Genomic DNA, 52,422 nt, shown 5'->3' with positions numbered 1-52,422 from the left:
CCATCATGCCGTCTTTTGACAGACCAGAGGACCACCCATGACCACCGGCCTGCGCTCCGGCCTCACCCAATATGGCGATGCCGAATTCTCCCTCTTCCTGCGCAAGGCCTTCATCAAGGCGATGGGCTACACGGATGAGGCGCTGACCCGGCCGATCATTGGCATCACCAATACGGCGAGCGATTATAATCCCTGCCATGGCAATGTCCCCGACCTCATCGAGGCGGCAAAGCGCGGGGTGATGCTGGCGGGCGGCCTGCCGATGGTCTTCCCCACCCTCTCCATCCATGAGAGCTTTGCTTTTCCCACCTCGATGTATCTGCGCAACCTCATGGCGATGGAAACCGAGGAGATGCTGCGGGCGCAACCGATGGATGCGGTGGTGCTGATTGCCGGCTGCGACAAGACGATCCCCGCGCAGGTGATGGCAGCCGCAAGCGTCGATCTGCCGTCAATCGTCGTGCCGACCGGGCCGATGAGCGTCGGCCATCACAGAGGCGAGATGCTGGGCGCGTGCACCGATTGCCGGCGCTTCTGGGCAGCGCACCGCGCGGGCACGCTGGCCGAAGGCGAGATCGAGGCTGTGAATGAGCGCCTCGCGCCCTCTGTTGGCACCTGCATGGTGATGGGCACGGCGTCCACCATGGCCTGCCTGGTGGAGGCGCTGGGGCTGGCGCTGCCGGGCGCGGCATCCGCCACCGCCACAAGTGCTGACAGGAAGCGCATCGCTGAGGCAAGCGGGGCGCGCGCGGTTGCTATCGCCAAGGCGCGCCACCCGAAGGTGGGCGCGCTTCTCACCGACAAATCGCTCCATAACGCGCTCGTGGTGCTGCAGGCGATCGGCGGCTCGACCAATGGGGTGATCCACCTCACCGCCATGGCGGGCCGCGCCGGCGTCACGCTTGATCTTGCCACGCTTGACCGGTTGGGCCGCGAGGTGCCGGTATTGCTGAACCTCAAACCCTCCGGCGCCTATTACATGGAGCATTTCCACCATGCCGGCGGCTTGCCACGCCTGATGCGCGAACTTGCCGACAATCTCCACCTCGATTGCCCGAATGTCGCCGGCACCACGCTTGGCGAGGTGATCGGCAAGGCCGAGGACGTGCCCGGCCAGGGCGTCATTTTCGCGCGCGACAAGCCGCTCAAATCAACCGGCGCGCTCGCCGTGCTCCTCGGCAATCTGGCGCCGCGCGGGGCTGTCATCAAGCAGTCGGCGGCGTCAAAAGACCTCATGTCCTGTAGCGGCCGCGCGGTGGTGTTTGACAGTGTGGAGGATATGGCTCAGCGCATCGATGATCCCGCGCTCGATGTGATGGAAGGCGATATTCTCGTGCTGCGTCATGCCGGGCCAAAGGGCGCGCCCGGCATGCCGGAGGCGGGCTATATGCCGATCCCGCTGAAACTCGCAAAGGCCGGCGTCAAGGACATGGTCCGCATTTCGGATGCGCGCATGAGCGGCACGGCGTTTGGCACCATCGTTTTGCACATCACGCCGGAAGCCGCCGAGGGCGGGCCGCTGGCGCTGGTTGAGAGCGGTGATGTGATCAGGCTCGACGTGCCGGGGCGGCGCATCGATGTGCAGGTTGATGAAAATGAGATGGCGCGCCGCCTCGCGACGTGGAAAAAGAAGCCGCCGCATCGCCCCCTCCCGGCGCGCGGCTATGCAAGGCTCTTTGCCCGGCATATCACCCAGGCAGATGAAGGCTGCGATTTCGATTTTCTGATGCACAAGGACTAGACCATGCTGCTTGATGCCAGCGCCTGCGGGCTCTACCCCATTGCCGTCACACCGTTTTTGCCCGATGGCGCCATTGATTTCGCTTCAATCGACCGCATGTGCGATTTTTATATCGCGTGCGGTGCGACCGGCCTCACCATTCTTGGCATCATGGGGGAAGCACCCAAGCTCGACAGCGTCGAATCGCTCGCCGTGGTGAAGCGCGTGACCGACCGCGTGAAGGTGCCGGTCATCGTCGGCGTCTCGGCGCCGGGGTTTGCGGCAATGCGCATTCTGGCGCTGGCGTCGATGGCGGCGGGCGCGGCGGGCGTCATGATCGCGCCACCGCCAAACCTGCGCACCGATGACCAGATCATCAGCTATTACGCGCAAGCGGTCGAGGCGATCGGCAACGATATTCCCTTCGTCATCCAGGATTATCCGCTTACACTCTCCGTCGTGATGACGCCAAAGGTCATCCGCCAGATCGTCATGGATCATCCCTCCTGTGTCATGCTCAAGCACGAGGACTGGCCGGGGCTTGAAAAGATTTCAACGCTGCGCGCCTTCCAGACGGAAGGGTCGCTGCGCCCGCTGTCCATCCTCACCGGCAATGGCGGGCTCTTCCTCGATTTCGAGCTGGAGCGCGGAGCCGATGGCGCCATGACCGGCTATGCCTTCCCCGACATGCTCGCCGATGTCGTGCGTCTGGCAAAGGATGGACAGCGTGAGAAAGCCCATGATCTGTTCGATGCCCATCTGCCGCTCCTGCGCTATGAGCAGCAGCAAGGCGTTGGTCTGGCGGTGCGCAAATACGTGCTGCAAAAGCGTGGCGTGATCGCCCACGACACCCAGCGCAAGCCTGCAGGTGGCATCACCGCGACCGCACGGGCGGAGATCGACTATCTCCTGACCCGGTTATCGCGCCATGACGAGCGGGCCAAACTCTGAAATAGTCATCCGGCCAGCTGTAAGCGAGAAAGAACGCCCGTGACCGCCGACCGTGCCCCTGCCGCAAGCCGGCACAAGCTTCATATCGTCGCCTCGAGCGCGCCGGAGGCGGTTGTGGCGCGCGAGCGGCTGATCGCGCGCTATGGCGACCAACCGGCCGAGAGCGCCGACATCATCGTTGCGCTTGGCGGCGATGGGCTGATGCTCGCCACACTCCATGCCTCGATGGGCAGCAACAAGCCGATCTACGGGATGAATCGCGGCTCTGTCGGCTTTCTGACCAATGATTTCGCCGAGGATGGCTTGCGTGAACGGCTTGATGCGGCGGTGCGCACCGTCATCCACCCCCTCATCATGCGCGTCATTGACGCCAGCGGGGTGGAGCATAAGGGCTGGGCCATCAACGAGGTGTCGATCTGGCGCCAATCCTATCAGGCCGCGAAACTCGCCATTTCGGTGGATGACAAGGAGAGGCTGGCTGAACTGAGTTGCGACGGGGTGCTGGTTGCCACGCCCGCCGGATCAACGGCCTATAATCTCTCGGCACAGGGTCCGATCATCCCCATCGGCTCAGCCCTTCTTGCCTTGACCCCGCTCAACCCCTTCCGCCCGCGGCGCTGGCGCGGCGCGTTGCTGGCGAACCGGGCGCGCATCATGGTGCGTGTTCTTGAAAGTGAAAAACGACCTGTCGCCGCCGTCGCCGATCATTTCGAGGTCCGTGACGCGGTTGAAATTCACATCGCCGAGGATCCGTCGATCGCACTGCCGCTGCTGTTTGATCCAGACCATAATCTTGACGAACGTATTCTTCGTGAACAATTCGGTAATTAGCCGGTAAACCTGCGTGAGATCGGCCATGCCCGACGCAGAACACTTTTTTTACTGGAAAGCCGTAATCTCGCATCTTGCTGTACGCATATGAACGGCAAAACGGCAAAAATTGTGGGTAATGTCCCGAGAAACTCGGGTCGGTGTCATGAATATTATCGATTTTTCCGTCCTGCGCACACTCATCATCGATGACAACGTTCACACGCGCCGCATGTTGCGGGCGATTTTGCATGGTCTGGGCGTGCGCGATATCAAGGAAGCGGATGACGGGGCAACCGGCCTTGAATCCTTCCAGACCTATTCACCCGACATCATATTGCTTGACTGGGTGATGCCCATTTTCGACGGCATCGAAGTGACCCGCATGGTGCGCAACGTCGATTCCAGCCCCAATCCCTTCATTCCGATCATCATGATCACCGCTCACGCCGAACGACACAGGGTGGTTACCGCGCGTGATGCCGGCATCACAGAATTCCTGTGCAAGCCATTGTCGGCGAAAGCACTCCATGACCGGATCGTCAATATCGTGCTCAATCCGCGGCCTTTCGTGCGCACCAAGACGTATTTCGGGCCAGACCACAGGCGCATCGCCACGTCCAACGGTCCTGGCGGAAAACGCAGCGAACCTGAACTGATCGATCAACGCTAACTGCAGAAAGCCACCAGCGAGACCTTGATGACCAAGCAAAACGCAGCGATTGCCGTGACATCGCAAAGCCCGTCAGGCGGACAATTGATCGATTCTCCACTCAATTTCCGCAAGCATGTGGTGCAGGTTACCGGTAGCAGCACGCTCGACATGGGGCCGATTGAGCGCGCGGAAAAAGCGTTGGCGGGGCTGGCTGACCAGTTTCCGACCTGGATGCAGGACGAGATCGCCGCCCTGGTAGGCGCCCGCGCCATGCTGCAATATGAAGGTTTGACGGAAGCAACCCGCCAACGCATCTATCTTGCTGCTCACAATCTGCGCGGCCAGGCCCAGATGATGAATTTCCCGCTCGTTGGCACCGTCAGCGACAGCCTGTGCAATCTTATTGATCGCGTGCCGATCGACCAGCTGCCACTGCCCATCATTGATCTGCATATCGAAGCCGCGCGCGCCATGATCAGCGAAAACGCCAGCGGCGAAAGCAATGGTGTTGCGCTCAAGCTGGCCGCGCAGCTGGGGATCGCCAGCGAAGGGATTATTCGCAAGTCGATCAGCACGGAAGCGGTGGATTAGGCAGATTGCGTTTACACGGATCGTGCGCTTATCTTATCGTGCGGGCATGGTGTTATCGAAACGCCGGTTTTCAGTTTTCGAGAGCATGCTCAGACGTTACATCAAGTCTCGCGTTAATCCGACGTTTCGTCACCCTCAAAACAGAAAATAGCGCTGCGCCATCGGCAGTTCGCTTGCCGGCTCGCAGACAAGCAATTCGCCATCGGCACGCACGGCGTAGGTTTCAGGATCGACTTCGATTACCGGCGTCGCGTCGTTGTGGATCAGGCTTTTCTTGGTAATGCCACCACGCGTGTTTTCGACCGGCAGGACAAGACGATCGAGGCCTAGGCGATCCTTGATACCATCCTCATAGGCTGCTTTTGACACGAAGGTGACGTTGGAGGCTGCCAGAGTGCGGCCGAACGAGCCGAACATCGGCCGGTAATGCACAGGCTGCGGCGTCGGAATCGACGCGTTAGGGTCACCCATGGGAGCTGCGGCAATCGTACCAAGCTTGATGATGAGATCGGGTTTGACGCCAAAGAATTTGGGTGACCACAGCACCAGATCAGCGAGCTTTCCGATCTCAACTGAACCGATGTGTTTTGACAATCCGTGGGCGATCGCCGGGTTGATGGTCACCTTGGCAATATAGCGCTTGACGCGGAAATTATCATTGCCTTTCCCCTTGTCCTCGGGGAGCGCGCCGCGCTGCTGTTTCATCTTATGCGCTGTTTGAAAATTGCGGATGATCACCTCGCCGACGCGGCCCATCGCCTGGCTGTCGGAGGAGAGGATCGACAGCGCGCCGAGATCGTGGAGGATATCTTCCGCAGCGATGGTCTCCCTGCGGATGCGGCTTTCGGCAAAGGCAATGTCCTCGGCGATGCGTGGCGACAGATGGTGGCACACCATGAGCATGTCGAGATGTTCCTCGAGCGTGTTGACGGTGTAGGGCATGGTCGGATTGGTGGAGGATGGCAGCACGTTCGCCAGGCCAGCCACTTTCAAAATGTCAGGCGCATGACCACCGCCCGCACCCTCGGTGTGGAAGGCGTGGATGGTGCGCCCCTTGAAGGCGGCAATCGTGTCATCGACAAAGCCCGATTCATTCAGAGTGTCGGTGTGGATCATCACCTGCACGTCGTAATCGTCGGCGACGGTGAGACAATTATCGATGGCTGCCGGTGTCGTCCCCCAATCCTCATGCAGCTTGAGCGCGCACGCACCCGCCCTGATCTGCTCGATGAGCGCGCCTGGAAGCGCTGCATTCCCCTTGCCGGCGAAAGCGAGGTTGATGGGCAGACCTTCAGCTGCCTCCAGCATGCGGGCGATATGCCAGGGGCCGGGGGTGCAGGTGGTGGCTGTCGTGCCCGAGGCTGGACCAGTGCCACCCCCCAGCATGGTGGTGAGCCCCGACATGAGCGCTTCCTCCACCTGCTGCGGGCAGATGAAATGGATGTGCGCGTCGATGCCGCCAGCGGTCAGGATTTTTCCCTCCCCGCCGATCACTTCGGTACCAGGACCAATGATAATGGAACGGCTCGGGTCCATATTGCCGAAGCCGTCCTGCACATCAGGATTTCCGGCCTTGCCGATGCTAACGATGCGCCCGTCGCGAATGCCGATATCGGCCTTGACGATACCCCAGTGATCAATGATCAGGGCATTGGTGATGACCGTATCGACGGCACCCTCGGCGCGCGTCCTCTGGCTCTGGCCCATCCCGTCGCGGATGACCTTGCCGCCACCGAATTTCACTTCCTCGCCATAGGTCGTGAAATCTTTTTCGACTTCGACGATGAGGTCGGTGTCAGCCAGGCGCACCTTGTCGCCAACCGTCGGGCCGAACATCTGGGCATAAGACGCACGTGAAATTCTGGCGGGCATAGAGCCTCCGCTGGTGTGGAACCGACCCTACAATTTGCCCATCACGGCCTGGCGAAAGCCGTAGACGGTGCGGGTGCCGCGAAACGGCACAAGCGTCACCTCGCGCGACTGGCCAGGCTCGAAGCGAACCGCAGTGCCTGCCGCGATATCCAGACGATGACCGCGCGCCTTGTCGCGATCAAAAGCCAGCGCCGGATTGGTCTCATAAAAATGGTAATGGCTGCCAACCTGAATCGGGCGGTCTCCGGTGTTGGCAACCATAAGGGTCACTGTCGTCTGGCCGGCGTTGAGTTCGATGTCGCCGGGCCCGGTGATGATTTCGCCTGGGATCATGATCGTTTCAGGCGGCCGTCGGGCATGGCTTGGCGCGGCTCACCCGCTTCTGCGAAGCGGGATATTTGGCCAGCATATTCACCGACCGAATGGGGCGGGGTACCAGATCCCCGCCGCAATTAGGGCAGCATCCTTTCAGGATGGCGGTGGCGCATTCGCTACAAAACGTGCATTCGAAACTGCAGATCCGGGCCTCGCTCGAATGAGGCGGCAGATCGTGATCGCAGCATTCACAGTTGGGGCGCAGTTGCAGCATCATCGTCGTCCTCATTGTCAGCGGATCGGCTCGTGCACGGTGACCAGTTTCGTACCATCAGGAAAAGTCGCTTCGACCTGAACGTCGTGGATCATCTCCGATATGCCATCCATGACATCGGCCCGCGTCAAGACATGGGCACCGGCCTGCATGAGGTCGGCAACGCTGCGCCCGTCGCGCGCGCCCTCGACGATGAAATCGCTGATGAGGGCTATTGCTTCAGGATAGTTGAGCTTCACGCCACGCTCGCGGCGCCGGCGCGCCACATTGGCTGCCATGGCGATCAGAAGTTTGTCCTTTTCACGCGGCGTAAGATGCATGAACCGTTCCGACTCTCCTGCGGATTCCTGAGCGCCCAGCGTACATCAAATTTCATCGCGCTGACACTGCGATCTCAATTCTAGCGATGCGAAACGCCACCCGAAAGCTGAAATCGCGGGCAGCCTCATCAAATATCAGTCGCTAGATCATCCAGGCGCGCGGCATATCGCGGCCTCGCCACGCCGTAATCACCGCTACCAGATCCCGGCGCAGATCGACCGCATTTGCAGCAACAAATCGCATTGCAAGCAGCCCATTGACGGCGCTGGCACCGGTTTCCGAGCGGCAGGCTGCAAGATTATCACGCGCTTCCCCCAGCCGGCGTTCGGCGTCGGGCGCTGCATATAGCACGGTGGCGATCGCTCCTGTTCCGCCGCCGCGAGCCGGCCGGCTGAGCGCAGAGCGCACCGGACCTGACAAGGACAAGGCATCAGCGTAGATCAACCGCCCGTCGCGGCGAATGGCGATGCGGTCATGAAGGGCCAGTGTGTTGATGGTTTCGCCTGACGCCGAGCGGCCGGGCACCAGCGCCTCGACGCCGAAAAAATGCGAATCGCCCGTCATCGCGACATTCAGCCGACGTTGGAGACCCGCTCCGTCAAAGAGGATCGTTTCCTGCGGCAACCAGTCGCATCGGCCGGCTGACCCAACGACAATAGTATTCTCAACCACCGCCTGGCCGCTTTCAGCGCGATAAATCTTCTCACACGCCTGGGTGGCGATCACCGCGTGCGCTCCCTCTGCGACATCGAGTGAAACAACGAGCCGGTCACCTCCCGTGAGGCCGCCGGCGGTATTGATGATCACAGCCTCCAGCGGCATGCCTTCGGCCATCGGGAAGCGAATTTTTGCCGCACCTTGCTGGAAGAGATCGGCCAGGCGCGTGCGCCCGGCGATCATGTGCACGGCGAGGCGCGCATTCCCGACTGCTCTTTGAAGAGGCGGCGGGGCGCATAGGCTTTGACCAGTCATTCGGCGTCGCTCATTTTTTCAGCAAATTACAGATTAAATTCGAAGCAGAAACGGGGTCGCCTGGACAAAAGCAAACGCTTATAGCCCCGTCACCGCAAAACCTACCGTGTTTTTCACGTCGGCTGGCGATGCGCTGACATCTTGGCAATGGCATGAAAATCGCACCGTGTATTCAACAAGTACGGACGCGCGACCAGTTCATGAGGCCGATGGCAGACGAGCCGACCCATCCTTTTGATGACCAGAAGGGAAACATCGACCCGGTGCAAGCGGGCGGCGTGTTAGCCTTGCGCGTTGCCGCGATGCGGGCGCTGCTGAATTCACTGGGGCCGTGTTCGGACAGGGAGGCGCTGGCGCTGCTTCGCGAGGCATTCCCCGATTTGCCTCTGGCCGAGCGTATCGAAGCCTTCGGTCATTGGCGGGGCTAAGGCCAAACGACCCGTGCCAACCATCCGCACCAACATAATTTTGCCGCCACCTTCAAGCTTAACCAACACGATGCTAGTCTGCGACGTCAAGTGGATCGTCGTCAGCGTCGCATCAGGATTCGTCGGCAGGGTTGAGGAATAAATGAATATCGCCTGCATTATCGCCCGCCGCCTGGTTCCAGCGATGGCGGTTGCAATGTTGTTTGCCTCGAGGCTGGTTGCAGCGCCTGACAGCACGCAGGCACGTCTGCCAACGATCAGCGTCAGCCAGGTGGAGCGGGCGGCAATGAAAGACCAGTTGCTGGTCACGGGCTCGTTCATCGCCCGCGAGGAAGTGCTGGTTTCACCTGAAATCGACGGGCTGGCGATTGTCGATATCCGCGCCGAGGAGGGAGACAGGGTCGAAGCGGGGCAGATATTGGCGCGGCTCAATGATGAGATGCTGCGGGTGCAGCTTGCCCAGAACGCCGCCCAGATCGCTCGCGCTGATGCTGCCATCGATAATGCCCGCGCGCAGATCGCCGAGGCCGACGCCAACCGCGAGCAGTCTGCGGCTGCGCTGGAGCGCGCCAAATCATTGCGTGGCAGCGGCACCATCACGACCGATGTCTTTGAACAACGGGTTGCAACAGCGAAGGTGAGCGAGGCCCGCGCCAATGCCGCCCGCCAATCGCTTGGCCTTGCCGAAGCCGATCGGGCGCTGGTTGAAAAGCAGCGGGCGGAAATCCAGCTCCGACTCGCACGCTGTGACATTCGCGCGCCGGTTTCCGGCATCATCTCGCGCCGCACCGCGAAAGTCGGGCAGGTGGCAAGCGGAATTGCCACGAGCGAGCCGCTTTTTCGCCTTGTTGCCCGCGGCGATATCGATCTTGAAGCCGATATCCCCGAGGCAAGCTTCGCCCGCCTCAAGATCGGCCAGCCGGTGACGATTGATGTCCTTGGCCATGACGACGCAATCACCGGGCTTGTCCGCCTGATCGCGCCTGAAATGAACCGGACCACCCGCCTTGGTCGCGTGCGCATCGCGATCCCCGCCAATTCGCCTGTGGCGCTTGGCGCCTTCGGGCGCGGCATCGTCCTGATTGCCGAGCGAAATGCCCTCGTCGTGCCACTTTCTTCCGTGTCATTTGGCGGCGAGGACGCCAGCGTGCAGGTGGTGCGCGAGGGCGTGGTTGGAACGCGGCGCGTTGAAACGGGCATGCGGTCTGGCGGACGCATCGAAATTACCAGCGGCATCGGCGATGGCGAGGCGGTGGTCAGTGTTGCCGGTACCTTTGTGCGCGATGGCGATCACGTGCGCCCCGTGCCCTACGTCGCGGCGAGATAGGCGGCTGCGATGCGCCAAACGCCTCCGACCGGCGACATGACGCCACCTGCCGTCAGCGCCACTTCGTGGAATTTTTCTGCCTGGGCGATCCGCAATCCGGTGCCGCCGACACTCCTCTTTGTCGTTCTCCTCTTTCTGGGCTGGACCAGCTTTCTCAACCTGCCGGTCACCCGCTTTCCCAACATCGACGTGCCGCTCGTCTCGGTGCGCATCACGCAATCAGGCGCAGCACCCAGTGAGCTCGAAACGCAGGTCACGAAACTCGTCGAAGACGCGGTCGCCAATATCGCCGGCGCCAAGAACGTCTTTTCCGCGGTGTCCGACGGTCAGTCGGTAACCTCCATCGAGTTTCGTCTGGAAGTCGATGTCGACCGGGCGGTGAACGACGTCAAGGATGCCGTCACCAAAATCCGCATCGATCTGCCACGCACCATCGATGAGCCGGTGGTCGAACGCATCGTGATCGAAGGGCAGTCGATCATCACCTACGCAGTGACAGCGCCGGGCAAGACGCTGGAGCAATTGTCATGGTTTGTCGATGACACTGTGAAGCGCGGACTGCAGGGTCTCAAGGGCGTCGGACGGGTGGATCGCATCGGCGGCGTTGACCGCGAAATCCGCGTTCTTGTCGATCCCGACCGGCTGATGTCCCTTGGCCTGTCGACCTCTGACGTCAACCGCCAGCTGCGGGTAACCGTCGTTGATCTTGCCGGCGGGCGCAGCGAAGTCGGGGGGCAGGAGCAATCGATCCGCACCCTTGCCGGCGCTCATTCACTGGATGATCTGGCGGAAACGAAAATTCTGCTGTCGGGCAACCGACAGACACGCCTGTCGGATATCGCCTCGGTCGAGGATGGCTATTCCGAGCCGCGCTCCTTTGCCCGCGTCGATGGCAAGACGCCGGTTGTCGCGTTCAGCATTTTCCGCACCAAAGGGTCAAGCGACGTCACGGTTGCCGACGGCGCGGCGCGCAAGATCGCCGAGCTGGCGACAGCCTATCCCGATATCGATTTTTCGATCATCGATGATTCCGTCTCGTTTACGATCGGGAATTACAAATCGGCGATGTCGACGCTTGTCGAAGGCTCGCTTCTTGCCATCATTGTCGTGCTCATCTTCCTGCGTGACTGGCGCGCCACACTGATAACGGCGATTGCCCTGCCGCTATCGGCCATTCCGACGTTCTGGGCGATGAGCCTGATGGGTTTTTCGCTTAATCTCGTCTCGCTGCTGGCGATCACACTGGCGACCGGCATTCTCGTTGATGACGCCATCGTCGAGATCGAGAATATCGTGCGCCACCAGCGCATGGGCAAATCGCCTTATCGGGCAGCGATGGAAGCAGCCGACGAAATCGGTCTGGCGGTGATCGCCATCACCTTCACCATTGTCGCGGTGTTTGCCCCGGTCAGTTTCATGAGCGGTATTGCCGGACAATATTTCAAGCAGTTCGGTCTGGTTGTCGCGACATCGGTGTTGTTTTCGCTTCTGGTGGCGCGCCTCATCACGCCGATGCTGGCTGCCTATTTCATGAGCCCCAAGCCGCATGCCGAACCGGTCGACGGCCTGATTATGCGCGCTTATGTCAAGGTGCTGGAAGCGACTTTGGCGCGCCGCTTCCTCACCCTTGCCGGCGGCGTCGTCGTTTTTGTGGTGTCGATCATCGGCATTACCTTTCTGCCGACTGGCTTCATTCCGCCGGAGGATTCAAGCCGGATCGTCATGTCGGTTGAATTACCGCCAGGCTCAACGCTTGCAGATACGCGAGCCAAGACGGATGATCTGGCGCGCCTGATTGCCAGCAATATCCCGGAAGTGAGAGCCGTATTCGCCATTGGTGGCGCTTCCCCCACGGGAACGCTTGATATCCGGCGGGCCTCGGTGCTGGTCAAACTCGTCCACAAATCGCAACGCGCGCGCTCTCAAAAGCAGATCGAAAGCGTGCTCGCAGCCCTTCTTCTTGACGTTGCCGATGTCCGCGCGTGGTATGTCAATCCGCGAGGAGAGCGCGAAGCAACCATCACGCTGGTGTCGGGCGATGCGCAGGCTCTGAAAACGTCGGTAGCGGCCATCGAGACGGCGATGCGCAAATCGCCGAACCTGAATAATGTCGCCAGCGCAGCCGGCGTCGAGCGGCCGGAAATCCGCATCGTGCCGCGCCTTGACGACGCGGCGCGCTACGGGGTGGCGACGGATGCCATCTCGGAAGCGGTCAGGGTGGCGGCCATCGGCGATATCAACGCCAATCTTGCCAAGTTCAATCTGGCGGAACGCACCGTCCCCATCCGCGTTCAGCTGCCGCCTGCCGCGCGACGTGATTTCGCGCTGCTCGAAAGCCTGCCTGTCGTTTCGGCAGCCGGCGCACAGGTGCCGCTATCGGCCGTCGCCACGCTCGCTTTTGGCCAGGGGCCAGCATCAATCGACCGTCTCAATCGCAAGCGCCGCGTCAGCATCGGCGCCGATCTAAGGCCGGGGATCGCCATCGGTCAGGGGCTAGCCGAGATTTCCGCCCTGCCGGAAGTCAGCAATCTGCCGCCGGGTGTCGAGATCGCCAAGACGGGTGATGTTGAGGCGATGGCTGAGGTTTTCCAGAACTTCGCGCTCGCCATGGGGACCGGTTTGCTGATTGTTTTTGGCGTGCTGGTCCTGCTCTTTGCCAGCGTCTTTCAGCCGATCACCATTCTTCTGTCGTTGCCGCTGTCGATTGGCGGCGTCATTCTTGGCCTCACACTCACGAGCAAGCCGATCAGCATGCCGGTCGTCATCGGCATCCTCATGCTGATGGGCATTGTCACCAAGAACGCCATCATGCTGGTCGATTTTGCAGTTGAGCGGGTCAAGCACGGCATGTCGCGCAAGGATGCCATTATCGATGCCGGACGCAAGCGCGCGCGGCCCATCGTCATGACGACGATAGCGATGGTGGCCGGGATGATTCCTGCTGCCTTCGGCCATGGCGATGGCGGCGAGTTCCGCGCGCCGATGGCGGTCGCGGTCATCGGCGGCCTGATCGTGTCAACCGTTCTGAGCCTGGTCTTCGTGCCGTCCTTCTACATCATCACCGACCGCGTCGGCGAGCTGGCCGGCCAGTTCTTCAGCCGGTTTGTGACGCGCAGCAGCGATCAGGTGACGTCCGCATCGCTCCTGGCTTTCGTTGATCCCGAGCGAACGAAAACGCCGCAGGATTACCGCCCCGCAGCGGAGTAGCGCGGCGCCGGGACCTTTACGGCGCTTTGCTGGCCGCATCGCTCGCCTTGAGGCGACGATGGGAGCGAATGCTGAGCGGGATCATCGCCAGATAAAAGATCGTCGACAGCGCCATCACCTCCCACGTGTAGGCAACCAGCAGGCCGATGAACAAGGCAACGCCCAGAAGGACCAGCATCACCCATTCACGCCCCACCGCAAGCTTTGATCCCTTGCCGGAATAGGTAGGCAATTGGCTCACCATCAGCCAGGCTATGAAAAGCACATAAAGTGCGACAAGCAGCGGCGGCAGAGACGATTTGGGCAACCCCAGCTCAACCAGATAGGCTGGCAGAAGCACGGTGATGGCGCCCGCAGGCGCCGGGATGCCGGTGAAGTAGCCCGCCGCCCAGGCAGGCTTGGTTGGATCATCAAGCTGGACGTTGAAGCGCGCAAGCCGAAGGGCCGCAGCGATGGCAAAAACGAGAGCGGCAATCCAGCCGGCATTGCGGATGTCGACGAGCAGCCATGAATAGAGGATGAGGGCGGGCGCGACGCCGAAATTGACAAAGTCGGTCAGGCTGTCGAGCTCGGCGCCGAACTTGGATGTTCCCTTGAGCAGGCGGGCAAGACGCCCGTCGATACCATCGAGAATGGCGGCAAAGATGACCGCAATCAGAGCCAGTTCGACCTTGCCTTCAATTGACAGACGAATAGCGGTGAGCCCCGAGCAGAGCGCCAGAAGCGTCACCAGATTAGGGGCCAGCACGCGCACCGGAATCTTGACGAAGCGGCGCGGAAGAGGTGGCTTTTGAGGGATGTCCTCGTTCATCGTCACCTCAGCTCACGCGCGTCGTGCGCAGTTCCTCTGCGCTTTTCAGATCCGCAAGGATGGTTTCACCCGCAATCATCGACTGACCGATGGCCACCAGCGGCAGGGTGCCTTGCGGAAAATACACGTCAACGCGCGAGCCGAAGCGGATGAGGCCGACGCGCTCGCCAGGCGCCACATGATCACCGCTGCGCTTGAAGCAGACAATGCGCCGGGCAATCAGACCCGCGATCTGCACCATGGCGAAACGCCCGGACGGCGCCTCGATGACGATGCCATTGCGTTCATTATCCTCGCTTGCCTTGTCGAGATCAGCATTGAGAAAGAGGCCGGGCTTGTAGGCGATCCTGGTGATGCGCCCGCCAACCGGCGCACGGTTCACGTGGCAATTGAAGACGCTCATGAAAATCGACACGCGCGGCAGCGCGCCTGACCCCAGTTCAAGCTCGGGCGGCGGCACAGCCGGACCGACAGCCGACACCGTCCCGTCAGCAGGCGAAATCACCAGCCCTTCGCGCAACGGCGTGACCCGCCTGGGATCACGAAAAAAGGTGATCGTCCAGCCGGTGACGATGAGGAATATCCAGCCGGGAATGCTGCCGAGCCAGTGAAACGAGAGCAGCATCGCCACGCCAGCGATGGCAATAAACGGGTATCCCTCGCGATGAACGGGCGGGATGGCGCGGCGGATCGATGACACGATGGTCTCAAGCATGAAGCACTAATCCCTGGTCGGCAGGCGGTGCGCCTGTCAATTCGCCGTGAACCTAGGGTCCAGACCTGCTAATTACAACCGCTACGTTGCGCGTTAGGCTAAGTCACCTTCGCATCATCATGGGAGTATCATATGGACCAGTCGGAATTGCGCAGCCTCCAGGCACCGATCAAGGAGCGCTATCGTGAGGCCCCCGACAGCGCCGTCGTGACGCTCAAAGCGCGCGGCTCGCTTGGCGAGGGCATCGCCTGCAAGGTTGAAACCGGCAGGGCGCTGGCGATTGCGGGCCTCCATCCGGCAAGCGGCGGCTCGGGCCTTGAACTGTGCTCGGGCGACATGCTGCTCGAGGCGCTTGTTGCCTGTGCCGGAGTGACCCTCAAGGCGGTCGCGACCGCGCTGTCGATCAATCTGCGCAACGCCGATATTCTTGCCGAAGGCGATCTTGATTTTCGCGGCACGCTTGGTGTCGCCAAGGACGCGCCGGTTGGTCTGCGCGATATCCGCCTTACCTTCAAGCTCGACACCGATGCCGCGCCCGATGCTGTCGACAAGCTCATCTCGCTCACCGAGCGCTATTGCGTGGTGCTGCAGACATTGCAGGTGCGCCCGAATATCAGCGTTACCGCCGAGCGGGAGTGAGCGATGGTGACAATGACCCCGATCGCACAGGTCGAGGGTGGACGCCATCTGCGGGGGGAACTGCGCGAGCCGGCATGGGCAACCGAGATCATGAAGGATTACTGGTAAGTTTCACTCCGCAGCCTGAGGCGGGGCCACTTTTTCGCCCTCGGCGGCGCGCTCATCGGCGAGGCGCTGCTTCAAGGCTTCCTCGGCTTCGGCAATCTCGCGCTGGCGGTTCCACATGTCAGCATAGACGCCGGCGCGCTTCACCAATTCATCGTGGCGGCCGCGCTCGACGATGACGCCCTTGTCGAGGACAAGGATTTCATCGGCATTCACGACCGTCGACAGGCGATGGGCGATGACAAGCGTGGTACGGTTTTGCGACACGGCGTCAAGCGCTGCCTGGATGTCGCGTTCGGTGCGCGAATCAAGCGCTGATGTTGCTTCATCGAGAATAAGGATTGGCGGGCTCTTGAGGATGGTGCGGGCAATCGCCACGCGTTGCTTCTCGCCGCCTGACAGCTTCAACCCGCGCTCGCCAACCGGTGTGGCGAACGCCTCCGGCAGGCTGCGGATGAAGGCGCCGATCTGCGCCTTGTCGGCAGCTTCTTCAACTTCCGCGTCGCTTGCTCCATCGCGGCCATAGGCGATGTTGTAGCGGATCGTGTCGTTGAACAGCACCGTATCCTGCGGCACCATGCCGATGGCAGCGCGCAGCGAGACCTGCGTCACGTCACGGATATCCTGACCATCGACGGTGACCCGTCCGCCGGCAATATCATAAAAACGGAAGAGAATGCGGCTGATCGTTGACTTCCCCGCGCCTGACGGGCCAACGATTGCGACCGTCTTGCCGGCCGGCACTTCAAAACTGACCTGACGCAGAATGGTGCGATTGGCGGCATAGTGGAAGACGACGTTGTCGAAGCGGACGGCGCCGCCCGTCACCTGCAACGGCTTGGCGCCAGGCGTGTCGGCGATCTCGGGATATTCATCAAGAACCTGAAACATCTTGTCGATGTCGACGAGCGATTGCCTGATCTCGCGATACATCGTGCCCATGAAATTCAGCGGCTGATAAAGCTGGATCATCAGGGCGTTGACAAGAATGAAGGAGCCGATGCTGACATGCCCCGCCAGCACATCGCCAGCCGACATCGCCATCACCACCGTCAGGCCGAGGGTGAAAATGATCGCCTGCCCGCCGTTAAGGACCGCCAGCGACACATAGGATTTGGTCGAGGAACGCTCATAAACAGCCATGGCGCGGTCGTAGCGCCCGGCCTCGCGCTTTTCGGCACTGAAATATTTGACGGTTTCATAATTGAGCAGGCTGTCGATCGCCTTGCCGTTCGAATCCTGGTCGGAATCGTTCATGATGCGGCGGATCGCCATGCGCCAATTGGTCGCCTGCACGGTGTAATAGAGGTAGGCGACGATCATCACCGCGAGCACCACGACATAGCGCCAGTCAAATTCACCCAGCAGCACGGCGCAGACCAGCAGGAATTCGATGATGGTTGGCACCAGCTGCAGGAAAAACATCCGGCTCAGCTGTTCGATGCCAACCCGGCCACGCTCCAGGACCCGTGTCAGCCCGCCGGTCTTTTTCTCCAGATGAAAGCGCAGCGACAGACGATGCATGTGCTCAAATGTCTGCATGGCGAGCTGGCGCACGGCATGCATGGCGACCTTGGCAAAAAGCCCGTCGCGCACCTGAATGATAAGCGCCATCACCACTCGCGAAACGCCGTAGAGGATGACGCCGGCAATGGGGGCTGCAACCAGCCAGGAAATCGGAGCAGCGCTTGCCGCCTGCGCCACGCCGGTGCTTGTCGCCACCAGCGCGTCAGTGGCCCATTTGAAGGTGAACGGCACGCCCACCGTCACCAGCTTTGCCACCAGAACGAGAACGAAACTGGCGATGATACGTAGTTGCAGATCCTTGCGGCTATGCGGCCACAGATAGGGCCACAGCAGCCGGGCGGTCGCCATGAGGCCGAGTTCAGCCTTGAGCCTGGGCGATGAGGTGGGCGCCTGCACTATCGAGGTCTCCGGATGGCCTGCACTGGATAAAAACAAGGTAGGCTGCTTGTAGCGCTTCGTTCCTTCCAAGCCTAGCGTCTTGACGCGACTCGATAGCTGAGGTCTTCAGAACGCATGACAATCATCTCATCCCCTGCCCTTGCTGCGGTATGCGTCTATTGCGGTTCATCGCCCGGCCGCTCACCCGGCTTCGAGATGGCGGCGCAGGCTTTGGGGGCCGCGATCGGGCAGGCGCGCCTGAGGCTGGTTTACGGCGGTGGCGGAACCGGGCTGATGGGCAGCGTCGCGCGGGCGACACGCGCAGCCGGCGGGAAGGTCACCGGCATCATTCCTGATTTCCTCGTTCAGCGCGAAGGACAGAACATCGAACTCGATGAACGTTTCGTGGTGCCCGACATGCACACACGCAAGCGCATGATGTTCGAGCGCGCCGATGGCTTCGTGGCGCTCCCCGGCGGTATCGGCACGCTCGAGGAACTCATCGAGATGCTGACCTGGTCGCAGCTTGGACGCCATGGCAAGCCCATCGTGATTGCCAATATCGACGGCTTCTGGGATCCGCTCGCCACATTGCTGGCGCATATGCGCACGCAAGGTTTTCTCAGAAATGATCCTGATTTCTCGCCGCGCTATCAGGTGGTGGATCGCATCGACGATGTGCTGCCTGCGTTGACGGCTGCTCTGGAGCCCGGCGCGCCGACGGTTCCGATCATCAAATTCTGACCATTGCATGGCTGGCGATCATGACGGGCGCTTGTCGGCTTATGGTGCGGCGGGCTACAAAACGCGATGACTGATACGCTCTCCATTGCACTTGCCCAGTTGTCGAGCCGGGTCGGCGATATCGCTGGTAATCTTGCCCGGGCGCGTCAGGCGCGGGCCGAGGCGGCGCGTCTGGGGGCCGAGCTTGTCCTGTTTCCTGAACTCTTCCTCGTTGGTTATCCACCTGAAGATCTGGTGCTGAAACCAGCCCTGCAGGAAGCCTGCCGGGTGGCCATTCACGAGCTGGCGCAAGAGACCGGCGATGGCGGACCGGCGGTCCTGATCGGTACGCCGTGGCGCGAGGCGGGGAAACTGCATAATGCGGTGGCGCTCCTCGAAGAGGGGCGGATTGCGACACTGCGCTTCAAGGTCGATCTGCCCAATTACGGGGTCTTTGACGAAAAGCGTGTGTTCACGCCGGGGCCCATGCCGGGGCCGATCAGTTTCAAGGGTGTGCGGATCGGTGTGCCGATCTGTGAGGATATCTGGGGCGGGGATATCGTTGAATGCCTGAGCGAGACGGGGGCAGAATTGCTGCTGGTACCCAATGGCTCGCCGTTTCGCCGGACAGTGCGCGATGAGCGCACCCATACCGTGGTGGCCAGGATCGCCGAGAGCGGATTGCCGATTGCCTACCTGAACCGGGTCGGTGGACAGGACGAGCTGGTGTTTGACGGCGCCTCCTTCGGGCTTAACGCCGATTACGGTCTTGCCTTCCAGCTCCCGGCGTTTGTTGAGACAGTCGCCCTGACGCGCTGGCAGCGAACATCGGCTGGCTGGGCTTGCGTTGAGGGAGGTAAGACCAGCCTGCCTGACGGACACGCGCAGACCTATAGCGCCGCGATGGCAGGCTTGCGCGATTATGTCGAGGCCAACCGTTTTCCCGGCGTCGTTCTTGGTCTGTCGGGCGGCATTGATTCAGCGCTTGTCGCAGCCCTTGCGGCTGACGCGCTTGGCCCTTCGCGCGTGCGCTGCGTCATGCTGCCCTATCGCTATACGGCGCAGATTTCACTCGATGACGCAAAACTGTGCGCGAACCGCCTCGGCTGCCCTTACGAAATCATTCCCATCGCACCGGCGGTCGAGGGGTTCCTCGCGGCGCTCGGCCCGGCACTGGCCGGTACCTCGCCCGATATCACGGAGGAAAACCTGCAATCGCGGGCCCGCGGCACCATCCTCATGGCGCTTTCCAACAAGTTCGGCGGCATGGTGGTGACAACCGGCAATAAATCGGAAATGTCGGTTGGCTACGCCACACTCTATGGCGACATGAATGGCGGCTTCAATCCGATCAAGGATATTTACAAGACCGAAGTCTACGAGCTGGCACGCTGGCGCAACGCTCATGTGCCGGCAGGCGCGCTTGGACCCGATGGCGAGGTGATTCCGCTCAATATCATCGAGCGGGCGCCCAGCGCCGAATTACGCGAAAATCAGACGGACCAGGATTCGCTGCCGCCCTATGAGGTGCTGGATGCTATTCTCCATGGCCTTGTCGAGGAAGAACGGCCGATCGCCGACATCGTCGCACAGGGTTTTGATATCGCGACCGTCAAACGCATCGAGCATCTGCTGAATATCGCCGAATACAAGCGCCGGCAGGCAGCCCCCGGTGTCAAGATTTCAACGCGCAATTTCGGTCGTGACCGGCGCTACCCGATCTCCCACGGCTTCCGCGATCCGGGCATCCCGGTCAATCCGTCAGACGACACCAATGTCCTGTTCCAGCCGCGCATTAATGCTGTCGATGTGTGAAAGCAGCGAGTGATGAACGCCGCCCTGCTGCTCGCCTTTGTGACCGCCAGCGCGATACTTGTGGCCATACCGGGCCCCAATGTGGCGCTGATTGTCAGCAACACGCTGACCCACGGCCTGCGCTTTGGCCTGGCGACAGTGGCCGGCACCGCCAGCGCCATCGCCGTGCAGCTGCTGGTCGTCATCTTCAGCGCCGGTCTGTTGACAGGGGATGCGGGGGGCGCCCTGGAGGTGCTGCGCGCGCTTGGCGTTGCCTATCTCCTGTGGCTCGCCCTTGCGGCGTGGCGGGCAAGGCCTGAAGAATTGGGCGATAATCCCTCCCCGCCGCGCCCGCTCATGGCGATCGCCGGTGGCGGCTTTGTGGTTGGCCTCAGCAATCCCAAGACATGGCTCTTCTACGGCGCCTTCTTTCCCCAGTTCATTGACGCATCGGGGGATGTGCCCGGCCAGTTCCGCGTGCTGGCGCTCACGTTCTTCGTGGTGACGAGCGTGCTTGATGGCGCCTGGGCGTTGGGTGCCGCCCGCCTGCGCGGATTGCTGTTGCTGTCAGGCCGGCTGCGCAACCGTTTGACGGCTCTTGTCCTGTTACTTGCCGCTGTCGGGCTTTTGCTTGTCCGCACCGGCCTTCACGCCGCCGGGTGACTTGACGCGCCGGCGGGTTGGCAGATCAGACGGCGATGCGCCGGCAAGCGGCAGGATCTCGATACGGTGTGGGGTCATGACGGTAACGAACCATGACTGCCAGACGCGCAGATGAAAGGAAAGAATTTCCGTCATGAACGCATCGGCGGCCTTGAAATCGCGCAAGGGATCAGAGGCCGAAAGGGAAGGGATGACGGGATCGATCCGCTGGTCTGGTACTGTCTCGTTATCTTTTGCCATCTCACCCTCAACTCGCCCGCAACAGCCACGTGCCAATCTCTTCTATTCCAGATAAATGAAAAAACGGCGAAGGTGGGCAATTCCCCCTTGACAGAGGGCGTTGCGCGACGAACACCGCTCACATGAGCATTCCCACCGTCCGCTTCGCCCCCTCGCCGACCGGCTATCTCCATATCGGCAATCTGCGCCCTGCCCTGTTCAACTGGCTCTATGCCAAGGCGCATGGCGGGCGCTTTATCCTGCGCTACGATGATACAGACCGCGAGCGCTCAACTGCGGAGTTTGCCGACGCCATCGCAGCCGATCTTGCCTGGATTGGCATCGTGCCTGATCTCGTCATCGCCCAATCGGACCGGCTTCCAAGCTATGACGCGGCGGTTGAAACATTAAAGGCCTCCGGTCTGCTCTATCCCTGTTACGAGACGCCTGACGAGCTTGATCGCCGCCGCAAGCGCCAGCAGGCGCGTGGCTTACCGCCGATCTATGACCGCGCCGCCCTCAACCTCAGCGCAGAAGAGCGCGCCAGCCTCGAGGCTGCCGGGCGCAGGGCACATTGGCGCTTCAAGCTTTCGGGTGGCGATATCGCCTTCAACGACCTTATCCGCGGCGAGGTGCATGTGCGCGCCGACACGCTGTCGGACCCGGTGCTGGTGCGCGAGGATGGCACCTACCTCTATACATTGACCTCGGTGGTGGATGATATCGCGCTTGACGTCACCCATGTTATTCGCGGGGAGGACCATGTCACCAATACCGGGGTGCAGATCGAGATATGGCGCGGGCTTGGCGGTGTCGTCCCGGTTTTTGCCCACCATAATCTTCTGACGACCAGCGATGGCGAAGGATTGTCAAAGCGCAGCGGTGCGCTCAGCCTGCGTTCGCTGCGGGCGGATGGCTTTGAGCCGATGGCTGTGGCCAGCCTTGCGACGCTGCTTGGTACGGCCAATGCCGTGGAGCCGGTTGCAACGCTTGGCGCGCTCGCGGCGAAGCTTGATCTGTCGCACATCTCGCGCGCACCCGCGAAATTCGATCCCGGCGAAGTCGCCGCACTCAACGCCAAGCTGGTGCATGGCCTGCCCTATGCTCACGTTGAAGAACGCCTCGCCAAACTTGCGGTTGGGGGAGGTGAAGATTTCTGGCTGACGATACGCGCCAACCTCGTCAAGGTCAGCGACGCTGCGCAGTGGTGGCAAGTTGCAACCGGCGACCTTCCGGCGATGACCGAGGATGAGACGATGATGACCCTTGCTGCTGATCTCCTGCCGCCCGAACCGTGGGATGTGCAGGTCTGGGGACTATGGGCAAATGCGGTCAAGGCAGCGAGCGGGCGCAGCGGCAAGGATCTTTTTCTTCCCCTGCGGCGCGCCCTCACGGGCCGCGATCACGGGCCGGAGATGAAGTCCTTTCTTCCCTTCATTGGCCGCGAACGGGCCTATGCCCGCCTGATTGGCGCGCGCCGGCCAGCCTGATCCTAATCGACCGTGCCTGGCTGCGTGGTGCCGCGTAGCCCGAATTCGCCGATGACATCGCTTGCCTGCGACACCTCCGGGCGCGTGGAGATTTTGACGGGACTCTTTGGATCGTCATCACCGGCGACATGGTCATGGGTGCGGGCGTCGGGTCCCTTCAGCTCGTCGATCGCCTGGCGGGCCGCCTGGACGCCCGCCTGACAGCCGCAAGCGCGATCGAATTCACGGCGGAAGCGATAGGCGGCTTTCAGTGCCGTATAGGGCTTGCCATCGAGACCCACGGCCTCATCACTGCCGCCACCGGGATTACGGTGGACGTAAAGCGCAACCTCGTTGCCGGGACAGGCGCTGCGGCAGGTTTGCGCATCCTTGGCAAAATTGCGGGACGATGTCTGGTAGCTCACCGGCCAGAAATAACCATCGCAGGTGCGCACGCATAACGTCCGGTAGTGGCCGCTTGCTGATATGACCGTATTGCTGCGCGCATTCGTCGGGCGAAACGGTGGCTTGGCCGAAGGCGCAGGCGCGGGGCGGGGCTCGCTTGCTGGCGGCGGTGGCTTGTTGACTGCGGTCACCGCGGCCTGGCTAGCGCCCCCCAGGCTGAACCAGGACAGAAGGCCGTCAACGGGCGCAAAGGCCTCAACCGGCGCGGCGCGCCTGGGTGTTTCGCCATGACATGAAGCAGCCGCGAGGCGACGCTGCAAGGCACCGCGTCTGGCCTGCAGGCTAGCGATGCCGTCTTTTTGCCCTATCCGGCGCTCGAGGCTGGCGAGATTGGCTTCCATGCCGGCAACGAGAGTGGCGAACCGGCTGCAATCGCCCGCAGCGGACAATTCGCAGCGGTGCTTCTGGGCTCGCGCGGTACTGAGTTCGCTTCGCTGACGCTGAGCGGCGCCGGCAAAATCAGTTGCGGCAATAGAGCGATCAAGGCGCGACAGTTCGGCGGAAAGGGCGGCGCATTGGGACGCCATGGCAAAGGCTGGCCGGCTCACCACCAGCACAAAACCCATACCCAGCAAGCCAAGCCAGGGCCGCTGCATCACGCCAACACCCTACCCGACAGTGTCAGACACTGTCTTCCGCATCTCTCGCGAGCCAGCACGGATCGCAGAAAAATCGTGAACGGGGGAAGCGAAGCGGTCAATTTTCCAATTGAAACATGGCTAATGAAGCCTCAACCTGGATGGTGGCGCCGGGGCACGCGCGATGATAGCACTGCTGCTCAGGACCCTGGAGTGTGCCATGCCCTTTTCCCGCCTCGCGGTTTTGTTCTGCGCGCTTGCTCTTCTTGGCGCCGGAGCGGCGCGCGCTGAACAGCCCGACCTCATCTTCAAGAAATCGACGGTGTGGAAATTCCTGCTGCCGGATGACAAGCTGGCGACCTACGCCATCGACGACCCGCTGGTTGAAGGAATTGCCTGCCATTACACGGTCCCGGAGAAGGGCGGCGTTGCCGGCCTTGTCGGCGTTGCCGAGGAATTATCCAATGCGTCGCTCGCCTGCCGGCAGATCGGCCCGATCCGGTTTCAAGGAAAATTCGAGCAGGGCGAGGAAATGTTCGAGCAGCGCCGCTCGCTGTTCTTCAAGCGCGTGCGCATTGTTCGCGGCTGCGATGCCAAGCGCAACGTCCTCGTCTATCTCATCTATACCGACAAGCTGATCGACGGCTCGCCAGAGAATTCGACGTCGACGGTCGCTATCACGCCATGGGGAGGGGATGGCGCTCCCCGTTGCGCTGATTTCCTCAAGCGATAAGCGCTGTCAGGATTTGGTGCAGGTGATACGCATGAAGCCGTGGCAGCCACGACCAGTACACGACAGACCGCTGGCGATCTGTCTGGTCTCCGCATAAAGGCCGACATCGCGTTCCTGAACCACTTCGATGACGCGGGCAAAGCCGGCTGCCTCACAGAAATGCTGGGCGGTCGAGGGGCCACACTCGATGCCGGGCGAGCTGCACCAGTCGAGGCGCTGGCCGTGATAGGCGGGACGCGGAAAGCGTACCGTGGTCTTGCCATATTTGCGATAGGCACGCCGATTTACGGTCGGCAAGTCGCTTAACCCTTCAGGCCCGTGTATCTGGGCGCGAGGCAGGACATGATCGCCCGCCTGTCGATCGTTGGGGGTGTGGATAACGATACTGAGCGGGGGGACACCAGCAAGACCTGGCCAGTCAGCGTGCGCGCGACCTGCGGCAAACACCACACACAGAACGCAAACACGCAGCACCCAACGCATTGTCATCACCCGATACCGCACTCACCGCGCCCAAGGGTAGGCGCAAGCGATTAAGGTTTCCTTGTCATCGCACAACGGCTGCACCTGGCCACGCGCTCAGGCCGCCTGCTGCAACCAGTCGGTATCAGAGATACGGGTGGCAAAACGGATACCGGCGTGCTCACCCGTCAGGCGGACCACCGTGCCGGCAATGGTACGACTGTCTGAGAGCTCGAGGCTGATCTCATCGCCAACCTGCATTCCGGGCGAGGCGATGATGCGCGCGCCCGTCTCGGAGACATCAACAATCGCCGAGTTCATGCGCTTGCCAGCGCCATTGATCACAATCGCTTCCGACATCTTGGTACGCAGCGAGCGCCGCCGGTCATCAATATCCGTGCTCACCTCAATGATGAATTTATCGATAAAGGCTGCCAGGTCGACAGTTGCTATATTCAGTTTTTCCGCCACGTCCTGAACAATCTCGGCCTCCTGCGCCGTTTCGCTCACGGTTGTCGAAACGCCGTCAAGACTACGGGTCACAACACCACTTCCGTTAAAGGCCGATTGCAGGGATTTGGCGATTTCCTGGGTGGATGCCTGCTGTTCCTCGACCGCAGACGCGATGCTGGTCGTCACCTGATTGATCTCGGCAACCGCATCCGATATCTCGCGGATGGAGGAAACGGCGGAGCGCGTGTAGTTCTGCACGCCATTGATCTGTTCGCTGATATCTTGCGTTGCCTTGGCCGTCTGGCTGGCCAGCGCCTTCACCTCGGCTGCCACCACGGCAAAACCCTTGCCAAGCTCGCCGGCGCGCGCGGCTTCGATGGTGGCGTTGAGTGCCAGAAGATTGGTCTGTTCGGCAATGTCGCGGATGAGGCTGACGACATTGCCGATCTGCTCGGCAGCGGCTGCGAGCGAGGAGACGTTACGATCCGTCGCGACGGCCGTTTCAGCGGCTGCAGCCACAAGCGTCGTTGCCCGGTGCGTCTGGGTCGAAATCTCGCGGATGGAATTTGCAAGCTCCTCGGTTGCCTCGCTCACGCTGCGCACATCGCCAGCGGCGCTTTGGGAGGCGGCATTTGCCTGGTCGACCTCGGTATTGGACTGACGTGAGACCTCGTTGAGCTTGGCCGCTGTCGTTTTCATCTGGCCGGCCTGATGGTCAACCGACGAGAGCATATTAGCCAGAGCACCACGAAAACGCCCCACCAAGCGATCAATATTTGCCTGACGCTGCCGTTCCTTGTCGCGCTCTGCCTGTCCGGACCGCTCAAGGCGCAGCCGCTCCACGGCGTTTTGCCGGAATATATCAACGGCACCCGCCATTTCGCCGATTTCATCCTTGCGGTGACGATCGACAATTTCAACCGAAGTGTCGTTGCGGGCAACGCGGCCCATGGCGGCCACCAGCCGGCCGATCGGGGCGGCAATCGAGCGGGCGACGCCGAAGGTGACAAGAATGGTGACAACGATCAGCCCGGCAATCAGCGCGCTCAGCCACCAGAACGCCGTTGTTCCGCTCTCTGCAAGGCTGGTGGCCGCAGCCACGATGTCGGCGGCAACGCGATCCTCAATATTTTTCAGCCCATCGATGCGCTGCGTGCTGGCGTTAAACCATTGCGGCCCCGTCACCCCTTCCAATGGTCCGCCAAAGGGCAGAGCGTAGGCGCGGTTGCGCAAGGCGGCGACATCGCCTGATGACTTGCCGCCAAGTTCACGGGCAAGCTCGGCCTTGTGAGCGCTGTCAGCGAATTTTGTGAAAACCGAAAAATATGTTTCCTGCATCGCGCCAAGCTGGACGAAGCGCGTATGGATTTGCGAGGAAAATTGCCCCGCGCCGAAGCCGGCGGCGCCAAAGGCCCGTTCCTGACCGGCATGCTCCTTGGCCTGAAGCAGTGCCGAATAAGCAATCACCGACTGAATGACACGCCCGTAATCATTCGCTCTTGCGACATTTTCAACAATGGCCAGCAAGTCACCAATCATGGCTGTGTAATAGCCAGCGACATCCGGCACGGCGCTGGCGAATTTGTCGATCATCTGGCGTTTGTCGCCGAGCGCGGACAAGGCGGCATTGGCGCGCGCGAGCGGCTGCGCCAGGACGGCATCACCCAGCAATCCACCCTTTGCGGCGGTCTGCTGGCGGAAGCGCAGAAGCGCCGCATCCGTGGCGGCACGACGGGCAGGAACAGCATCGGCGAAGGCCTTGCCGGCTGAACTTACATAGCCAACTGACGTCCCGCGCTCTTTCTGCAATTCATGAACCAGCCCGGAAATCGCCGGAGCAAGGCCGATGATTTCTGCTATTTGTTCCGCCGCGCCTGACGTTCGGCGCAGCTCCCAGATCTTGTTGCCAGCCAGGGCGATCAGCACCAGCATCGGAATGAGACAAAGCATCGCCAGCCGGGTCGAAATTCTCGCATTGCTCATCAATCGTGCCATTGTCGCCTCACAAATTCACCATCCCGTCTTGGCCGATCATGGTTAAGAGCGCTTAAGCTTGTCTTACTGACGCTCAGAACATCATCAACTTCGGGTAATTTTACTTTCGTGCCTTGACCCTGAGCAAAGCAGGTGGCACTTACAAATGATGAGACATGCGCCTGCGACGATTTTATCCATTTGTATCGGCGGCTGAGATTAAAGCGCCGTCGCGGCCGTTCGCAGTCTTGATATCCCTTTGATGAACGGACGCCCCGGCAACGCCAGGGAGAACTGCCCATGGGGCTACGCCTTTACAATACGCTGACCCGGCAGAAGGAGCCCTTCGAGCCGATCGATGCGGACAATGTGCGCATGTATGTGTGCGGGCCGACAGTCTATGATTTTGCCCATATCGGCAATGCACGGCCGGTGATCGTCTTTGATGTGCTCTACCGGCTGCTGCGCCACCTCTACGGCGCCGACCATGTCACCTATGTGCGCAACATCACCGATGTGGACGACAAGATCAACGAGCGCGCAGCGCGCGATTATCCCGCTCTGCCGCTCAATGAGGCGATCGGCAAGGTCACTCAAGAAACGGCGGCGCAATACCACAAGGACGTAGCCGCACTGGGCTGCCTTCCCCCTACCCATGAGCCGCGCGCGACCGAGCACATCGCCGGCATGCGGGAGATCATCGAGCGGCTGGTTCAGACGGGCTTTGCCTATGTGGCGGAAGGGCACGTGTTGTTTTCACCTGCCGCCATGGACAGTGCCGGGGGGATGATCCCGCGTTATGGCGCGCTCGCCAATCGCAGCCTGGATGAAATGATCGCCGGCGCGCGGGTCGATGTCGCGCCCTACAAGCGCGAGGCGACCGATTTCGTTTTGTGGAAGCCCTCGAAAGAGGACGAGCCCGGCTGGCCCTCGCCCTGCGGTATCGCCAGCCTCGGGCGGCCCGGCTGGCATATCGAATGCTCGGCCATGTCGAAGCATTTCCTCGGCGAGACTTTCGACATCCATGGCGGCGGCATCGATCTCGTCTTTCCCCATCACGAGAACGAGGTGGCGCAATCGTGCTGCGCTCATCGCACGGCGCGCATGGCCAATGTGTTCATGCATAATGGCTTCCTCCAGGTCGAGGGGCAAAAGATGTCCAAGAGCCTGGGGAATTTCATCACCATTGATGAGCTGCTGAGCTCCACGAAATTCGGCGGGCGGCGCTGGTCTGGCGAGGTGCTGCGCCTTGCCATGCTGAAGACCCATTACCGCCAGCCGATTGACTGGACGGTGAAGGCGCTGGAGGAGGCGGAGGGCATCCTTGACGAGTGGTCTGAGGTGACGAAGGGCGTTGCGGCGACAACGCCTTCCGCGGCCCTGCTTGACGCACTCAGCGATGATCTGAATGCGTCGATGGCGATTGCTGAATTGCATCGCCTGCGCAAACAAGGGGACGCGCCGGGATTGCGCGCCGGCATGGATTTATTCGGCATTCAGCCCATCATGCCTGCAGTCGGTGAGCTGACTGAAGATGAGCGGCGCGAAATCGACCAGCTTGTCAGCGCCAACACCGCCGCACGGGCGGTGAAAGACTATGCAAAAGCCGATGAAATTAGAAATATGCTCAACGCCAGGAAGATTATTCTCAAAGTTGCAAAGGATGGCACGACACGCTGGGCGATGAAGCCATGACCCCTCCCCTTACAGGTGGTTGCCAATGCGGCGCGGTGCGGTTTGCCTGCGACAGTCTTGGGCGCGCTTCCATCTGCCATTGCCGCATGTGCCAGAAGGCCTTTGGCGGCTATTTTGGCCCGCTGGTGACAGCCCATGGCCTGCGGTGGACACGCGGGCGGCTCAAACATTGGCAAAGCTCGCAAGAGGTCAGGCGCGGCTTTTGCAATAATTGCGGCACGCCCTTGACGTTCGAGCCGGAGGGCGGCGGTGTCGATGTTGCCATTGGCGCCTTCGACGAGGCGCATGCCATCACCCCTGAAATTCAGCTTGCCCGCGAGGCACGGCTGCCGTCCTTCGACCGGCTGCACACCCTGCCGCTTCTCGATGATGCCGATGGCAGGATCGCGGCGCGCTTTGCCCGCATCACATCCAACCAGCATCCCGATCACGACACGCCGCGATGGACAATAAAATCATGACGCGTGAGCGCCTCTACCTGTTCGACACCACGTTGCGCGACGGAGCGCAGACGACGGGCGTTGATTTTTCGCTGGCCGACAAGCTGACGGTCGCGAAACTGCTGGATGAGCTTGGCATCGACTATGTCGAGGGCGGCTATCCCGGCGCCAATCCGCTCGACACCCAGTTCTTTGCCGCCCGGCCTAACATCAAGGCGCGCTTCACCGCCTTCGGCATGACCAAACGAGCGGGGCGCTCGGCTGCCAATGATCCAGGCGTTGCCGCCCTCATCGACGCCAAAGCCGATGCCATCTGTTTTGTTGCCAAGGCGTGGGACTATCAGGTGCATGTGGCGCTTGGCATCACGCTTGAGGACAATATTGACGGCATCATCCAGTCGATTGCAGCGGCGAAAGCCGCCGGGCGCGAGGCCATGCTTGATTGCGAGCATTTCTTTGATGGCTACAAGGCCAATCGCACCTATGCGCTGCAATGTGCCCAGGCAGCCTACGATTCCGGCGCCCGCTGGGTGGTGTTATGCGACACCAATGGCGGAACCCTGCCACACGAGGTGGAGGCCATCGTCAAAGATGTCTGCGCCCACATCCCCGGCGATCATCTGGGCATCCATGCGCATAACGATACCGAGCAGGCGGTAGCGAATTCGCTGGCTGCGGTGCGCGCGGGAGTACGGCAAATCCAGGGTACGCTCAACGGGCTTGGTGAGCGCTGCGGCAACGCCAATCTGACGTCCCTCATTCCGACGCTGCTGCTGAAGGCTGATTACGCCAAGCATTTCCATATCGGCGTCAGCGCCGACAGTGTGGCAACGCTCACCCGCGCCTCGCGCCAGCTTGACGAATTGCTCAACCGCCCGCCCAATCCGCATGCGCCCTATGTGGGACATTCAGCGTTTGCCACCAAGGCCGGCATCCACGCCTCCGCCGTGCTGAAGGAGCCCAAGACCTATGAGCATGTAAGCCCGGAGAGTATCGGCAACCATCGCAAGGTGCTGGTCTCCGATCAGGCGGGAAAATCCAACCTTCTGGCTGAACTTGAGCGGCTTGGCGTTACGCCGTCGAGGGATGATCCGCGCCTCAATCGTTTGCTTGAGGAACTGAAAGAGCGCGAGGCACTGGGTTATGCCTATGAGGGGGCGGACGCGTCCTTCTTCCTGCTGGCGCGGCGCATCCTTGGCGAGGTGCCGACTTATTTCACGGTCGAGCGCTTCAAGGTGAATGTCGAGCGGCGCTTCAACGCCATGGGCGAACTGGTCACGTTCTCGGAAGCCATCGTCAAGGTGCGCGTCGGCAGCCAGTCGCTGATGTCGGTTGCGGAAGGCAATGGTCCGGTGCACGCGCTTGACCAGGCGCTACGCAAGGATCTGGGCGAGTACCAGTCGGCGATCGGCGATCTCAGGCTTGCCGATTACAAGGTGCGCATCTTCCAGGGCGGTACGGAAGCTGTGACCCGCGTCCTCATCGACAGCATGGATTCAGGCGGCGAGAGGTGGACGACGGTTGGCGTGTCAGCCAACATCATCGACGCCTCATTTCAGGCGCTGAGCGATTCCATCACTTACAAATTGTTGAAAGAAGGCGCGACGCCGGCCGTCTGACGATCAGCGGCGCGTCAGGAATTTCCACACGGCAAAGACAAGAACCGTGCTCGTCAGACAGATACCGAGCACCGCCCATAAGCCGTTATCAGCATCCTTGAAGGGCAGGTTTGTTATGTTCATACCCCAAACGCCCGTCATTAGAGTCGGCGGCACGAAGAGTGCGGTGAGGAGCGACAGCACACTCAGATTGCGATTGGCCTGCTGGGCAAGCTTGGAGGCAACCTCGTCACTGACGACGCGGGCGCGCTCGTGGATATCGCGCATGTCATTATCAAGCGCGCTCAGGCGGCGCTCGATGCGAGCCGCGGCCAGCCGCGTATCCTCGGGAAGAGCGGTATCGTTTTCCTCGGCGAAATCGTGGAAGAGAATGGCCAGATGCTGAAGCTGGCGATGAATGCGCAGAGCCGTACGACGGAGCGGGCCGATGGCAACGCGTTCATCGCCCTCATCGGCCAGAACGACACGATCCTCGATGCGATCGAGACTGGTTGAAAGGCCGCGCGCCACTTTCGCCACACCATCGCAAAAGCGCAGGACGATTGCCTCAAGCAGCGTCACAGCGGAGGGAAAACGGCGACCATCCTCGATCAGACGTCGGGTTTCCTCAACCGCCTTCAAGGGTGCACGACGGGCGCTTACCATGAAATTTTCGGTGACGCAGAAGCGAAGCTTGGCAATGTCCTCGGTCGACTTCTCGTTGAACTCCTGTTTGAGATCCGAGAAGATGCCAAAGATCACCCCGTCATCGGTCACCTGCAAAGTCTGATGCTCGTCGACCTGCAGGAACAGCGTGCGCGCCTCATCGGGTATCGGCGCGGCGCTTTGCAACCAATCCAGCGCCCGCACATTGGCAAGGTTGAGATGAAGCCACACCCAGCCATCGCCGGCCTGAAGGACCGACTCGATGGCCTCAGGATTGAGACGCTCGGCAATGCCATCGCCGCGAAAACGATAGGCCCAGATGAAGCCGGGGAAAGGCTCACCGGTTGCGGCCGCGATCTGTTTCCAGTTCATTCCAGCTTCCATAGGAGAACCACCCTTGCAAAGCGTGCCGAAAAGAACCGGGTCGCAGGACGAGGCCGGCGGCGATCAGCGATTGCCCAAGGGCAATTTTCTTTCCAGAATTTCATAACGATCAACAAAGGGATGCGAAAGGCCATGAGCAAAATCACTTTCGACCACTGTGTCATTCATGTCGGTCACTGGGCGCGCAGCATTGCCTTCTACCGCGACGTACTTGGCGCCGAGATCGTGCCCTATGGCAAGGGGGCGATGTTCCGCTTCGGACCAGCCCAGCTCAATACACACGGGCCAGGGCAGATCGGCACGCCACGCGCCGACAAACCGGTGATGCCTGGCAACAGCGATCTGTGTTTCGAATGGCGTGGAACAATTGCGGAAGCCGCCGCTCATCTCGCCCACCATAACGTCAGCGTCGAACTTGGTCCTGTCGAGCGGCCAGGCGCGCGCGGACAGGGGACGAGCCTCTATTTCCGCGATCCCGACGGCTCGCTCCTCGAATTCATCGTCTACGCTGCGTAGGCTTCTATTCGGCTGCCATGACAGTTTTGCCGCGCCTGGTGCGCTGCAGTTTGAGAAGTTCGGCAACGCGGAAGGCGACGTCGAGCGCCTGGCGGGCATTGAGGCGAGGATCGCACAGCGTGTCGTAGCGCTCATGCAGATCCTCGGCCTTTACTTCGAACAGACCACCCGTGCATTCGGTGACATTCTTGCCGGTCATTTCAAGATGAATGCCGCCGGCATAGGTTCCCATATCACGGTGGACAGCAAAGAAGGTTTCGATCTCAGCAATGATACGGTCGAAGGGGCGGGTCTTCATGGTGTTCACCGTCACCGTATTGCCATGCATCGGGTCGCACGACCAGACGACGTTCAGCCCCTCACGCTTCACCGTCTCGACAAGGCGTGGCAGGTGATCGCCGACCTTGTCGGCACCGAAGCGACAGATCAGCGTCAGCCTGCCCTTGCGGTTGTCGGGGTTGAGGATGGCAGCCAATTTCACCAGATCGTCATTGGCGAGCGAGGGGCCGCATTTGAGGCCGATGGGGTTCAGGATGCCGCGGGCGAATTCGACATGGGCGTAGTCGGGCTGGCGCGTGCGGTCGCCGATCCACAGGAGGTGACCAGAAGTGCCGACATAGGGGGTATCGTTTTGCGTTGAATCCTGGCGCGTCAATGCCTGCTCGAACCCCAGCAGCAACGCCTCATGGCTGGTGAAAAATTCCGTCGCCCGCAATTCGGGGTGATGCTCGGGATCGATGCCGCAGGCGCGCATGAAGAAGATCGCATCTTCAATACGGCGGGCAACCTCCCGCCATTGCGGGGTCTCCTCGACAAAATCGAGCATCCATTTGTGGACGTTACCGAGCGAAGCGTAGCCGCCGGTGGCGAGCGCACGCACGAAGTTGAGCGTTGCCGCTGACTGGCGGTAGGCCATGATCTGGCGTTCAGGATCAGGCAGGCGCGATCTTTCGGTAAAATCCGCCCCGTTGATGATGTCGCCGCGATAGCTCGGCAGACTGACGCCATCGACCGTCTCGATGTTGCTTGAGCGCGGCTTGGCGAACTGGCCGGCGATGCGCCCGACCTTGACGATCGGCATTTGCGCCTGATGGGTCATGACCACCGCCATCTGCAGAAAGACGCGGAAGAAGTCGCGGATATTGTTCGGCCCGTGCTCCTCGAAGCTTTCGGCGCAATCGCCACCTTGAAGCAGAAACGCTTCACCATCGACAACGGCGGCGAGCCGGCGCTCGAGCTCACGGCATTCGCCGGCAAAAACGAGCGGCGGATACGTGGCAAGCTGCGCCTCGACGGCGTTCAACGCGTCATTGTCCGGAAAATCCGGGACCTGAACGATGGGGCGGGACCGCCAGCTTGATGGTGACCAGCTTTGGGGCATGTGTCGGGGCCTCAGTTAAGCGCCAAGGGCGCAGAGCGCGCTATATACACGAGGTGGCGCGGGGAAAAAACCGAAGTTTGTCATTACCCGCCGCAGCCTCTAGCCTTGCAGTCGATCATCACAAGGAGAACCCGCTGTGAAGGAAGCCCATATCGAGGTGCCGGCCCGCGACGGGTTCCCGCTGAGTGTCACGTTTTTCGAACCCTCTCAGGATTGCGGGGTCGTCGTCGTCATGCATTCGGCAACCGCCGTGCCGCGCAAGATCTATACGCCCTTTGCCCGTGCGATGGCGCAGCGGGGCGCGGCGGTCGTGACCTATGATTATCGCGGCATCGGCGAAAGCCGGCCCAAATCGCTCAAAGGCTTCCCGGCGCGCATGCGCGACTGGGCGCGCTTTGATGCGCCGGGCGTGGTTGACGCCGCGCTTGAAAACTGGCCTGGCCGAAAACTCTATGGTGTCGGTCATTCCTATGGTGGCCATGCCATGGGGCTGATGCCAGACAATCAGCGCCAGGAGCGTATCGCCATGGTGGCGGCCCAATCGGGCTATTGGCGCCTCATCGCCAAACGCGACCAGCCGCGGGTGTGGACGCTTTTGAATATCCTCGGGCCGGCGAGCGTCAATCTCCTTGGTTATGTGCCAGGTGAGCATCTAGGTCTTGGCCAGGACCTGCCACGCGGCGTATTCGAGGAATGGCGGCGCTGGTGCATGACGCCCGACTATTTCTTTTCTGATCCCACGCTCGATCTTCTGGCGAACTTCCAGAACGTCACGGCACCCGTTCTGGCCGTCGGCATGTCGGATGATGACTGGGCAACGCCGCGTGCCATCGACGCGTTCGTGCGCGGATTTACAGCAACAAAAATTGAACGGCTGACACTGACGCCCGAGCAGGCGGGCGTCAGGAAGGTCGGCCACCTTGATTTTTTCCGCGCCCAGTTCGCAACCACCCTATGGCCAACGGTCATCGACTGGTTGCTGGGCAGGGCTGCAACAGCAGGCTCTTTATGACCGCATGAGCCGTGCGGTTGGCTTGCGCATGGTCACCAGCTCTTCAGCAGCGCTGGGGTGCAGAGCGCAGGTCTGATCAAAATCGCGCTTGGTGGCTCCGGCTTTCAGCAGCACGCCGAGAAGCTGCGCCATCTCGCCCGCGTCCGGCCCGAGGATATGCGCACCCACCACGCGGTCGCTTACACCGTCAACCAGAAGTTTCATCATCATCCGCTCGGCGCTGCCGGAGAGCGTTGCCTTCATGGTGCGGAAGCTCGTCTTGTAGACATCGATGACAGGATAGGCTGCGGCAGCCTGCGTTTCGGTGAGCCCGACGGTGCCAAGCTCGGGGGTTGAAAAGACGGCGCTGGGGATCAGACGATGGTCCATGGCAACCGGATGCTTGCCAAAGACCGTATCAGCGAAGGCATGGCCTTCACGGATGGCGACGGGCGTCAGGTTGACGCGGTCAGTGACATCACCAACGGCGTAGATCGAGGGGATGGATGAGCGCGAGAACGCATCCACTTTAACTGCTCCCCTGCCATCCAGTTCAACGCCTGCCGTCTCCAGGCCAAGATTGCCGGTATGGGGGATGCGGCCGGTCGCAAACATCGCCTTGTCGCAAGGCAGAATGCTGCCATCGCTGAGCGCGACCTCAAGACCGGACGCGCCCCTCACGATGCCTGTGATGCGGGTGCGCGTCAGGATACGGATACCCCGCCGGCTGTAGGCCTCAACAAGGCCCGCGCGCAAATCATCATCAAAGCCGCGCAGGATGCCATCGCCGCGATAGACGATGGTGACCTCGCTGCCGAGGCCATGAAAAATGCCGGCAAATTCAACGGCTATATAGCCTCCGCCATTGATCACCACGCGCTTTGGCAAGGCATCCAGATAAAACGCCTCGTTCGAGGTGATGGCGTGCTCAATGCCGGATATATCGGCTGGCAGTTGTGGCCAGCCACCGGTTGCAACCAGAATATGAGCCGCCGTGACGCGCCTGCCGTCAGCGAGGCGGACCGTATGGGGGCCGTCGACGACAGCCCGCTGGCGGATCACCTCGACGTTGGCGTTGGCAAGCGTCGTTCCATATGCCCGCTCCAGCCGGTCAATCTCCTTGTCCTTGTTGGCGATCAGGGTTGGCCAGTCGAAGATCGGGGCAGGAACCGTCCAGCCAAAGCCTTTGGCATCGGCGAATTCATCGGCAAAACGCGACGCGTAGACCAGCAGCTTCTTTGGCACGCAGCCGCGGATGACGCAGGTCCCGCCGAGGCGGAATTCCTCAGCCAGCATGACCCTGGCGCCGTACCCTCCGGCGATACGTGCTGCCCTGACGCCGCCCGATCCGCCGCCGATGACAAAAAGATCCACATCGAAACTTGTCATGTCCGCTCCGCCCAGGCGCTGGCGATCTTGCTCCTGATGATCAAAGTCAACCCGACGCCATTATCTGATTTTTAAAGCGGCTGACCACGCTTGCGCATCTCGGCACGCACTTTTTCGAAGGCTTCCTGCCCGACCCGCTCTGCCCAGCCATTGGCAATGCGAAAGCTGTCCTGAGCGACCAACGGGCTGACGGTTGCAAATTTCTGACCTTCAGCAGACTTCAGAAACTCAACGATCTTGCGCAGCTCGACCTCCGAGAAACGGGCGGCATAGATGAGCGCGATCTGCGCATAAAGCCGTTCGCGATCAGCAGCAAAACCTTCTTCGACCGTTTTCAAGCTCTCAGTGAGGGCCGTGCGCTTCTTGGGATCAGCCTGTACGGCGAGGTTCTGACCGGTCAGCGTCACGCCCACCTGCTGCATGATGTTGGGCAACAACCCCTCGAACGCATCGACGATGCGCGAAGCGGTGATGAGATCGCGGGCTGCCTGCAGGTGGCTGTCCTTGATCTCGATCTGCTGTGGCACCTGCGGGCCGGTTGCTGGCGAGGGGGCGGGCACGGTCGGCACGATCAACGATGGTTCTTCCTGGACGACGGCCGCCGGCGGTGTTGCGGGTGCGGGCGGCGTCTGCGCCATTGCCGTACCGAAAAGCACTGAAGCCATCAGGGCGGCGATCAGTGGAAAGCGCGTCAGGTTCATCATCGTCAAAAATCCTGGTTGATCGTCAAGAAGCTGAAATTTCATTGATACCGCCCGGGCCGGCGATAATGGCAAGATGTGCCAGGCCGAGGAATAAACCATGCTCAACGACACCTGGAACAGCGTTGAGTGCACGCGCCAAGGCCAGCGGATCGGGAATAGAACGGAATGCCGCATCGACGATGAGGTGCCCCCCGTCGGTGACAAATGTGGCGCCATCGCGGCGTTGACGCAAGACAAGTTCGCCGCCCAGTCCAAGCCGGCGCGCCGCAGCGGCAATGGCCTGCCGGGTCACGTCCTTGCCAAAAGGGACGATTTCGATCGGCAGCGGGAATGCGCCAAGGGTCGCCACCCGTTTGCCCGCATCAGCAATGATGATGAGACGGCGGGATGCCGTTGCAACAATTTTCTCGCGCAGCAGGGCGCCACCACCGCCTTTGATCAAGGCGAGAGCCGGGCCAATTTCGTCCGCTCCGTCGACGGTCAGATCAAGTTCGGGCGTGTCATCAAGCGTCGACAGGGGAATGCCAAGTTCACCGGCCTGATCGCCGCTGGCCGTCGAGGTCGGCACACACATCACATCGAGCCCGGCGGCAACCCGCGCGCCGAGCCCGGCAATAAAATGGGCCGCCGTCGAGCCGGTGCCCAGTCCAAGGCGCATGCCAGGGCGCACCTCGTCGAGCGCGCGCAGAGCCGCTGCTTTTTTGAAATCATCGCTCGACTGCATGATTGGGAAGCCCGGAACATCAAGAATGCGCTGTTCGCGTGCCAGTGGCGCTTGGAACTGTCAAGCGATCACGACTTTACTCGCCTCCTGAATGCAGTTAAGCGCCGCTGTTTCAGGGAAAATTCTGATGGACATCGAACTGACACCGGACTGGACAGCGGTCTTTGATCTTGACGGCACGCTGGTCGATACGATCGGTGACCTTGTCGCAGCACTCAATCACGTGCTGGCGGCGCAAGACTGTCCGGCGCTGAGCGAGGACAAGGCCCGCACCATGGTCGGGCATGGGGCGCGGGCGCTCATTATCCGCGGATTTGCCGCCGCGGGGCGGCAGGTGAGCGACAACGATCTGGTGCGTCTCCATGGCGATTTTCTGTCATATTATCGCGATAATCTGACGCGCCTGTCGCGCCCTCTGCCCGGTCTCGTCGAAGCGCTGGATCAGCTTGCCGCCAGCAAATGGCGGCTCGCGGTATGCACCAACAAGCAGGAATTCTATGCCCGCAAACTGCTGGAAGAGCTTGGCCTGGCGCAGCGCTTCCGGGTCATCGTCGGCAGCGATACGTTCTCCGTTCAAAAGCCGCATCCTGACGTTTACCTGTCAACTGTGTCGGCGGCAGGCGGCTTGCGCGGGCGCTCGGTCATGATCGGCGACAGCAAAACAGACCACGATACGGCGCGCGCTGCCGGCGTCCCCTCAGTGCTGGTGACGTTTGGCTATTGCGATGTCGCGGTCGAAAGTCTGCAGCCGGATGCGCTGATATCGTCCTGGCCGCAATTGCTGCCAGCACTCGCACGGCTTGCGAGCTAGCAGCCCAGCCCGCCCTGGGGCAATCTGTGCGCTGTGCCGGTCACTGCAATCCTTGACTTGTCCGAAACCGCCGCCCTATACCCGCGCCACCGGGCGATTAGCTCAGCGGGAGAGCGTCCCCTTCACACGGGGAAGGTCGTAGGTTCGATCCCTACATCGCCCACCATTATCCTGCCTGCCCTTAAACCTCGCCGGAGATGGTGCGGGCCGCTTTCATGTCCCGTAAATCCCGAATCAGAATCGATGATTTGTCGACGAGCAGCAGCGGCATTGGCGTAAATGTCCGCATCTTCTTAGGGAAGCCACCGGGTATTTGGACGCCAAATCGTGTTTTTCTTGCAACAGGGAGATGAAAAGCTCGAATTTGTCATCTTTCTGACGAAACGCGGGTGTCAAACGCAGCTGACGGGTTTATGGGAGAGGAACGTATTTCGCCTGCGCGCGTTTGCTTCCAGGCGACTGCGCCCAGAGCTTATCGATTTGTTAGGCTTAAAAGCGCTGTTTTGTGGCAGTTTTCGTTGAAGCGTTCGGCGCTTCGCAGTTCGGGCGTGACTGGGTTGAGCCAATCGGATTGGCATCGTTATTCTTGGCCTGTTGTCGGGCCACACTTGAGAGAGGTTGAAATGAAGCAAAAGCTTCTCATAGCGGTAGGATTGTCGGCAGGTCTGGTGGTTGGTTCCACTGCTGGCTATAGCGCCTCGCCGGCCTATGACATTTGGGATTTCACATACCCAACGACGTCGCTGTTTGTGCAGCCGGGCTTTGGCCCGAAGCCCGAGACCGCGAACGTCAACCCGAGCGATGTCGCCATTCCGCAAGCGCCCGCGAGCGCTACCAGCACATCATCGGCGGCCAGCACCGAGCGGCTGCAGGTCACCATCGCCTCGCCGCGGCGCGACGAGATCCCCTCGATCTTCGCCTTTTTCCAGTCGCCCCCGCGTGATGCCAACGGCCTGGAGTCGTACTTCGACCCCATCGGCAAGATCTGGGTGACCTATGACCCGGCGCGCGCCACGAGTGAGCCGACGCAGCGCGCCAACCCGGTACCGCGCGAGGAAATCGACTTTGCGAGCGCGGAAGCACCCGGCACGATCATTGTGTCGACGACCGAGCGCCGCCTTTATTACATCCTCGGCAATGGCCGGGCGCTGCGCTACGGCGTTGGTGTCGGTCGCGATGGCTTCACCTGGAACGGCGTCAAATCCGTGACGCGCAAGTCGGAATGGCCCGATTGGCGCCCGCCGTCGGAAATGATTGCCCGGCGCCCTGATCTGCCGCGCTTCATGCCTGGTGGTGTTGCCAATCCGCTGGGCGCGCGCGCCCTCTATCTCGGGTCAACGCTTTACCGCATCCACGGGTCGAACGAGCCGGGCACCATCGGTCAGGCCGTGTCGTCGGGCTGCTTCCGCATGACCAATGACGATGTGAGCGATCTCTATGAGCGCGCCAAGGTGGGTGCCAAGGTGATTGTCCGCTGAGTCTCAAAGGATCAGCAAATCAGGCAAGGGCCGCTCACAAAGCGGCCCTTTTCTTTTATGAACAGGACTATTCCGCCTGGTTCCTGAACCAGTCCCAGTCATAAATTCCGGTTGCATGCATATCGTCGAACATGAGGCGGACGGCGTAGGCGCCGACCGGTTCGACGGAAAGAATTTCCACATTCTCCTTGCCGGTCACGTGCACTTTCTGGCCGGGACCGTGTCCCTGCACTTCGGCCGAGGGGGAATTGACGCGCAGATATTTTGCGCTGAAGCGACGTGTCAGCCCATCATCCCAGGTGATCGTCAGATGGCGGCGATCACGATGACGCCTGATCTCGACGGGCCAGGGGCGGGAGAGTGGTGATGGCAACGCGCTCTGTGTCATGGTGTCTTATGTCCCGATCCGGCGAGATAATCCATGGGCAAACCGGCGCCCCTTGCGCAAAGCTGCAAGTTGATTAGGTTTGCGCAACATCGCGGGCTATGATTGACATAGCTTACCGGCCCTCCCTGTGTATGCGTCATCGAAGGCAGTTCCTTGCAAACAACGCTCGCTCCCTCCGCTCCTGCCGCCCCGCTGATTGACCCTTTCGGGCGGGCGGTGACGTATTTGCGCGTTTCGGTGACGGATCGCTGCGATTTTCGCTGTGTCTATTGCATGGCGGAGAACATGACATTCCTGCCCAAGCGCGATCTCCTGTCGCTGGAGGAGCTTGACCGGGTATGCAGCGCCTTCGTGGCGCGCGGCACGCGCAAGCTGCGCATCACCGGCGGCGAGCCTCTCGTGCGCAAGGATATCATGACGCTGTTCCGCTCGCTGTCGCGTCACCTCGCCAGCGGGGCGCTGGACGAGCTGACATTGACGACCAATGGCTCGCAGCTGCGCCGGTACGCCGATGATCTCGCCGGCTGCGGCGTGAAGCGCGTCAACGTCTCCCTCGACACGCTGGACGCTGACAAGTTCAATACCATCACGCGCTGGGGGCGACTTGGTGATGTGCTTGACGGCATTGACGCGGCACAGGCGGCAGGCCTCAAGGTCAAGATCAACGCCGTGGCGCTCAAGGGGGTCAATGAGAGCGAGATCGACACGCTGATGACCTGGGCGCATGGGCGGGGCATGGGCCTGACGTTGATCGAGACCATGCCGCTTGGTGATATCGACGGTGATCGTACCGAACAATATCTGCCATTGTCGCTGGTGCGCGCTGATCTCATGCGGCGTTGGACACTGACTGACAGCAATGACACGACCGGCGGGCCGGCGCGCTATGTTCATGTCAAGGAAACGGGCGGGCGGCTCGGCTTCATTACGCCGATGACACATAATTTCTGCGAAAGCTGCAACCGGGTGCGGCTCACCTGTACGGGCGTGCTTTACATGTGCCTGGGGCAGAATGATGCGGTTGATCTGCGCCGTCCGCTGCGCCAGTCGGAATCCGATGAGGCGCTGCACGCCGCCATCAGCGATGCCATCGCGCTTAAGCCCCAGGGGCATGATTTTGTCATCGACCGCAGGAAAAATCGTCCCTCGCTGTCCCGTCATATGAGCGTGACCGGCGGCTGATCCTGGCTGATGTCCCCCAATCTGAAAGGCATCATCGCAACGCTCTGCGCCTCGCTGTTCTTTGTTACTTCCGATACGCTGGTGAAACTGACAGCCCCGCATCTGCCGCTGGGCGAGATCCTCGCCATCCGCGGCGCCATTCTCGTTGCGGGGTTGGCCGCCATCATCATGATGAACGGCGAGTGGCGCCATCTCGCACGGCTTGGCGACCGCCTCGTGGTCCAGCGTTCCGTCCTCGAAGCGCTGATTGCCTACTTCTTCATATCGGCCCTGAGCATACTTCCCCTTGCCAATCTGACAGCAATTTTCCTTACCGCGCCGCTCATGATGACAGCCGTGTCGGCCACGCTCCTGCGCGAGAGCGTTGGATGGCGGCGCTGGAGCGCGGTCGCGGCAGGTTTTGTCGGCATGCTTCTTGTTGTCAAACCGAGCATTCAGGGGTTTTCGCTCGCCTCCCTGTTTGGCCTGGCAGCCGCAGCGCTGTCAGTGGCGCGCGATCTGACGACGCGCCGGATCAATCCCGCCACACCCTCGCTGATCGTGACCTTAGGCGCCAGCCTGTCGGTTGCTCTGCTGGGCCTCAGTCTCGGACTGGTCGAAAACTGGATTGCGCCGCCATCCGCCGATCTTGCGCGATTATTCGCCACGGCGCTGGCGCTCGGCGGTGGCAGCTTTTCCATCATTATCGCCTATCGCAGCGCCGAAGCCTCGGTCATTTCACCGTTTCGCTACGGGGTCATTATTCTGGCGCTTCTCTCGGGCTATCTGGTGTGGGGGGAGAGACCGGACGGGCCAGCCTTTGCCGGCATCGCCATCATTCTGGGGGCCAATCTCTATATTGTGCACCGCGAAAGGCTGCGGGCGCGTTCTACTGCCGGTACACCGTCGGATCACCCCAGCGCCGATAACTGCCATCAGGATAAACGATGACCGGTCGTTGGCCAGCGGGCTGGGTGCGGCGCGGTGGCGACGTATAGACGACAACGTCGTCATCATCATCATCCGCCTGCACCGGCGCGCGCCTGGCTGTCTGGCGGCGCGGCTCGGCTTGTGGCGCTGCCTGCTGGCGCGGACGAGGTTCACGCGGTGCCACCCGCTTGGGCGCAGCCGCCGGGCCCGGTGACAGGCGCGGCTGCTCAGGCGGGGGCGGTGCTGCCTCAACCACGGGACTGGCGGGGGCATTCACAACGGCTACCGGTGCGCTTGGCGGTGAGGCCGGATTGGCAGCCAGCGGCGGCGTGCCGAAGGACACAGACGTGCAGGCTGAATCGTCAGCCGCATTATCATCGCCTGCGAGCGTCCCGTTACTGCCAAAAACAGCGTTCAGGAAATCAGCTGTCAACTCCGTCGGCCCTTCGATATTCGCCCGGCTGCGAAAAGCACGGATCGCTTCAACGGTTTTGGTACCGAGGCGACCATCATACCCTCCAGGATCGAACCCGGCCTTTTGCAGGGCAAACTGAATGGCTGCTATCTGCTCCGAGCGATAAACACCATCTTTCGCGCGCGCCGGCCAGACGATGCGGGCGCATACGGTTGACGAGGGACGGCGTGGGCGTTCGGCAATCTGCCAGTCAATGCTGAGCCGCGCCCTGGCGTCGGGCGCAAGCGCGGTTCCAGCACCCGAGCAGGTCAGGCTTTCGCTCGCCTGACCACATGACCATGAATCAGGCAGAATATTGCCAATCTGCGCTCCCTCGCTGCCAAGCGCGAGGGCGACCAGAAACGGGCTTGCCAGAGGGCGGCTGCCGCGATTGTGCAATTCGACAACCATCGGGCAGGTGCTGGCTGGTTTACAATAGGCCGGAACGGTCAGCGTCAGTGCAAGCGATACCTCCGGCTTGTCTCCGGGTTCCTTCGCGCTTGCCGTATTTCCCGCATCCGCTTTCGCCGGATCGGCGGCAGCTGGTGTCTTCTCCGCACTCTTCGTCGCAGGAGCGGTGTTCTCCACCGGCGCCGGGCAGGGTTTTTCGGCAATGCGGGTTGCCTGATCAAGGGCACCAAACGCCTGTCGGGCCTCTTCCAGCCGCTGGTCACGCTCACGAGCCAGATTGTCGAGTTCCTTTGAGGTGATCTTGCCCGTCTTCTGCAACGTCTGGAGGTCGGCAAAACGGCGGGCGGCGATCTGGGCATTTTCAGCAGCCGCTGCCTGCGCCGCCGCAGCGCTCGAGACGAGTGCTGCCTTCTCCTCCGCGCAAAGTGGACCGCTCGCCAGTGTTGGTCGCGCCACGGTGCGATAGGAATCGTTTTGCTGGGCGTGGACGAGCGAAGCCCCGCCCGCCGCACACAATACCATCAATAGCGCCAGCGTCACGGCTATAGGTGGGCGGTTTTGGCCACACATGTTCAAACTCCGAAACCCCGATCCGCTACCGGATTAGCACAATATATAACGCCCGAATGACAATTTCCCGTCATATCGACTGACATCCGGCGCCATCGTGCCTGTCTGGCGACCAATTGCGACTAATCTTCGATGATGATGCGCGGCGGCGGCTTTCTTGCGCCACTTGCGTTCAAAAGCATGCGCCGCGCGATCTGGCGATAGGTATCGGCATGCGCGCCTTGCGGGTGTTTCACCATGATCGGCGTTCCCGCATCCGATGTCTCACGAATGTAGGGATCAAGCGGGATCTGGCCTAAAAACGGCACCTGAAGACGGGCAGCATCGTCCTCGGCACCACCATGACCAAAAATGTCCGTACGGCTGCCACATTTCGGGCAAAGGAAAAAACTCATATTCTCGATCACGCCAAGGATCGGCACGTCGACGCGCCTGAACATGGCAAGCCCGCGCCGGGCATCGATCAGCGCCATATCCTGAGGCGTGGAAACCACAACGGCACCCGCCAGCGGCACTATCTGCGCGAGCGTCAGGGCAGCATCACCGGTCCCCGGCGGCATGTCGACGATCAGCACGTCAAGCGGGCCCCAGTCGACATCGCGCAGTAGCTGCGTGATCGCCTGCATCACCATCGGGCCTCGCCAGATCATTGCGCCGCTTTCAGGAACCAGCAGGCCGATTGACATGATGAGGAGGCCATTTGTTCGAAGCGGCTTCAGGCGATTGCCGGGCAACAATTCGGGCTTGTCGTGAACACCCAGCAGGGTTGGCACGGACGGCCCATAGATATCCGCGTCAAGCAGGCCGACCTTCAACCCGTCGGCGGCGCAGGCCAGAGCCAGATTGACAGCGGTTGTCGACTTGCCAACGCCCCCTTTGCCCGAGGAAATGGCGATGATCGCCTTGATGTCGGGCGCCAGCTTCGGCGGCGGGGCCGGAGCGGTACGTGGAGGAGAAAGGGCCATGCTAGGTCTCGGATTGATGGAGAAGGACCCTAGCGACAGACGATGCCGGGTCAAGCGCCACCTTGCTCCCGGCATGTCGTGGAGCTGCTTTCGCGCTTGCACTTGGGGCCGGTCCGGTTAGGTTCGCGCTTCAGCGATTTGAATTGAACAGCGGAGCGAAACAGTGGCCAAGGTTGCATTTCTCGGTTTGGGCGTGATGGGCTACCCGATGGCTGGCCATCTCAAGGCCAAGGGGCATGAGGTGACTGTCTACAACCGCTCGCCCGGCAAGGCCGCCGAATGGGTGAAGCAGCATGGCGGCAAGTCGGCGCCGACCCCCAAAGCGGCAGCGCACGGCCAGGAGATCATCTTTGCCTGCGTCGGCAATGATGATGATCTGCGCCAAGTGGTGACTGGCAGTGACGGCGCCTTCGAGGGCATGGCCAAGGGGGCGCTCTTCGTCGATCACACGACGGCGTCCGCCAATGTGGCGCGCGAGCTGCACGCTGCCGGCAAGGGGCGCGGCATCGATTTTATCGACGCACCCGTCTCGGGTGGTCAGGCGGGAGCGCAGAACGGCGTGCTGACGGTCATGTGCGGCGGCGACCCTGCGCCCTATGCGAAGGCCGAACCGGTCATCATGTCGTTTGCCCGCTCATGCCGCCTGCTGGGAGAATCGGGCGCAGGTCAGCTTACCAAGATGGTCAACCAGATCTGCATCGCCGGACTGGTCCAGGGGCTGTCGGAAGGCGTTCATTTCGCCAAGCGCGCAGGGCTTGATGTCGAGGCTGTCCTTGACGTTATCTCGAAGGGCGCGGCAGGCTCTTGGCAGATGGAAAACCGCGGCAAGACGATGAATGCCGACAAGTTCGACTTCGGCTTTGCGGTTGACTGGATGCGCAAGGATTTGTCGATGTGCCTTGATGAATCGCGGCGCAACGGCGCCAAATTGCCGGTTACAGCCCTCGTCGACCAATTCTATGCCCAGGTGCAGGAGATGGGCGGCAAGCGCTGGGACACGTCCAGCCTGATCGCCCTGCTCGATCGCAAATAGCCGCCTCAGCGGCGCGTAAACGTCAGATAGGCGGCAAAACCGGCGATGGCGACAAAGATCACAAACATCGCCGTTTCACGGGCTTCGCCCTCTAGCGTCACGGCGCGCCTCATATCGGCCAGACGCTCCGACTGGCCGGGATCAAGCGACAGCAGCATCAGCACCACGACCGAGATGGCAGCGAGGATGATGAAGATGGGAAAGCGACCTTTCATAACCTCTAGATAAGGCCGGAACGGCGCCAGGGGAAGAGGGTCTTCATTTGCCCAGAATTCGGCGCACATCCGCTTGCAGGACAGGGAGGAGATCGCGTTCATACCATGGGTTCTTCTTCAGCCAGCCGGTATTGCGCCAGGACGGATGGGGAACGGGAATAACCCGGGGCGATGCGTTGGCGCCGTAGGCGATCTGCCAGTTCTCAACGGTTGCCTGGAGGCTGGAGCCGAGATGAGCATCAAGGCCCAGGCGGCGGAAATGATAGCGCTGGGCGTACTGGCCGATCAGCACCAGTAACTCAATATTGCGGAATTGCTGCATCAACCGATCATGCCAGGTGGCGGCGCATTCAGGGCGCGGTGGCAGATCGCCGCCCTTGCTATCCTGGCCGGGAAAACAGAACCCCATGGGGATGATCGCCAGATTGGTCTCGTCGTAGAACGTCGCATCATCGACACCGAGCCATGAGCGCAGGCGCTCGCCTGACGCGTCCGTATACGGCGTGCCGGAGAGATGAACCTTGGTTCCCGGCGCCTGCCCGGCCAGTACGATGCGTGCACCTGGTTTGCCGCGAAAGACAGGGCGCGGCTCATGCGGCAGCGGTGATCCGCGCGGGCTGTCGATACACACCCTGCAACCACGGATCGCCTTTGCCAGATGGCTGTAGGAATCGCTCATTTGACCGGCGCCACGCTGGGGCGGGCGCTGACCTCGGAATGCCAGCGGCGCAGCGACGTCAATTCCTCGGGAACGCTCAGGCGGATCGGTCGCAGAAAGTCGATGGCAACGAGCGCTGTAATATCGGCAACAGAAAACCGATCACCGGTGATGAACTGGTTGTTTTTCAATTGAGCATCGAGCAGAGCGCAGCTTGCCATGACCTTCGCCTTGTTGGCTTCGCCCCATTGCGGAATTTGCGGCAGTTCAAGCTCGGCCATCGAGGGGTGGAGATGGCGGAAGACAGCAGCGGTGTGGTTCAACAGCGTCAACTCAACCCGGCGGTTCCACATTTCGCAGATCGCCCGCTCAATCGGTGTCCTGCCGAACAGATTTGGCTCTGGGGCCATCGCTTCCTCGATATAGCGACAGATGGCGACGGATTCCGACAGCGCTGTGCCATCATCAAGAACCAGCACGGGGATGCGCTGGAAGGGATTGAGACGCGCAAAGTCTGCCTCGTGATGCTGCTTCTTCATGATGTCGACATCGACGACATCAGGCAGCGTTATCCTCTTCTCAGCAAGAAAAATCCCGACACGGCGCGGGTTGGGGGCGCGGGCCGATGTGAAGAGACGCATTCCTTCCTCCCCTGTCGCTGATTTCGACCGCTTTTCCCGTCGCCTTGGTGCTTTCGGGATTGATTAACCGTGTTGGTAAGCCAGTGATTAACCTATATCTCGCACATTGGCCGCGTCCACTGGAAGTCGGATCAAAATGGCGCGGGCTAGCGTAGCGGATTATGGCGGAATTGTAGCGGGCGCCCCGCTTGACGTTCACCGGCACGATGTGTCGATGCGCGTGCAGGAATTGCGCGACAAGCTGACATCACAGTCCGGAACGGCACCGGCCTTCGACCACGAACTCGTTGTTCAGTTTGCCAAAAATCGCCTGTCGACAGCCTTTCTGGTGCCATTGCTGGCGATCGCCACCGCTGGCGTTGGCTCGATCTGGTTTCCGATCGTGCCACTGATTGCCTGGTTGGCCGGCGTGCTGACGATGAACGCCGTGATCATTGCCTCGTGCAGCCATTTCAGCCGCAAATCGCTGGATGCCACAGCGATCAACCGCTGGCGCAAACGCTTCAGCGCGATTGAGGCAATGCATGGCCTTGCCTGGTCGCTCATCTACGCGCTACCGATCATTTCATCTGATCCGATTACCGGGCAGATGTTCCTGTTCGTTCTCACATTGCTGGTTATTGCCGTCAGCGCCATGTTGTCCTCCAGCCAGCCGGCTGCGGTCTGGAGCTGCACGCTTCCCGTCGCGCTTGGCCTCGTGATGCGTTTTGCATTGAAGCCGGAGCCGGTGCCGCTGACGATGGCGATGATGACGATTGCCGCCGAAGGCTTTTTTCTCGTTCTCTCGCATCGCCTCTACACCGCAACACTCGATGGCTTGTCGATGCGGGCGGAACAGGGACGTCTTATTCGCGAATTGGAGCAGGCGAAGATCGCGTCGGATGAGGCGCGTCGCCACGCGGAGGCCTCGAACCTCGCCAAATCGCGCTTTCTGGCAACCATGAGCCATGAGTTGCGCACGCCGCTCAACGCCATCCTAGGCTTCTCGGAAGTCATGCAGGCGGAAATTCTCGGCCCCTTCGGCAACCCGACCTACAAGGAATACGCCGGCGACATCCACGCCTCAGGGCAGCACCTGCTGAACCTCATCAATGAAATTCTCGATCTTTCCCGCGTCGAGGCCGGGCGGTTCGAACTGAATGAGGAGAGCATCAGCCTCGTGACGACGGTCGATGATTGTCTGCGCCTGGTCGCGCTACGGGCCTCCAGCAAGGGTATCACGCTCAAACAAACATTCGAGGAGTTCATGCCCAACCTGTGGGCTGATGAACGGGCGATCCGCCAGATCACGCTCAATATCATGTCGAACGCCATCAAGTTCACACCCGGCAACGGCACGATCTTCATCAAGGCCGGCTGGACGGCTGGCGGCGGGCAATATCTGTCGATCCGCGATACCGGCCCCGGCATCCCGGACGATGAAATTCCGGTCGTGCTGTCAAGCTTCGGCCAGGGAACGAACGCGCTGAAGATCGCCGAACAGGGGGCTGGCCTCGGCCTGCCGATCGTCCGCGGGCTGGTTGATCTTCACGGCGGTATCTTCACCTTCAAGTCGAAGCTCAAGGTGGGAACCGAAGTCACTGTCACCTTCCCCGCCAACCGCGTCATGCAACCGCTTGCAGCTGTTCCACAATCGGAATCTCAGGCGGACCTGCCCACCGAACTGAGGCGCGCCTCACACGCGGCCTGACACGCCGGCCTCGGCAAACGTCGCCATGCCGGAATGTAAGGCGGCGGCGGCCCTGACGATTGAAACGGCAAGTGCCGCCCCGCTTGCCTCACCAAGCCGCAGACCGAGCGACAGAAGCGGTGTCAATCCAAGACGTTCCAGCACATTCGCATGGGCTTTTTCCGCCGAACAATGCGCCGCAAGGCAATGATCGAGCGCATCGGGGCGCAGGGCGTGGAGCACGGCCGCAGCCGCCGTCGTCACATAGCCATCAAGGATCACCGGCACACGCTGGTGGCGGGCTGCAAGGATAGCACCGGCGATGGCGGCGATCTCGCGCCCCCCCAGCCTTGCCAACACGGCGAGCGGGTCGCCGAGATGCCCGCTGTGGGTCGCCAGCGCTGTCTCGACGGCGTTTGTCTTGCGCGCGAGCCCATCGGCGTCGACGCCGGTTCCTGCGCCCACCCATGCGGTCGCGCCGCCACCCCACAACGCCGCGTAGATCGCCGCCGCCGCAGTCGTATTGCCAATCCCCATATCGCCGAGGCACAGAAGATCAGGCTCGCCTGCCAGCGCCTCCATGCCAAACGCCATATTGGCCGCACAGTCACGCTCGCTCATGGCCGGGCCATCGCAGATGTCGCCGGTTGGAATATCAACGGCCAGATCGAAGACGCGCAGGCTGATGTCAAAGGTCTTGCATAGCTGATTGATCGCCGCGCCGCCTTGCGAGAAGTTGGCAAGCATCTGGGCGTTGACGGCAGAAGGGTAGGCCGAAACGCCACGCGCGGCGACACCGTGGGCGCCAGCGAAAATCGCGGCAAGCGGACGGTTGACGGCGATCGCTCGTCCACCGTTCCACGTCGCCAGCCACACGGCGATGTCCTCCAGCCGGCCAAGCGAGCCGGCAGGTTTGGTCAATTCAGCCTGGCGGCTGCGAGCGGCGATGGCGGCAGACGTATCACCGGATGGCAAGGTTGCGACCAGGTGGCGGACATCATCGAACGGTCGGCGGTCCGGGGAGGCGATCATATGATATCTCGCTGGCAGGCGGATGACGGGAACGGCGCACCGCAACCAGGGCATTCCGGTTCGAGACTGGACCGCAGGCGGTTGAGCCTCCTATATCGCCAAAGACAAAGAGGCAACCTGTCATGGGCGATGATAACCAGGCGCAGAGACGGTCGATATTTCTGCATGCACTGCGCAGCGCGCTCATCGACCTTGCGGTTCTGCTGCGCTTCTTCTCGCGGCTGCCACTGCCTCCCCTGCCCTTCGAGGATGATCCGCATGGGCGGCCGGATTTCGCACGCGCCGCGCCGATGCTGCCGCTCGCCGGCATGATCCTGCACGCCATTGGCGCGATCGTGCTGCTGATGATGCTGGGTTCAGGGCTGTCGCCGCTGATCGCTGCGATCCTCGCCGTTCTCGCCCTCACCTGGTCCACGGGCGCCTTCCACGAGGATGGTCTTGCCGACACGGCCGATGGCATTGGCGGCGGCGGCAATCGTGATGACAAGCTTGCCATCATGCGCGACAGCCGCATCGGTACCTATGGCACGGTCGCGCTGGTGTTCAGCCTGATGTTGCGCGTTGCCCTGCTGGCAAGCCTCGTCGAGCGCAGCGGCGCTGTAGCGGCAGCCCTCGTCCTCGTCGCGAGCGGCGGTCTGTCGCGGGTGGCGGCATTATGGCTAGCGGTCGCGCTTGCGCCCGCGCACAGCGATGGGGCCGCGTTTGCAACCGGCGCCCCCGATATGCGCCGCTACATGCTGACGGCAATCATCGCCATCGTGCTCGCTGCTCTTCTCGTCACACCGATGCTCGGCCAGGCCCCCTTCATCGCAGGCCTTGCCGGCAACCTCATGGCAGGCCGCGCCGCAGCCCAGCTTGCCAAACGTCACCTTGGCGGGCAGACCGGCGACATCGCCGGCGCCACGCAACAAGCTGCGGAGATCGCCTTCTTCCTGGCCGTGACTATGCTTGCCGGGTGATCGTAGGGGTTGCGTACGGCAATAATTTTCATGGGGGCTCACCTAGATAGCTAGAAAACGCTATTTGCGTCAGATGGATAAGGTGGAGCGTAAACGTCGGTTTCTTCCAAGTATTCGTCACAAGCGATCCCGGCTGGGGCCTTTGGATCAGAGGGCACCGAACTGGACAGGAAAATTCGAATATCTCTATGCCAATTTCGGTACCGACTCCTATCTGAACCGCGACGGCAACCGCGCTGAATTCGGAAATGACATTCACACAATCCGGGTTGGGCTGAATTACCAGTTCTAACGATATCAACGACCCCGACAAGGAGCGCAGACGGGTCATTTCAGGCTGCATTCACCCGCGCTGCCATCTCCTCATCACTCCTGCTGACAAAGGCCATCGCCTCGCGAACAATCTCGCAGCCCGCGCCCTCCTTCACCGCCCTGTCAGCCAGATGGCGGCGGAAGGAGCGGGCGCCGGGGCGGCCGGCAAAAAGCCCCAGGAGGTGGCGCGTTATCGCCGACAGCCTGACGCCGCGCGCCAACTGGCTTTCGATGTAGGGGACGCAGGCATCAAGCGCTGCTGACGCATCATCATGCGGGTTATTCTGCCCGAAAAGACGGCGATCGACGTCGAGCAGCAATTCCGGCTGATGGTAGGCCGCGCGCCCGAGCATCACGCCGTCGACATGGGCAAGATGTTGATCGGCATCATCGAGCGTGGTGATGCCGCCATTGATAACCACGGGCAATCGCGGAAACGCCTGTTTCAGACGATAGACGAGCGGGTAATCCAGTGGCGGTATCTCGCGGTTCTCGCGCGGCGACAATCCTTTCAGCCAGGCCTTGCGGGCGTGAACGATGACCGCATCGACACCTGCCGCAACAAGCGTCTGCGTCAATGTATGAAGCGCCTCGCCCGGGTCCTGGTCGTCGATGCCGATGCGGCATTTGACAGTGACGGGGACTGAAACCGCCGCCTTCATCGCCGCGACGCACTCACCGACGAGTGCCGGCTCCGCCATCAGGCAGGCCCCGAAGCGCCCGTTCTGCACGCGGTCCGACGGGCAGCCAACGTTGAGATTGATTTCGTCATAGCCAAACCCTTCACCAATACGCGCTGCCTTGGCGAGGTCGGAGGGATCGCTGCCGCCAAGCTGCAGGGCCAGCGGCTGCTCCTGCGGTGAAAATCCCAGCAATTTCTCACGCTCGCCATGAATGACGGCGCCTGTTGTCACCATCTCGCTATAGAGGCGGGCGCGGCGCGTCATCTGACGATGGAAGACGCGGCAGTGCCGGTCCGTCCAATCCATCATCGGGGCGACGGAAAAGACGAAGTCACTGATTTTGCTAGTTTTATCATTAATATCAGTCACTTCTTGCGCTTCCGTGCTGTACTCATTGATACTCATTTTTGCTG

The 52,422-nt window shown here is 61.3% G+C and carries 50 protein-coding genes, 1 tRNA gene and 1 pseudogene; 27 read left to right on the top strand and 25 right to left on the bottom strand.

The features are described from left to right. Positions 1-37 precede the first annotated feature (37 nt). The 5 genes from ACINK1_RS13845 (at position 38) to ACINK1_RS13825 (ending at position 4,727) form a co-directional block, all read left to right on the top strand. Positions 38-1,741 carry an IlvD/Edd family dehydratase gene (locus ACINK1_RS13845; protein ID WP_376800463.1) on the top strand — a complete coding sequence of 568 codons (1,704 nt, stop codon included), beginning with the start codon at positions 38-40 and terminating at the stop codon, positions 1,739-1,741. Between the two features lie 3 nt (positions 1,742-1,744). After that, positions 1,745-2,671: a dihydrodipicolinate synthase family protein gene (locus ACINK1_RS13840; protein WP_376800464.1), complete on the top strand. Its 927-nt coding sequence runs from the start codon at positions 1,745-1,747 to the stop codon at positions 2,669-2,671. Between the two features lie 39 nt (positions 2,672-2,710). Further along, positions 2,711-3,502, top strand: coding sequence for an NAD kinase (locus ACINK1_RS13835; protein WP_376800465.1), 792 nt, complete (start codon positions 2,711-2,713; stop codon positions 3,500-3,502). A 145-nt stretch (positions 3,503-3,647) separates the two neighbouring features. Beyond that, positions 3,648-4,154, top strand: a complete 507-nt coding sequence (locus ACINK1_RS13830) for a PleD family two-component system response regulator (protein ID WP_376800466.1) — start codon at positions 3,648-3,650, stop codon at positions 4,152-4,154. 27 nt (positions 4,155-4,181) lie between these two features. Beyond that, positions 4,182-4,727, top strand: coding sequence for a hypothetical protein (locus ACINK1_RS13825; RefSeq protein WP_376800467.1), 546 nt, complete (start codon positions 4,182-4,184; stop codon positions 4,725-4,727). Between the two features lie 135 nt (positions 4,728-4,862). Here ACINK1_RS13825 and ureC read toward each other — a convergent pair whose 3' ends face one another. The 5 genes from ureC to ACINK1_RS13800 form a co-directional block, all read right to left on the bottom strand. Beyond that, on the bottom strand, positions 4,863-6,599 hold the full coding sequence (gene ureC / locus ACINK1_RS13820; protein WP_376800468.1) for an urease subunit alpha: 1,737 nt from the start codon (positions 6,597-6,599) through the stop codon (positions 4,863-4,865). 27 nt (positions 6,600-6,626) lie between these two features. Next, positions 6,627-6,932 (bottom strand): urease subunit beta, encoded by a 306-nt coding sequence (locus ACINK1_RS13815; RefSeq protein ID WP_376800469.1) that lies wholly within the window; start codon positions 6,930-6,932, stop codon positions 6,627-6,629. Between the two features lie 7 nt (positions 6,933-6,939). Then, positions 6,940-7,188: a DUF1272 domain-containing protein gene (locus ACINK1_RS13810; protein WP_376800508.1), complete on the bottom strand. Its 249-nt coding sequence runs from the start codon at positions 7,186-7,188 to the stop codon at positions 6,940-6,942. A 17-nt stretch (positions 7,189-7,205) separates the two neighbouring features. Continuing rightward, positions 7,206-7,508, bottom strand: coding sequence for an urease subunit gamma (locus ACINK1_RS13805; RefSeq protein WP_376800470.1), 303 nt, complete (start codon positions 7,506-7,508; stop codon positions 7,206-7,208). A gap of 142 nt (positions 7,509-7,650) precedes the next feature. Beyond that, positions 7,651-8,409, bottom strand: a complete 759-nt coding sequence (locus ACINK1_RS13800; RefSeq protein ID WP_376800509.1) for an urease accessory protein UreD — start codon at positions 8,407-8,409, stop codon at positions 7,651-7,653. Positions 8,410-8,690: 281 nt separating this feature from the next. On the opposite strand from ACINK1_RS13800, the gene ACINK1_RS13795 reads away from it, so the two are divergent. The 3 genes from ACINK1_RS13795 (at position 8,691) to ACINK1_RS13785 (ending at position 13,443) form a co-directional block, all read left to right on the top strand. Next, the gene (locus ACINK1_RS13795) at positions 8,691-8,909 is read left to right on the top strand and encodes a hypothetical protein (protein ID WP_376800471.1); all 219 of its coding nucleotides are present in this window, start codon (positions 8,691-8,693) and stop codon (positions 8,907-8,909) included. 142 nt (positions 8,910-9,051) lie between these two features. Beyond that, the gene (locus ACINK1_RS13790; protein ID WP_376800472.1) at positions 9,052-10,236 is read left to right on the top strand and encodes an efflux RND transporter periplasmic adaptor subunit; all 1,185 of its coding nucleotides are present in this window, start codon (positions 9,052-9,054) and stop codon (positions 10,234-10,236) included. A 9-nt stretch (positions 10,237-10,245) separates the two neighbouring features. Continuing rightward, positions 10,246-13,443: an efflux RND transporter permease subunit gene (locus ACINK1_RS13785; protein ID WP_376800473.1), complete on the top strand. Its 3,198-nt coding sequence runs from the start codon at positions 10,246-10,248 to the stop codon at positions 13,441-13,443. A gap of 16 nt (positions 13,444-13,459) precedes the next feature. Here the strand turns inward: ACINK1_RS13785 and pssA are convergent, their stop codons facing one another. Together pssA and ACINK1_RS13775 are read right to left on the bottom strand one after the other, a co-directional pair. Next, positions 13,460-14,254: a CDP-diacylglycerol--serine O-phosphatidyltransferase gene (gene pssA / locus ACINK1_RS13780; RefSeq protein ID WP_376800474.1), complete on the bottom strand. Its 795-nt coding sequence runs from the start codon at positions 14,252-14,254 to the stop codon at positions 13,460-13,462. Between the two features lie 7 nt (positions 14,255-14,261). Continuing rightward, positions 14,262-14,969 carry a phosphatidylserine decarboxylase gene (locus ACINK1_RS13775; protein WP_376800475.1) on the bottom strand — a complete coding sequence of 236 codons (708 nt, stop codon included), beginning with the start codon at positions 14,967-14,969 and terminating at the stop codon, positions 14,262-14,264. Positions 14,970-15,101: 132 nt separating this feature from the next. On the opposite strand from ACINK1_RS13775, the gene ACINK1_RS13770 reads away from it, so the two are divergent. Continuing rightward, the gene (locus ACINK1_RS13770) at positions 15,102-15,608 is read left to right on the top strand and encodes an OsmC family protein (RefSeq protein WP_376800476.1); all 507 of its coding nucleotides are present in this window, start codon (positions 15,102-15,104) and stop codon (positions 15,606-15,608) included. A 111-nt stretch (positions 15,609-15,719) separates the two neighbouring features. On the opposite strand, the gene ACINK1_RS13765 is transcribed toward ACINK1_RS13770, so the two are convergent. Continuing rightward, the gene (locus ACINK1_RS13765) at positions 15,720-17,588 is read right to left on the bottom strand and encodes an ABCB family ABC transporter ATP-binding protein/permease (protein WP_376800510.1); all 1,869 of its coding nucleotides are present in this window, start codon (positions 17,586-17,588) and stop codon (positions 15,720-15,722) included. 165 nt (positions 17,589-17,753) lie between these two features. On the opposite strand from ACINK1_RS13765, the gene ACINK1_RS13760 reads away from it, so the two are divergent. The 3 genes from ACINK1_RS13760 (at position 17,754) to ACINK1_RS13750 (ending at position 20,798) form a co-directional block, all read left to right on the top strand. Beyond that, positions 17,754-18,362: a TIGR00730 family Rossman fold protein gene (locus ACINK1_RS13760; protein WP_376800477.1), complete on the top strand. Its 609-nt coding sequence runs from the start codon at positions 17,754-17,756 to the stop codon at positions 18,360-18,362. A 66-nt stretch (positions 18,363-18,428) separates the two neighbouring features. Next, positions 18,429-20,156 carry an NAD+ synthase gene (locus tag ACINK1_RS13755; RefSeq protein WP_376800478.1) on the top strand — a complete coding sequence of 576 codons (1,728 nt, stop codon included), beginning with the start codon at positions 18,429-18,431 and terminating at the stop codon, positions 20,154-20,156. Between the two features lie 12 nt (positions 20,157-20,168). Further along, positions 20,169-20,798 (top strand): LysE family translocator, encoded by a 630-nt coding sequence (locus tag ACINK1_RS13750; protein ID WP_376800479.1) that lies wholly within the window; start codon positions 20,169-20,171, stop codon positions 20,796-20,798. On the opposite strand, the gene ACINK1_RS13745 is transcribed toward ACINK1_RS13750, so the two are convergent. Further along, positions 20,742-21,038 carry a hypothetical protein gene (locus ACINK1_RS13745; protein ID WP_376800480.1) on the bottom strand — a complete coding sequence of 99 codons (297 nt, stop codon included), beginning with the start codon at positions 21,036-21,038 and terminating at the stop codon, positions 20,742-20,744. The two genes, ACINK1_RS13750 and ACINK1_RS13745, sit on opposite strands and share 57 nt — an antisense overlap. 122 nt (positions 21,039-21,160) lie before the next feature. Between ACINK1_RS13745 and gltX the strand changes: the two genes are divergently transcribed. Then, a complete protein-coding gene (gene gltX / locus ACINK1_RS13740; protein WP_376800481.1) occupies positions 21,161-22,507 on the top strand; it encodes a glutamate--tRNA ligase in 1,347 nt (448 codons plus the stop codon). 2 nt (positions 22,508-22,509) lie between these two features. Here the strand turns inward: gltX and ACINK1_RS13735 are convergent, their stop codons facing one another. Next, positions 22,510-23,547 (bottom strand): DUF2865 domain-containing protein, encoded by a 1,038-nt coding sequence (locus tag ACINK1_RS13735; protein ID WP_376800482.1) that lies wholly within the window; start codon positions 23,545-23,547, stop codon positions 22,510-22,512. Positions 23,548-23,749: 202 nt separating this feature from the next. On the opposite strand from ACINK1_RS13735, the gene ACINK1_RS13730 reads away from it, so the two are divergent. Next, a complete protein-coding gene (locus ACINK1_RS13730; RefSeq protein ID WP_376800483.1) occupies positions 23,750-24,262 on the top strand; it encodes a CreA family protein in 513 nt (170 codons plus the stop codon). 6 nt (positions 24,263-24,268) lie between these two features. On the opposite strand, the gene ACINK1_RS13725 is transcribed toward ACINK1_RS13730, so the two are convergent. Both ACINK1_RS13725 and ACINK1_RS13720 read right to left on the bottom strand, forming a co-directional pair. Then, positions 24,269-24,751, bottom strand: coding sequence for a hypothetical protein (locus ACINK1_RS13725; RefSeq protein ID WP_395760158.1), 483 nt, complete (start codon positions 24,749-24,751; stop codon positions 24,269-24,271). A gap of 90 nt (positions 24,752-24,841) precedes the next feature. Further along, positions 24,842-27,160, bottom strand: coding sequence for a nitrate- and nitrite sensing domain-containing protein (locus ACINK1_RS13720; RefSeq protein WP_376800485.1), 2,319 nt, complete (start codon positions 27,158-27,160; stop codon positions 24,842-24,844). 291 nt (positions 27,161-27,451) lie between these two features. On the opposite strand from ACINK1_RS13720, the gene cysS reads away from it, so the two are divergent. Genes cysS through cimA form a run of 3 tightly spaced genes read left to right on the top strand, consistent with a single transcriptional unit; the run spans position 27,452 to position 30,905 of the window. Beyond that, positions 27,452-28,846, top strand: a complete 1,395-nt coding sequence (cysS, locus tag ACINK1_RS13715; RefSeq protein WP_376800486.1) for a cysteine--tRNA ligase — start codon at positions 27,452-27,454, stop codon at positions 28,844-28,846. Further along, entirely contained in the window at positions 28,843-29,307 is a 465-nt protein-coding gene (locus ACINK1_RS13710; protein WP_376800487.1) for a GFA family protein, read from the top strand. The genes cysS and ACINK1_RS13710 overlap by 4 nt, the downstream gene beginning before the upstream one ends. Further along, a complete protein-coding gene (gene cimA, locus ACINK1_RS13705; RefSeq protein WP_376800511.1) occupies positions 29,304-30,905 on the top strand; it encodes a citramalate synthase in 1,602 nt (533 codons plus the stop codon). The genes ACINK1_RS13710 and cimA overlap by 4 nt, the downstream gene beginning before the upstream one ends. 3 nt (positions 30,906-30,908) lie before the next feature. Here cimA and ACINK1_RS13700 read toward each other — a convergent pair whose 3' ends face one another. Next, on the bottom strand, positions 30,909-31,922 hold the full coding sequence (locus tag ACINK1_RS13700) for a CorA family divalent cation transporter (protein ID WP_376800488.1): 1,014 nt from the start codon (positions 31,920-31,922) through the stop codon (positions 30,909-30,911). 144 nt (positions 31,923-32,066) lie between these two features. Here ACINK1_RS13700 and ACINK1_RS13695 point away from each other — a divergent pair, with 144 nt between their 5' ends. Next, positions 32,067-32,450: a VOC family protein gene (locus ACINK1_RS13695; RefSeq protein WP_376800489.1), complete on the top strand. Its 384-nt coding sequence runs from the start codon at positions 32,067-32,069 to the stop codon at positions 32,448-32,450. Positions 32,451-32,454: 4 nt separating this feature from the next. On the opposite strand, the gene ACINK1_RS13690 is transcribed toward ACINK1_RS13695, so the two are convergent. Then, a complete protein-coding gene (locus ACINK1_RS13690) occupies positions 32,455-33,831 on the bottom strand; it encodes a class II 3-deoxy-7-phosphoheptulonate synthase (protein ID WP_376800490.1) in 1,377 nt (458 codons plus the stop codon). A gap of 136 nt (positions 33,832-33,967) precedes the next feature. Between ACINK1_RS13690 and ACINK1_RS13685 the strand changes: the two genes are divergently transcribed. Further along, positions 33,968-34,843: an alpha/beta fold hydrolase gene (locus tag ACINK1_RS13685; RefSeq protein ID WP_376800491.1), complete on the top strand. Its 876-nt coding sequence runs from the start codon at positions 33,968-33,970 to the stop codon at positions 34,841-34,843. On the opposite strand, the gene gor is transcribed toward ACINK1_RS13685, so the two are convergent. The 3 genes from gor to rpiA form a co-directional block, all read right to left on the bottom strand. Next, entirely contained in the window at positions 34,838-36,211 is a 1,374-nt protein-coding gene (gene gor / locus ACINK1_RS13680; protein WP_376800492.1) for a glutathione-disulfide reductase, read from the bottom strand. The two genes, ACINK1_RS13685 and gor, sit on opposite strands and share 6 nt — an antisense overlap. Positions 36,212-36,282: 71 nt before the next feature. Beyond that, positions 36,283-36,915, bottom strand: a complete 633-nt coding sequence (locus ACINK1_RS13675) for a DUF2059 domain-containing protein (protein ID WP_376802972.1) — start codon at positions 36,913-36,915, stop codon at positions 36,283-36,285. Positions 36,916-36,937: 22 nt separating this feature from the next. Beyond that, entirely contained in the window at positions 36,938-37,639 is a 702-nt protein-coding gene (rpiA, locus tag ACINK1_RS13670) for a ribose-5-phosphate isomerase RpiA (RefSeq protein WP_376800494.1), read from the bottom strand. Positions 37,640-37,766: 127 nt separating this feature from the next. Between rpiA and ACINK1_RS13665 the strand changes: the two genes are divergently transcribed. The 3 genes from ACINK1_RS13665 to ACINK1_RS13655 all read left to right on the top strand — a co-directional run bounded on the left by ACINK1_RS13665 (position 37,767) and on the right by ACINK1_RS13655 (position 39,928). Next, a complete protein-coding gene (locus ACINK1_RS13665; RefSeq protein ID WP_376800495.1) occupies positions 37,767-38,450 on the top strand; it encodes an HAD family hydrolase in 684 nt (227 codons plus the stop codon). Between the two features lie 91 nt (positions 38,451-38,541). Further along, positions 38,542-38,616, top strand: a tRNA-Val gene (locus ACINK1_RS13660). A gap of 787 nt (positions 38,617-39,403) precedes the next feature. Beyond that, on the top strand, positions 39,404-39,928 hold the full coding sequence (locus tag ACINK1_RS13655) for a L,D-transpeptidase (RefSeq protein ID WP_376800512.1): 525 nt from the start codon (positions 39,404-39,406) through the stop codon (positions 39,926-39,928). Positions 39,929-39,995: 67 nt separating this feature from the next. Here the strand turns inward: ACINK1_RS13655 and ACINK1_RS13650 are convergent, their stop codons facing one another. Then, positions 39,996-40,316, bottom strand: a complete 321-nt coding sequence (locus tag ACINK1_RS13650) for a gamma-butyrobetaine hydroxylase-like domain-containing protein (RefSeq protein WP_376800496.1) — start codon at positions 40,314-40,316, stop codon at positions 39,996-39,998. 153 nt (positions 40,317-40,469) lie between these two features. Between ACINK1_RS13650 and moaA the strand changes: the two genes are divergently transcribed. After that, positions 40,470-41,498 carry a GTP 3',8-cyclase MoaA gene (gene moaA, locus ACINK1_RS13645; RefSeq protein ID WP_376800497.1) on the top strand — a complete coding sequence of 343 codons (1,029 nt, stop codon included), beginning with the start codon at positions 40,470-40,472 and terminating at the stop codon, positions 41,496-41,498. 9 nt (positions 41,499-41,507) lie between these two features. Further along, positions 41,508-42,428: a DMT family transporter gene (locus ACINK1_RS13640; protein ID WP_376800498.1), complete on the top strand. Its 921-nt coding sequence runs from the start codon at positions 41,508-41,510 to the stop codon at positions 42,426-42,428. Here the strand turns inward: ACINK1_RS13640 and ACINK1_RS13635 are convergent. Both ACINK1_RS13635 and ACINK1_RS13630 read right to left on the bottom strand, forming a co-directional pair. After that, positions 42,367-43,794: a peptidoglycan-binding protein gene (locus tag ACINK1_RS13635; protein ID WP_376800499.1), complete on the bottom strand. Its 1,428-nt coding sequence runs from the start codon at positions 43,792-43,794 to the stop codon at positions 42,367-42,369. The genes ACINK1_RS13640 and ACINK1_RS13635 overlap by 62 nt on opposite strands. Positions 43,795-43,964: 170 nt before the next feature. Further along, positions 43,965-44,819 (bottom strand): annotated as a pseudogene (locus ACINK1_RS13630) (Mrp/NBP35 family ATP-binding protein); the annotation flags it as partial. A 151-nt stretch (positions 44,820-44,970) separates the two neighbouring features. Here ACINK1_RS13630 and ACINK1_RS13625 point away from each other — a divergent pair. Beyond that, complete coding sequence (locus ACINK1_RS13625) at positions 44,971-45,840, top strand: NAD(P)-dependent oxidoreductase (protein ID WP_376800500.1); 870 nt, start codon at positions 44,971-44,973, stop codon at positions 45,838-45,840. Positions 45,841-45,845: 5 nt separating this feature from the next. Here the strand turns inward: ACINK1_RS13625 and ACINK1_RS13620 are convergent, their stop codons facing one another. Genes ACINK1_RS13620 through ACINK1_RS13610 form a run of 3 tightly spaced genes read right to left on the bottom strand, consistent with a single transcriptional unit; the run spans position 45,846 to position 47,354 of the window. Continuing rightward, positions 45,846-46,055 (bottom strand): hypothetical protein, encoded by a 210-nt coding sequence (locus tag ACINK1_RS13620; protein ID WP_376800501.1) that lies wholly within the window; start codon positions 46,053-46,055, stop codon positions 45,846-45,848. Between the two features lie 43 nt (positions 46,056-46,098). Next, the gene (locus tag ACINK1_RS13615; protein WP_376800502.1) at positions 46,099-46,734 is read right to left on the bottom strand and encodes a uracil-DNA glycosylase family protein; all 636 of its coding nucleotides are present in this window, start codon (positions 46,732-46,734) and stop codon (positions 46,099-46,101) included. Beyond that, a complete protein-coding gene (locus ACINK1_RS13610) occupies positions 46,731-47,354 on the bottom strand; it encodes a glutathione S-transferase (RefSeq protein WP_376800503.1) in 624 nt (207 codons plus the stop codon). Before ACINK1_RS13610 ends, ACINK1_RS13615 begins: the two co-directional genes overlap by 4 nt. A gap of 136 nt (positions 47,355-47,490) precedes the next feature. On the opposite strand from ACINK1_RS13610, the gene ACINK1_RS13605 reads away from it, so the two are divergent. Further along, positions 47,491-49,044, top strand: coding sequence for a sensor histidine kinase (locus tag ACINK1_RS13605; protein ID WP_376800504.1), 1,554 nt, complete (start codon positions 47,491-47,493; stop codon positions 49,042-49,044). Here ACINK1_RS13605 and cobT read toward each other — a convergent pair. Beyond that, positions 49,030-50,055 carry a nicotinate-nucleotide--dimethylbenzimidazole phosphoribosyltransferase gene (cobT, locus tag ACINK1_RS13600; RefSeq protein ID WP_376800505.1) on the bottom strand — a complete coding sequence of 342 codons (1,026 nt, stop codon included), beginning with the start codon at positions 50,053-50,055 and terminating at the stop codon, positions 49,030-49,032. The two genes, ACINK1_RS13605 and cobT, sit on opposite strands and share 15 nt — an antisense overlap. Positions 50,056-50,177: 122 nt before the next feature. Here cobT and cobS point away from each other — a divergent pair, with 122 nt between their 5' ends. After that, complete coding sequence (gene cobS / locus ACINK1_RS13595) at positions 50,178-51,014, top strand: adenosylcobinamide-GDP ribazoletransferase (protein ID WP_376800506.1); 837 nt, start codon at positions 50,178-50,180, stop codon at positions 51,012-51,014. Between the two features lie 332 nt (positions 51,015-51,346). Here the strand turns inward: cobS and dusA are convergent, their stop codons facing one another. After that, entirely contained in the window at positions 51,347-52,318 is a 972-nt protein-coding gene (gene dusA / locus ACINK1_RS13590; RefSeq protein ID WP_376800507.1) for a tRNA dihydrouridine(20/20a) synthase DusA, read from the bottom strand. Between the last annotated feature and the right edge of the window lie 104 nt (positions 52,319-52,422).

The organism is Raskinella chloraquaticus (SeqCode) (assembly GCF_021731865.1).
In the GTDB taxonomy this organism is placed as follows: Bacteria; Pseudomonadota; Alphaproteobacteria; order Rhizobiales; family UBA4765; genus Raskinella; species Raskinella chloraquaticus.
Note: the sequence above shows the minus strand (reverse complement) of the source record. Positions and strands in the feature narration are given on the sequence as shown.

Excerpts from the sequence above, each read along its gene's own strand:
- ACINK1_RS13845 (WP_376800463.1), top strand. The coding sequence starts at position 38 with ATGACCACCGGCCTGCGCTCCGGCCTCACCCAATATGGCGATGCCGAA.
- ACINK1_RS13840 (WP_376800464.1), top strand. The coding sequence starts at position 1,745 with ATGCTGCTTGATGCCAGCGCCTGCGGGCTCTACCCCATTGCCGTCACA.
- ACINK1_RS13830 (WP_376800466.1), top strand. The coding sequence starts at position 3,648 with ATGAATATTATCGATTTTTCCGTCCTGCGCACACTCATCATCGATGAC.
- ACINK1_RS13825 (WP_376800467.1), top strand. The coding sequence starts at position 4,182 with ATGACCAAGCAAAACGCAGCGATTGCCGTGACATCGCAAAGCCCGTCA.
- ureC (WP_376800468.1), bottom strand. The coding sequence starts at position 6,599 with ATGCCCGCCAGAATTTCACGTGCGTCTTATGCCCAGATGTTCGGCCCG.
- ACINK1_RS13815 (WP_376800469.1), bottom strand. The coding sequence starts at position 6,932 with ATGATCCCAGGCGAAATCATCACCGGGCCCGGCGACATCGAACTCAAC.
- ACINK1_RS13810 (WP_376800508.1), bottom strand. The coding sequence starts at position 7,188 with ATGCTGCAACTGCGCCCCAACTGTGAATGCTGCGATCACGATCTGCCG.
- ACINK1_RS13805 (WP_376800470.1), bottom strand. The coding sequence starts at position 7,508 with ATGCATCTTACGCCGCGTGAAAAGGACAAACTTCTGATCGCCATGGCA.
- ACINK1_RS13800 (WP_376800509.1), bottom strand. The coding sequence starts at position 8,409 with ATGATCGCCGGGCGCACGCGCCTGGCCGATCTCTTCCAGCAAGGTGCG.
- ACINK1_RS13795 (WP_376800471.1), top strand. The coding sequence starts at position 8,691 with ATGGCAGACGAGCCGACCCATCCTTTTGATGACCAGAAGGGAAACATC.
- ACINK1_RS13790 (WP_376800472.1), top strand. The coding sequence starts at position 9,052 with ATGAATATCGCCTGCATTATCGCCCGCCGCCTGGTTCCAGCGATGGCG.
- ACINK1_RS13785 (WP_376800473.1), top strand. The coding sequence starts at position 10,246 with ATGCGCCAAACGCCTCCGACCGGCGACATGACGCCACCTGCCGTCAGC.
- pssA (WP_376800474.1), bottom strand. The coding sequence starts at position 14,254 with ATGAACGAGGACATCCCTCAAAAGCCACCTCTTCCGCGCCGCTTCGTC.
- ACINK1_RS13775 (WP_376800475.1), bottom strand. The coding sequence starts at position 14,969 with ATGCTTGAGACCATCGTGTCATCGATCCGCCGCGCCATCCCGCCCGTT.
- ACINK1_RS13770 (WP_376800476.1), top strand. The coding sequence starts at position 15,102 with ATGGACCAGTCGGAATTGCGCAGCCTCCAGGCACCGATCAAGGAGCGC.
- ACINK1_RS13765 (WP_376800510.1), bottom strand. The coding sequence starts at position 17,588 with ATGGCGACCGCCCGGCTGCTGTGGCCCTATCTGTGGCCGCATAGCCGC.
- ACINK1_RS13760 (WP_376800477.1), top strand. The coding sequence starts at position 17,754 with ATGACAATCATCTCATCCCCTGCCCTTGCTGCGGTATGCGTCTATTGC.
- ACINK1_RS13755 (WP_376800478.1), top strand. The coding sequence starts at position 18,429 with ATGACTGATACGCTCTCCATTGCACTTGCCCAGTTGTCGAGCCGGGTC.
- ACINK1_RS13750 (WP_376800479.1), top strand. The coding sequence starts at position 20,169 with ATGAACGCCGCCCTGCTGCTCGCCTTTGTGACCGCCAGCGCGATACTT.
- ACINK1_RS13745 (WP_376800480.1), bottom strand. The coding sequence starts at position 21,038 with ATGGCAAAAGATAACGAGACAGTACCAGACCAGCGGATCGATCCCGTC.
- gltX (WP_376800481.1), top strand. The coding sequence starts at position 21,161 with ATGAGCATTCCCACCGTCCGCTTCGCCCCCTCGCCGACCGGCTATCTC.
- ACINK1_RS13735 (WP_376800482.1), bottom strand. The coding sequence starts at position 23,547 with ATGCAGCGGCCCTGGCTTGGCTTGCTGGGTATGGGTTTTGTGCTGGTG.
- ACINK1_RS13730 (WP_376800483.1), top strand. The coding sequence starts at position 23,750 with ATGCCCTTTTCCCGCCTCGCGGTTTTGTTCTGCGCGCTTGCTCTTCTT.
- ACINK1_RS13725 (WP_395760158.1), bottom strand. The coding sequence starts at position 24,751 with ATGACAATGCGTTGGGTGCTGCGTGTTTGCGTTCTGTGTGTGGTGTTT.
- ACINK1_RS13720 (WP_376800485.1), bottom strand. The coding sequence starts at position 27,160 with ATGAGCAATGCGAGAATTTCGACCCGGCTGGCGATGCTTTGTCTCATT.
- cysS (WP_376800486.1), top strand. The coding sequence starts at position 27,452 with ATGGGGCTACGCCTTTACAATACGCTGACCCGGCAGAAGGAGCCCTTC.
- ACINK1_RS13710 (WP_376800487.1), top strand. The coding sequence starts at position 28,843 with ATGACCCCTCCCCTTACAGGTGGTTGCCAATGCGGCGCGGTGCGGTTT.
- cimA (WP_376800511.1), top strand. The coding sequence starts at position 29,304 with ATGACGCGTGAGCGCCTCTACCTGTTCGACACCACGTTGCGCGACGGA.
- ACINK1_RS13700 (WP_376800488.1), bottom strand. The coding sequence starts at position 31,922 with ATGAACTGGAAACAGATCGCGGCCGCAACCGGTGAGCCTTTCCCCGGC.
- ACINK1_RS13695 (WP_376800489.1), top strand. The coding sequence starts at position 32,067 with ATGAGCAAAATCACTTTCGACCACTGTGTCATTCATGTCGGTCACTGG.
- ACINK1_RS13690 (WP_376800490.1), bottom strand. The coding sequence starts at position 33,831 with ATGCCCCAAAGCTGGTCACCATCAAGCTGGCGGTCCCGCCCCATCGTT.
- gor (WP_376800492.1), bottom strand. The coding sequence starts at position 36,211 with ATGACAAGTTTCGATGTGGATCTTTTTGTCATCGGCGGCGGATCGGGC.
- ACINK1_RS13675 (WP_376802972.1), bottom strand. The coding sequence starts at position 36,915 with ATGATGAACCTGACGCGCTTTCCACTGATCGCCGCCCTGATGGCTTCA.
- rpiA (WP_376800494.1), bottom strand. The coding sequence starts at position 37,639 with ATGCAGTCGAGCGATGATTTCAAAAAAGCAGCGGCTCTGCGCGCGCTC.
- ACINK1_RS13665 (WP_376800495.1), top strand. The coding sequence starts at position 37,767 with ATGGACATCGAACTGACACCGGACTGGACAGCGGTCTTTGATCTTGAC.
- ACINK1_RS13650 (WP_376800496.1), bottom strand. The coding sequence starts at position 40,316 with ATGACACAGAGCGCGTTGCCATCACCACTCTCCCGCCCCTGGCCCGTC.
- ACINK1_RS13640 (WP_376800498.1), top strand. The coding sequence starts at position 41,508 with ATGTCCCCCAATCTGAAAGGCATCATCGCAACGCTCTGCGCCTCGCTG.
- ACINK1_RS13635 (WP_376800499.1), bottom strand. The coding sequence starts at position 43,794 with ATGGTATTGTGTGCGGCGGGCGGGGCTTCGCTCGTCCACGCCCAGCAA.
- ACINK1_RS13620 (WP_376800501.1), bottom strand. The coding sequence starts at position 46,055 with ATGAAAGGTCGCTTTCCCATCTTCATCATCCTCGCTGCCATCTCGGTC.
- ACINK1_RS13615 (WP_376800502.1), bottom strand. The coding sequence starts at position 46,734 with ATGAGCGATTCCTACAGCCATCTGGCAAAGGCGATCCGTGGTTGCAGG.
- ACINK1_RS13610 (WP_376800503.1), bottom strand. The coding sequence starts at position 47,354 with ATGCGTCTCTTCACATCGGCCCGCGCCCCCAACCCGCGCCGTGTCGGG.
- ACINK1_RS13605 (WP_376800504.1), top strand. The coding sequence starts at position 47,491 with ATGGCGCGGGCTAGCGTAGCGGATTATGGCGGAATTGTAGCGGGCGCC.
- cobT (WP_376800505.1), bottom strand. The coding sequence starts at position 50,055 with ATGATCGCCTCCCCGGACCGCCGACCGTTCGATGATGTCCGCCACCTG.
- cobS (WP_376800506.1), top strand. The coding sequence starts at position 50,178 with ATGGGCGATGATAACCAGGCGCAGAGACGGTCGATATTTCTGCATGCA.
- dusA (WP_376800507.1), bottom strand. The coding sequence starts at position 52,318 with ATGATGGATTGGACGGACCGGCACTGCCGCGTCTTCCATCGTCAGATG.